Raw genomic sequence first — 57,671 nt, 5'->3', positions numbered from 1 at the left:
GAGTTATAAGCAACTTTCATTAGCATTAGGTTCAGTTAATTATTGTCGTGCGGTAGGAATGGCTAATTCTCGTAATCCGATCTCATTAATTGTGCCTTGTCATCGTGTTATTGGACATGATGGTAAATTGGTGGGATATACCGGTGGCCTGAATATTAAAAGCTGGTTATTGGAACATGAAAAAACCTAGTCATTTGTTTGTTAGATAACTTGTGTGATAAAAGACCAGGGAAGGTTATAGATATTTATATATGTGTATTATTTAGTAATAAAACTAAATAAAGATAACATCTATCGTATTTTATTATGCTTTTCGTGATCTTGGTTGTAGACAGTGAACCAACTTATTTGCTGTACTGTATGCGACGCAGATTTTGTGTCTTAATTTTCACGTTAAAGGTAAGTTTGATGTCAAAAATTAAAGGTAACGTTAAGTGGTTTAATGAATCTAAAGGATTCGGGTTTATCACTCCAGAAGATGGTAGCAAAGACGTATTCGTGCATTTCTCTGCTATTCAGACTAACGGATTTAAAACTTTGGCAGAAGGTCAAAAAGTAGAGTTTGAAATCACTGACGGCGCTAAAGGTCCATCTGCTGCAAACGTTGTCGCTATCTGATTTTAACTCCGTATTTCGAAAACCCGTTATTTCAACGGGTTTTTTTTGGTTTGTGTGATACGTAGGTAATTTTAATTTAAAGCTCATGCATCAATACGAAAGCTAACATGGTCATCAGTAATGATCCAAAAAGATTAAGCAAAACTGTTCCCAGTGCCCATCCTGGTTTTCCGTCCAGTAACAAATAAACAACTTCAACAGAGAATGTGGAAAAGGTTGTTAAACCTCCGCAAAAACCGGTGGTCAGCATCAATTTCCAAGCCGGATCAAGGTGTGTGGATTTATTAAAATAGGCTAACCCTAGTCCGATAATTAATGCACCAATACAGTTAACGGTAAGGGTGCCAATCGCGATATTAGCAGAAATATTATTAAGGCGGAGGCTGATAAACCAGCGTAATACGCTGCCTAAGCCACCTCCGATAAATATAGCCAGAATAATATTAGTCATAATAAGAAACTGGGTTATTTGACCTCTTCACCTTTGGCTTGCAAGTCAGCATGATAAGAAGAACGGACAAATGGACCACAGGCGGCATGGGTGAACCCCATGGCTAACGCTTCTTCTTTCATTTCATCAAATTCCTGTGGGTTGACGTAGCGCTGTACCGGTAAATGATGACGACTGGGTTGTAGATATTGTCCCAGAGTCAGCATAGTCACACCGTGGCGGCGCAGATCACGCATAACATCAAGAATTTCTTCGTTGGTTTCACCGAGACCTACCATCAGACCCGATTTGGTTGGAATATCAGGATGGACCTCTTTAAACTTTTCAAGTAATTTTAGTGACCACTCATAGTTTGCACCAGGGCGCACCTGACGGTAAACCCGGGGTACGTTTTCCAGGTTATGGTTAAAGACATCAGGCGGTGTCGCTGTCAATATTTCAAGTGCACGATCCATACGCCCACGGAAGTCAGGAACTAAGGTTTCAATCTTAATGGATGGATTTTTTTCACGAATAGCAGAGATGCAGTCAGCAAAGTGCTGAGCACCACCGTCACGTAGATCATCACGGTCAACGGAGGTGATGACAACGTAGCGCAGTGCCATATCTTTAATGGTTTGTGCCAGTTTTACCGGTTCGTTGGTGTCAGGTGCCATTGGGCGGCCGTGCGCAACATCACAGAAAGGGCAACGGCGGGTGCAAATTGCGCCAAGGATCATAAAGGTTGCTGTACCGTGATTGAAGCATTCCGCTAGGTTAGGGCAAGACGCTTCTTCACAAACGGAATGCAGACCATTTTTGCGCATGGCAGATTTGATGCCCTGAATGCGGCTGGAATCCGCAGGAAGTTTGATTTTCATCCACTCAGGTTTACGCAAGATTTCTGTACGTTCGGTCATCACTGTTTTGACAGGGATCAGCGCCATTTTGTCTGCGTCGCGGTACTTAACTCCGCGTTCCATCTGAATTGGTTTACTCATAATCGTGCTGGTTCCAGTGTTAAATTCATCAGGTTGAGATTTATCATTCAGTCTACTGTATGATAAACAATTAAAAAATTTTTGAAAAATGTTAAAAAATTATAGCATCTTTAACTATTCAGTTTAAATCCTAACTGCTGGCAAAATTTCTCTACCAAAACAGGTTGTACTTGTTCAACAGCAATTCCAGGAACTAAATCACTGAGTTGAATCATTTTCATGCCGGCATAGCCACAAGGGTTAATACGCTGGAAGGGTTCTAAATCCATTGCGATATTGAGGGCTAATCCGTGGAAAGAACAACCTTTGCGTATCCGTAATCCAAGAGAGCAAATTTTGGCTTCATTGACATAGACACCAGGGGCATCCGGGCGGGCATAGGCTTTCACACCAAAGTGAGCAAGGGTTTTAATGACAGTATCCTCTATCGCCGTAACCAGTTGCCGTACACCAATTTTGGCGCGTTTAATGTCAATCATGACATACATAACCTGCTGACCAGGGCCATGATAGGTGACTTGTCCACCACGATCGGATTGAATAACCGGAATATCACCGAGGGACAGCAAATGCTCAGCTTTACCTGCTTGTCCTTGAGTAAAGATTTTTGGATGCTGTACCAGCCAGATTTCATCAGGAGTATTAGTATCTCGCTGCTCAGTAAACAAGTGCATTGCATCGGAAATCGGCTCGTAGGGTTGTATTCCTAATTGACGTAAGAAAATCGTTTTATGTTGCAATTGAAACTTTATTTGATAGCTATAAGATTTGGTCAGTATAACCCTCAGAAGAGGTTCTCACCAGTTTAGTGCACCTGAAACTGTGGTATTCCTGATAGATAAAGAATCCCCTGCGAAATTATAGGGGATTTCTCTAGTGCGTATTACAATACTACCCGTACCAATTCAAGGTTACCTAACTCTTCATACAGCGTTTCTACTTGTTCAATATGAGTCGCATTGATAGTAATGGATACTGAGTGGTAGTTACCTTTGCTGCTTGGCTTCACTTGTGGAGAGTAATCGCCCGGCGCATGACGTTGAACCACTTCAACGACCTGATTGACTAGCTCAGGTTCTGCCAAGCCCATCACTTTGTAAGTGAATGAACAAGGGAACTCAAGCAGTTCATTTAATTTCGTTTTCATGGGCGCTCCTGTTTTGCTTTCCGCGATACGTACGGTCAGTTTCTGCTGTAAAATTTGATACTTTCCTCCGCCTTAAAACGCGGAGATGCTTATTGCGATCGGGCGGTAGCCCGATTCGCTTTGATTGGCTCTGTTTATCGATTAATTATCTCAAGAATTAGCCAAACCAATGATGAAATAGTAGCTTGATGTAATCGATAAAGCGGCCGAAGATGCTGCCTTCTTTTATTTCATTCATGACGACTAAAGGCTGCTGTTCAATAGTCTTGCCATCAAGTTGAAAGTTGATAGTACCTACGACTTGATTTTTCGCCAGTGGTGCATGTAATTCACTGTTATTCATGACATAGCTGGCTTTCAGATCTTTCAGACGACCACGGGGAATAGTCAGATAAACATCTTTATCAACACCTAACTGAACCCTATCATTATCTCCAAACCAGATTGGTTCAGATGCGAATTCTTTGCCTGCTTTCAGAGGCACAACAGTTTCAAAGAAACGGAAACCCCAGGTCAGCAGTTTTTTACTTTCTGTTTCTCGGCCTTTATAAGTGTGGCCGCCTAATACTGCGGAAATCAGACGCATATCGCCTTCCGTTGCAGAAGCGACTAGGTTATAGCCCGCTGCGCTAGTGTGACCGGTTTTAATACCATCGACATTCAGGCTCTTATCCCACAATAAGCCATTACGGTTTGTCTGGCGGATATTGTTGTAGGTAAACTCTTTCTCTTTATAGATGGTGTACTCTTCAGGAACATCACGGATCAGTGCTTGACCAATCAATGCCATGTCACGGGCAGAGCTGTATTGGCCTTCTGCATCCAGACCATGAACGGTTTTGAAATTCGTATTCTGTAATCCAAGCGATTTCACATAACCATTCATTAAATTAACGAAAGACTCTTGGCTACCGGCAACATAATCTGCCATTGCAACACAGGCATCGTTACCGGATTGCAAGTTTATACCGCGGGATAACATAGAAACCGAGACCTGATCGCCTGGCTTGAGGAACATCAGGGAAGAGCCTTTAAATACCGGATTACCGGTTGCCCATGCGTCAGTGCCAACAGTGACCATATCATTTGGGTGGATTTTGCCTGATTTAATTGTTTGACCAATAACATAGCTGGTCATCATTTTTGTCAGACTGGCAGGATCACGGCGTGCATCTGCATTCATCTCAGCCAGCACTTTGCCTGAGTTATAGTCGATAAGGATATAAGCTTCCGCATCAATCTGAGGCACACCTGGGATCATCGTTTTCAGGTTGACATCATTCTCATTGGCAAAGGCAGAAGCACTTATTGCCAGCGCAATACCCAAGGTGGCGCTTTTTATAAAACGAGAAGTGGTTGTATATTTCATGGTTAGTTTGGCAACATCCGTGAGAAAAGGTTGATATCGAGCCACATCATAGCAAATGAAAAAAATACTGACATTGCCAAATTTTGACAAGACTTAGGTTTACATTTTTTTACTCCTCTTACTGATATCTGGATCAAAGTGAGATATCAGTAAGAGAACGATTAGGGACTGACGATAAAAGAAGATTGTTGTATCTGGTCAGCCAGTTTTTGTTGTAAATCGGCAGCTTGCTGGCGATTGTTAAATGGCCCTAATTGTACACGATAAACGTTACTATATTGAGTTACGCGTCCTTGAACATTAAAGCGTTGCTCCAGTGTTTGTTGCCACTCTTTTGCTCGTTGCTCATTGCTAACAGCGCCAACCTGAACCATAAAACTATTTGCTGATACGGTTGTTGGCGTTGTGACTATTGAAGTACTATTTGTAACAGGTTTAGGTGGTTGCAGCTTCATTGCGGGTAGTTGCTCAGTCGCTTCCGGTTGTACCGTCAGTTTCATCGGCTGATTTGTTAAGGGCTGGCTGCCAGTCTGATCAGGGATATTCTCCATTGTTGGTGTTCCTAATGGGCTGGTTGTCAGCGTTGGTCTACCCGGTAGAGCGTAACTCTGTTTAACTATCTGGCTGCCAATGGTACCGGGACCAGATACAGAACCATCCTGGGCAACCTCAATAAAATCAACCTTAACTTTGGTACTTTGAGTCAGGTTTAACCGCTCAGCGGAAGCCTTCGATAGATCGATAATTCGCCCTGGTTTATAAGGACCACGGTCATTGACTCTAACAATCATCATGCGGCCATTGCTCAAGTTGGTCACACGGACATAACTTGGAATTGGCAGGGTAGGATGGGCGGCTGTCAGCGCATAAGGATTAAAACGTTCACCAATTGCGGTCATTTTGCCGCTAGATTCTTCACTGTACCAACTAGCATAACCTGTCTCACTAAACTGAGAGGGGGCTTGCACAATGTGATAAGTATGTCCGTTCATCTGATAATCATTATTGGCGCTAGGATGATAAGGCTCATAGCGAGGTTCTGCACCCAGAACATCCTGCGTTGGTACTGCTGGTAACGGGGAAAGTTTTGGTTTGTCAGGAGTAGTACAGCCAGATAGCAGGGCTGCAATCATGCTGAGTATAAGCCAGTGTTGACGCATTGAAACCTCTTCTCTATAAACTTTTGGACAACAATTTTCTGTGTGTGTGAATCGACATGATAATGCCGAAACCCGCCATTAAGACGATTAACGCTGAGCCGCCATAACTGACAAATGGCAAAGGAACGCCTACTACAGGCAGGACACCACTCACCATGCCGATATTGACGAAGATATAAACAAATAGAATTAACATTAGGCCGCCAACCATAACCCGGCCAAAAGTGTTCTGTGCTCTGGTTGCAATAACCAGCCCACGCGTAATTAATAACATATATAATGTTAATAACAGTAGTACGCCAATCAAACCAAGTTCTTCCGACAGTACGGCAAATATGAAATCTGTATGACGTTCTGGCAGAAATTCCAATTGAGATTGTGTTCCTAATAGCCAGCCTTTACCTGATAAACCACCGGAGCCAATCGCGATTTTTGATTGAATAATATGGTAACCCTTACCAAGAGGATCGCTTTCTGGATCAAGTAACATCATGACGCGATCGCGTTGATAGCCATGCATCAGGAAGAACCACAAGATGGGGATAAAACAGGCTAACAGTAGAGCTGCGATACCGATCAACCGCCAGCTCATGCCCGAAAGGAACAGGACAAACAGGCCAGAAGCTGCGATCAGAATTGAGGTCCCTAGGTCTGGCTGAGCGGCAACCAGTAAAGTGGGCAGAAAAATGAGCATCAGAGCGATAGTTGTATTTTTCAGTGATGGGGGGCATAAATCGCGGTTCATAAAGCGTGCGATCATCAGTGGTACGGCTATCTTGGCAATCTCTGAAGGTTGGAAGCGGATGATCCCTAAATCCAGCCAGCGTTGGGCACCTTTACTTATTTGCCCGAAAGCATCGACAAAAATCAGTAAAATGACACAAACAATATAGAGATGGGGCGCCCAGCTTTCATAAACTCTTGGTGGAATTTGCGCCATGATGAGCATGACAACCAGCCCAGCACCAATTTGGCTAATTTTGCGCTCCATCATACCCATATCTTGACCACTGGCACTCCACATAACAAAAGCGCTGTATATCAGCAATGCCAAAATGCACACGAGTAACGGTAGGTCGATATGTAATCTGGTCCAGAGAGGAGCCCTTTTTTGGTTTTCTGTCATGGTGTTAATCAGTCACTTTCTGTTCCGGGAGGTGTAGGGACAGCATTCGGCAATGTTGTGTTGTTATCCCCTAATAGTACATGGTCGAGGATTTGGCGAACAAGGGTTCCCACTGCTGGACCTGCACCACCATTCTCTAAAATAATGGAAAGGGCTACTGTCGGATTTTCATAAGGAGCGAAAGCGATCATCAGCTTATGATCCCGTAAATGCTCAGCAATTTTACTAGCATTGTAGGTTTCATAACTGTAGACCTGTGCTGTTCCCGATTTGACCGCTGCTTTATAAGGCGTACCGGTAAAACTCTTGTGGCCGGTACCGTTTGGCAGGTTAGCAACACCGTACATGCCGCTTTTTGCCAATTCCCAATATCCTGAATGGATATCACCGATCTGAATATTTTCTATTTGTTGATAAGGGATCATCTCACCTTTCAGCTTCTTGCTTAGCAGAAGATGTGGTGTTTTTACATTACCGTCGTTAATTAAGGTTATCAGCGCTTTTACCATTTGAATGGGGGTTGCTGTCCAATATCCCTGGCCGATACCCACAGGAATGGTATCTCCTTGATACCAAGGTTTTTTATATTTTCTTTGTTTCCATTCGCGGGTAGGCATGATACCGGTGCGTTCTTCGGCTAGGTCGATTCCAGTATATTCGCCATAGCCAAACTTGGTCATCCACTCAGATAGACGATCAATTCCCATATCATAGGCAACTTGATAGAAGAAAGTATCCGCCGATTCTACAATGGCTCTATGTACATTGAGACTACCGTGTCCCCAACGTTTCCAGTCACGGTAGCGTTTTTCTGAACCCGGTAATTGCCACCAACCCGGATCAAAAATGGTGGTATTTTTATTGATAACGCCTGTACTTAGTGCTGCAACGGTAATAAAAGGTTTCACTGTCGAAGCTGGAGGATAGATTCCTTGAGTAGCACGATTAATAAGCGGCCTATCAGGATTGTTTAATAGCTCCTGGTAGTTCTTATTGGAGATACCGTTTACGAATAGGTTTGGATCATAGCTTGGGTTAGATACCAGTGCCAGAATTTCCCCATTACGTGGATCACTGACAACGACCGCAGCACGGCTGGTTGTGAGGAGTTTCTCAATGTAAATCTGCAATTCGAGATCGATAGTGAGGTAAATATCTTGTCCGGCCTGTGGTGGTTGTTCATGTAATTGGCGAATCACCCGGCCTCGGTTATTCACTTCGACTTCTTCATAACCCGTTTTGCCGTGTAAAATAGTTTCATAATAGCGTTCAATACCCAGTTTGCCGATATCATGGGTAGCTGCGTAATTAGGTAAAATACCTTCTTTATCCAATCGTTCTACATCTTTATCATTAATTTTAGCAACATAGCCGATGATATGTGTCAGTGCTGAACCATAAGGATAGAAGCGGCGTTGGTAGCCTTTTATTTCAAAACCAGGGAAACGATATTGGTTAACGGCAAAGCGTGCTACTTGAATATGATCAAGTGAAGTTTTCAATGGAATAGAGGTAAAGCGGCGCGAGCGTTTACGCTCTTTTTCAAAGTTGGCAATATCTTCGTCAGTCAGATCGATAACATTACGTAAATCATTCAGCGTTTGCTCAAGGTGTTCTACCTTTTCAGGTATGATTTCTAACTGATAGATAGTTCGATTAAGTGCCAATGGCGTACCGTTGCGGTCATAGATGATACCGCGGCTTGGCGCAATGGGAACCAGTTTAATACGGTTTTCGTTTGAACGGGTTTGATAGTCTTCGTGGCGGGTGATTTGTAAATGGTAAAGATTGGCAACCAGGATACCAGTCAGTACCAGGATGATAATAAACGCCACCAATGCGCGGCGAGCAAATAGGGCTGATTCAGCCGTATAATCACGAAAAGGGGTACGTTTATTCTTCATCCCATTGCCAGAATTCGCTTTTATCCGTTGATAACCAAATTATTCCCGATGATAGGGATGATTGGTCGTAATACTCCATGCCCGGTACAGGCTTTCCGCAACCAAAACTCGGACCAGAGGATGGGGTAAGGTCAGTGGTGACAGTGACCAGCTTTGTTCTGCGGCAGCTTTACATGCCGGAGCGAGACCTTCGGGCCCACCTATCAACAAACTGACATCTCTACCATCTCGTTTCCAATGTTCAAGCTGTTGCGCCAGTTGATGCGTTTCCCAACGGGAACCCGGAATGTCCAGGGTAATAATACGACTGCCTTTGCCGACAGCGGCCAGCATTTGTTCGCCTTCTTTTTCCAGAATGCGTTTAATATCCGCATTTTTGCCCCGTTTGCCAGCCGGAATTTCTATCAGATCAAATGGCATGTCGTTGGGAAAACGACGCAAATAATCTGTAAAGCCGGCCTGTATCCAGTCCGGCATTTTTGTACCTACAGCGATTAATTGCAGCTTCAAACTCAGCTCCAGAGCTTTTCAAGTTCGTACATGCGGCGGCTCTCTTCTTGCATGACATGTACGATAACTTCACCGAGGTCTACGACAATCCAATCAGATACGCCTTGTCCTTCAACGCCAAGTGGGATAAGGCCGCTCGCACGACAGTCATCAACCAGATTATCTGCGACAGACATCAGATGGCGGTTGGAAGTTCCGGTGCAGACGATCATGCAATCGGTAATACTGGATTTCCCTTGGACATCAAGGGAAACAATATCCTGTGCTTTGGAGTTTTCAAGCTTATCAATAACAAACTGCTGGAGTTCTTTACCTTGCAAAAGGCTCATCCTTATTTTTTATCACAATTGATTAAATAGTGCGGAATAATAGCATGTCAGGTCACTTAAGGGTAAGCCAACTAAGCGACTAATCGAGGTAGATTTCGCTATTGGCGATATAACCCCTGTGAATCTATATACTTCTGTACTGAAAGGGGGAGTAAATCGTCACAACTTAACCCTTGCTGGTGGCGTTGACGGATGTCTGTTGCTGAGATCGGTAGCAGAGGTGTATCTGCCAGATAGATATAACCATTAGGTTTACTGCCAAGCTGGCTTGGATCGCAGATTTGATGTTTTGTAAGCCATTGTTGCATTTCAGTTGTGGAAAGCTGAGTTTGATAACCGGGCCGAGCACAAACCAGCAAATGGCAGAAACTCAGCAATTCTTGCCAACAATGCCAAGTGTGCAGTGATAACAAAGCATCTTGGCCGATTATAAATGCTAGTGGTTGTTTGTTACCAAGTTCCTGACGGAATGACTCTAGCGTATCAATTGTGTAAGAGGGGGTAGTGCGCTCCAGTTCACGCTTATCGACGGTAAACAGTGGGTTATCCTGTACTGCCAGTTGTACCATTTCAAGCCGCTGTTGTGCAGTGGCTTCCGGTTGTGGGCGGTGTGGGGGGACGTGATTTGGTAGTAAAATCACTTGCTTCAGGCCAGTTTGATATGCCAGGGTTTCAACTGGCTGCAAGTGCCCGTAATGGATGGGATCGAATGTTCCACCAAATAATGCTTGAATAACGGGTTGTTTCGAGCAAGTAGAATCAATGGTATGAGGCATTAAAAAAGCTCTCAGGTAAGGTTTTTCCACATAACAGCATGGAAAGCGTTTCTAAATCTGACCAAATAGACTGGCCGTAATCCTGTTTGATCTGGCGTTCCATCTGTACAAGTAAATGAATTGCTCGCTGCAAATCATGTTGAGTGAGACGTTGCAGTGCGCTTGTCAGTAATGGACGGCGGTTTTGCCATACCCGATGCTGATCTAACAATGTTTTCATCGGGGTTGTGGTACTTTGACGTTTCAGCGTGAGTAGCAGCAATAATTCACGCTGTACGGTACGTAATAGAATAACAGCTTCGCAATCTTCCTGTTTTAACTGTTTCAGAATATGCCAGGCTCGTTTGGCTTTACCTGATAATAGCGAGTCTACCCAGTGATAGGGTGTAAAGTGAGCCGCGTCATTCACCGCATTTTCGACACGATGTAAGGTCAGTTTACCATCTGGGTATAGCAGTGAGAGTCGCTCAAGTGCCTGAGTTAACGCCAGTAAATTTCCTTCATAACAATAACACAGTAGTTGATTAGCTTGTTCTTCCAGCATCAATTTCATGGCTTTGGCCCGTTGTGCAACCCATTGCGGCAGACGGTTCTGTTCGGGTGTCTGACAACTGACATAAACACCGTTTTTTCCTAGTATCTTGAACCAGTTACTGTTCTCCTGAGCCTTGGTCAATTTCAAACCACGTAGTATTAGCAGTATATCTGGGTGAAGTAGTCCTGCCAGTTTCAGCAGTTGTTCGGCTATGGTTGCGTTAGGGCCATTTTCCGGCAGTAGTAAAGTGAGTGTTTGACGGCTAGCAAACAGACTTAATGACTGACAAATATTGAATATCTCATCCCACTCGGTGTGATTATCCAGCGTATAGGCGAAGTGTTCAGTGAAGGCATGTTTTTCAGCAGCCTTGCGGATATGATCCTGGCTTTCCTGTAATAGTAGGGGTTCATTACCCCATATCAGATAATAGTTTCGCAGCCCCTCATTGAGCTGCGAAATCAGTTGTTCGGGATAGAGTTTGATCATTGTGCTTGCGCAGCTTGCTGTCCCACCTGTTTTTCTCTGGCTTTCTGCTTTTCTGCGTTGTGAACGGTCAATAACTGGCGAACTAACCGGCGAGCAGCTTGTTCACGCATTTCCTGATTGATTATCTCGTTTTCAGCATCTTTCGCCAGGGCCTCTAATGGATTGTCGAAAAAAGAGCGGTCAACCCTGGATTGCAGCGGGTATACGCTACCATCTGGCATAATAACCTGAGCATCGACATTTAGTGTCAATTGGCGTTCTGCCGCCTTACCATCTTGGAAAACAGAGACAGTATCTTTATTTTCAGAAGAGCCAATTAACTTCAAAACAGGAACATCAGCGCTACCATCCTCAAGGATAGTGACGTTATTCAGACGAAGCTGTTGGCGAACGGAACGGGCCAGTGGCCCATATGGGTCACTGCTTGTTAATTGCAGCTTTTTGAGTTCCGCTGGCACCTGAGTGGTGCCGCGCAGATGAAAACCGCAGCCAGCGGTGACCAGCACCGCTAACCCCAGCAATAGCGTTAAAATACAATGTCGCACATTGCCTCCTTTATCAGCCGACGACCAGATTCAGCAGTTTGCCTGGTACATAAATGACTTTGCGAATAGTGACGCCTTCAAGGTATTTCGCCACACCATACTCTTTTGCTGCCATATCATGAACATACTCTTTAGTCGCCTCTGCTGGCACAGTAACACGACCACGCACTTTACCGTTAACTTGAATGACGACTAACTTGGTATCGTCAACCATTGCCTGTTCATCAGCTTGTGGCCAATCAGCTGTGTCAATATCACCTTCACCCTCCAGTGCTTGCCACATAATAAAGCAAGCATGAGGAGTTATTGGTGACAACATACGGACAACTGCCAGCAGAACCTCTTGCATCAGAGCGCGATCCTGCTCAGTTTCTTGTGGTGCGCGGGCCAGTTTATTCATTAATTCCATTACGGCAGCGATAGCAGTATTGAATGCCTGGCGGCGACCGACATCATCTGTGACTTTAGCAATGGTTTTGTGCAGATCTCGGAATAGATCTTTTTGTTCCACTGTTAGGTTTTTGATGTCTAGCGGTTGAGTTGCCCCTTTGCTGCTATGTTCATAAACTAGGCGCCATACACGTTTCAGGAAGCGATTTGCTCCTTCAACACTGGATTCTTGCCATTCTAGCGTCAGCTCTGGTGGCGCAGCGAACATCATAAACAGGCGAACGGTATCAGCACCATATTTTTCTACCATCGATTGTGGGTCAATACCGTTGTTTTTGGATTTTGACATTTTGCTCATGCCGGTATAAACCAGCTCATGGCCTTCTTTATCCGTTGCTTTAATGATACGGCTTTTATCATCACGCTCAACAATAGTATCAGCTGGGGAAACCCAGATTTTTTCGCCATCTTTGCCGATGTAATAAAAAGCATCTGCTAGAACCATGCCCTGACATAACAGGCGCTTAGCGGGTTCATTGGAATTTACCAGGCCAGCATCGCGCATCAATTTATGGAAGAAACGGAAATACATCAGGTGCATGATGGCATGTTCGATACCACCAATGTATTGGTCAACTGGCAGCCAATAGTTAGCTGCTGCTGGATTGAGCAGGCCCTTGTCATAATCTGGACAGGTGTAGCGAGCGTAGTACCAGGAAGACTCCATAAAAGTATCGAAGGTATCTGTTTCACGTAATGCTGGCTGGCCGTTGATAGTAGTTTTCGCCCACTCAGGATCAGCTTTAATTGGGCTGGTGATGCCGTCCATTTTGACATCTTCCGGCAGAATAACTGGCAGTTGAGTTGCTGGAACCGGAACAACTGTGCCATCTTCCAGCGTTGCCATTGGAATAGGAGCGCCCCAATAACGTTGACGAGAAACCCCCCAGTCACGCAGACGATAGTTGACTTTACGCTTACCTACGCCCATTTCCACCAGTTTATCAGCAATAGCATTGAAACCATCTTCGTGATTCAGACCGCTAAATTCACCAGAATTAAACAGGATATTCTTATCTGTCACAGGTACTTCATGGACGTTTGGTTCATTGCCTTCACTGTCCAGAATAACGGCTTTTATTGGCAGGTTATATTTTGTCGCAAATTCCCAGTCGCGTTGATCGTGGCCGGGAACTGACATGACAGCACCGGTGCCGTATTCCATCAGGACGAAGTTTGCAACCCAAATTGCTACTTTCTCTTTGGTCAATGGATGAATGGCAAACATACCGGTTGCCATGCCTTTCTTCTCCATTGTTGCCATATCTGCTTCGGCAACTTTGGTATTACGGCACTCATCAATGAAAGCAACTAGTTCAGGGTTATTTGCTGCTGCTTGTTTTGCCAGGGGATGACCTGCGGCAACCGCAGCATAAGTGGCACCCAGGAACGTATCAGGACGAGTGGTATAGACGGTTAGCTTCTCCTGACTATCAGCCACATCAAAGGTGATCTCTACTCCCTCGGAGCGACCAATCCAGTTGCGCTGCATGGTTTTGACCTGCTCCGGCCACTCTTCCAGCGTATCCAGATCGTTTAACAACTCTTCGGCATAATCAGTGATTTTGATAAACCACTGTGGAATTTCTTTACGTTCAACTTTGCTATCACAGCGCCAACAGCAGCCATCGACCACTTGTTCATTAGCCAGAACGGTCAGATCGTGGGGACACCAGTTAACTGCGGAGGTTTTTTTATAAACCAAGCCTTTTTCATACAATTTGGTGAAGAACCACTGCTCCCAACGGTAATATTCCGGGGTACAGGTTGTGACTTCACGATCCCAGTCGTAGCCGAAGCCCAGTGTTTTCAATTGGACTTTCATATATTCGATGTTGGCATAGGTCCACGGAGCAGGTGCGGTATTGTTTTTTACTGCGGCGCCTTCTGCGGGCAGGCCAAATGCATCCCAACCGATAGGTTGCAAGACATTTTTGCCAAGCATACGCTGATAGCGGGAGATAACATCGCCAATAGTGTAGTTGCGTACATGGCCCATGTGTAGTCGACCAGAAGGGTAAGGTAGCATGGACAGGCAGTAATATTTTTCTTTGCTGTTGTCTTCTGTCACTTTGAAAGTTTGCTTCTCTTGCCAGTGAAGCTGAACTTGCGGCTCTATATCTTCTGGACGGTATTGTTCTTGCATGGCACCGATGATCCTATGGTGAGTAAAAAGCTACGCTTGTAGCAATCATTTAGTTGGTAAAATATGAGGTCGGCATAGCATATCTGATTTGATACGCCAGCAACAGAGGTTATGAGGGAAAATCCGGTGGTGACAGGCGTCCTCACCGGGAGCAAGCTGGTGTTTAGTGAAGAATTTTAGCTAGAAATTCTTTGGCGCGATCTGATTTTGGATTCGCAAAGAAATCTTCTTTTTTGCTATCTTCAACAATTCTGCCTTCATCCATAAAGATAACTCGGTTGGCTACTTTACGGGCGAAGCCCATTTCGTGAGTAACAACCATCATGGTCATCCCTTCATCTGCGAGTTTAACCATGACATCGAGCACTTCATTGATCATTTCAGGGTCGAGTGCGGAGGTAGGTTCGTCAAATAGCATGGCAATCGGGTCCATACAAAGGGCACGGGCGATTGCTACACGTTGCTGTTGACCACCGGAAAGTTGAGACGGGAATTTATTCGCTTGACTGGCAAGCCCAACGCGTTCAAGTAATTTCAACCCCTTTTCTTCCGCTGCTTTTTTATCACGATTAAGCACTTTAATTTGCGCTAGAGTTAAATTCTCAATGATGGATAGATGGGGGAACAGTTCAAAATGCTGGAACACCATGCCGACTTTAGAACGTAGTTGTGCCAGATTGGTGTTTTTATCATTAACTTTAATGTCATTAACCAGAATTTCACCCTGTTGGATGGATTCCAGACCATTAACCGTTTTTATCAGGGTAGATTTGCCTGAGCCAGATGGGCCACAGACCACAACGACTTCACCTTTTTTAACTTCGGTTGAGCAGTCGGAGAGAACCTGAAATTGGTCATACCACTTGGATACATTTTTCAGGGAGATCATCAAACAGTCCTTTTCTTCAAATAATTAACCAGCATAGATGCGGCAATACTAATAATAAAATAAACCAAACCAGCAAATAGGATCATTTCGACCTGAGTGCCATCACGCTCACCGATATTTGCCGCAGTACGGAAAAAGTCCGCTAGACTGAGCACATACACCAATGAGGTGTCTTGAAACAGTACGATACCCTGTGTCAGCAACAGCGGGGTCATCGCACGGAATGCTTGAGGCAGGATAACCAGTCTCATACTTTGCATTGGTGTCATACCCAATGCTAATGCCGCTGAAGATTGCCCGCGGGAGATACTCTGAATTCCCGCCCGGATAATTTCTGAATAATAAGCCGCTTCGAAAAAGGCAAATGCGACCATAGCTGAAATTAAACGAATATCTGTTTTCGGAGAAATCCCCAGAACGTTCTGCACTAGGCTAGGCACAATCAGATAGAACCATAACAGTACCATAACCAGTGGCACAGAACGGAACAGATTGACATATAAAGTGGCAAACCAGCTCAGTACTTTTACAGAAGAGAGGCGCATAACGGCCAGTACGGTTCCCCAGAGAATACCGACAACAACAGCAATAATCGTGATTTTTGCTGTAATGACTAAGCCTTGTAGCAGAAACGGAATACTGGGGATAATCGAACTCCAGTCAAACTCGTACATTTATTGACCTCCAATATTACCCGGTAAACGCATTTTTTTCTCAAGCAAGTGCATGGCAAGCATAATCACCAGATTGATTCCGATATAGGCTAGTGTAATCGCCGTAAATGTTTCATAAGCATGTGCTGAGTAATCAAGTAATTTACCTGCTTGTGCTGCCATATCTACCAGACCAATAGTGGAGGCGATGGCGGAGTTTTTTACCAGATTCATCATTTCTGACGTCATGGGTGGAATGATCACCCGATAGGCATTGGGTAATAGGACATAGCGATAGGTTTGTGGCAGAGTTAGCCCCATTGCCAGCCCAGCTGATTTTTGACCGCGTGGTAGTGATTGTATGGCGGCACGAACCTGCTCACACATCCGTGCAGCGGTGAAAAGACCTAAACAGATAGTGGATGAGAGAAAAAATTGAATATTAGGGTCCAGTTCAGTTTTAAACCACTGACTGGTTTTTTCTGGTAGTAATTCAGGTACAACCAGATACCAGATAAAAAATTGAACTATAAGCGGTATGTTACGAAAGAGCTCAACATAACAGGTACCTATCCCAGATAATATTTTATTGGGAACAGTGCGTAAGATGCCGAACAGTGAGCCGACAATGAAAGCGATAATCCAGGCGCAGATAGACAAGGCAATCGTCACCTGGAATCCAGCTATCAACCAGCCTAGATAAGTCGTATTACCGAAAGGGGCAGCTTGCAAAAAGATGCCCCAATTCCAATCGATTGACATAATAATACTCCCTGTTAGGGTGTAGCTTGATCCCCTGAAAACGATTGATTGGCTGAGAAAAAAAAGCGAGGTAGGGAACGGCCACCTCGCACCCTGTGATGCCAATCAAATAGTCATTTTTTTAATTATATTTCTAGTCAAGCGCCTTATCATTTGGCGATTTAAATAGTACTTTCATTTCATCAGACAAAGAGAAATTCAGATTCAGATTCTTGGGCGGAATCGGGTGTTTGAACCAGCGCTCAAATGATTTCTCTGCCTCTCCGGAGGTTTGCGCTTGAACAATGGTCTCATCGATCAGCTTCTTGAATTGAAGATCGTCTTTGCGTGATATGCAACCATAGGCTTCTCTAGATTGAGGTGTACCAACAATTTCCCACTGATCAGGTTTTTTCGCTTTGGCGCGTTCACCTGCTAGTAGTGCATCATCCACCATAAAGGCGATTGCACGGCCAGATTCCAGAGTACGGAATGAGTCACCATGATCTTTTGCACTGATGATGCGCATTTTCATGTTTTTCTCATCGTTGAGTTTATTCAGCAATATTTCAGAAGTCGTACCTGCTGAGACAACGACATTTTTACCCGCTAAATCTGGGAAATCTTTGATACCGGAACCTTTTTTAGTCAGCAAACGCGTAGTAATAATGAAGATGGTGTTAGAGAAAGTGACTTGTTTCTGACGTTCAAGGTTATTGGAAGTGGAACCGCATTCGAAATCATAAGTTCCATTTTGTAGCAATGGGATGCGATTTTGCGAAGTCACGGGTATCAATTTTACTTGCAGATTTGGCATGTCCAGTTTCTTCTTCACTGCTTCAACAATCAGATTAGAATAATCCTGAGAGTAGCCGACGACTTTTTGATGGTTATCGTAGTAAGCAAAAGGTACGGAGGATTCACGATGTCCCACAATGATCACACCATCATCTTTAACCTTTTTCAGTGTTCCCGTTAATTCTTCGGCCTGAGCAGCCCCCGCCATGCCAAGTAACATCATGGTTAATACTAAGTTACGCATACGCATATACAACTCCTTTAATGTGGTTATCGTTTGCGATGTTATGTTTGCAAAAGTCTCTCTGTGATTTGTTTTTAATCAAGGATCATTTGCTGTTATATGTATATATGGTGTTAAAAAATAGTACAAAAGGGTTAGATAATGAAAATGAATTGTTTCTATTTCGGGAGCTGTCTCGCACTATAAATGAACAATGTTGTTTATCTTGCACAATAAAGATACGTGATTATCATTTTTTTGGTGCATGTTCCCATTTTTTATTAGTGAAACAGCTATTTCCCTTTTTATTCATAGAGATAACAGCAATTAGCATGCCAAAATAATAAAGAGGGGTAAAATTAATACCAATAAGTTGTTTCTCAAGGGAGCAGTTTTGCTCCCTTTTGACTATATAGATATTCGAATCAAGATGGATATTCGAATTAAGATTTACGGCGGTTATACGTTAAGGCAAACAGGGAAAATAATACGGTAATTATCCATACCGGCCAGTTACCCCAGCGTGCATAGGGTGTTATCCCGGTTGCAGGTGTCACTTTAGCTACCAAAACATTACGGGTAAATTGTGGGAGTGCTGCTTGCACTTTTCCGTCCGGGCTGATAACGGCTGTAATGCCGTTATTGGTACCACGTAGTAACGGGCGTCCTAATTCGAGGGAACGCATGCGCGCCATTTGGAAATGTTGCCAGGGGCCAATTGAACCACCAAACCAAGCATCATTGGAAACCGTGAGTAAGAATTCGGTATCCGGTTTGAAATTCGCACGAACCTGTTCACCCAGTATAATTTCATAACAAATAGCAGCCGTCAGGTTATATCCTGCAACAGAAAGCTGTGGTTGAATGTAGTTGCCACGGCTGAATGAAGACATGGGTAAGTTGAAGAATGGCGCTAGAGGCCGGAATAGAGACTCCAGCGGAACAAATTCACCGAATGGTACCAGATGATATTTATCGTAGCGAATGGCTGCTGGATATTGATAAGGTCTTTTATTGCCGAGGACAATCACGCTGTTATAGATCTTATCACTGTCGCCAACGGCTCTTTCATCGACAATACCGGTAATAAGGCTGGTATGTTGATTGCGTAACAGCTCATCCAATTTTGTTAGAAAGTGGCGTTGATAACTTTCCAATGAGGGAATAGCAGACTCCGGCCAGATGATTATCGGCATTTTTCCGATGTATGGCAGGCTATTGCCCATGTAGATGTCCATAGTTTCGCTGAGCATTTTAGGGTCCCATTTCAGGGACTGTGGAATATTTCCCTGAACCAGCGCGACATCAACAGTTTTTTCAGGTAGTAGGCTATACCACTGATAATGGCGTATTGACCACGGTAATAGCAGAATAGCGACAGCGATAATACCAGCGACTATTTTCCGATGTATGACGGCCAGAACGAATAACCCGCTGAGAGCCATTAACAGGAAAGTGATGGCCTCAACACCCAAAATTGGTGCAATGGCTTTCATTGGACCATCTAATTGACTGTAGCCGAATTGTAGCCAAGGGAAACCGGTTAGAATCCAGCCTCGTAGGAATTCGGTGAGTTGCCATAATGCAGGTGCTGCTACAGCCAGCCTCAACCCGTTCGTTTTTGCGAAGAAACGGTTGAGTAAACCAGCGAATAAAGCAGGATAGAGCGAGAGATAGGCGGCCAGTAATATGACCAGTAGAATATTGACTGCGGTTGGCATGCCACCGAAATTAGCAATACTGACATACACCCAGTTTGTACCACTGCCAAACAGACCGAATCCCCAACAAAAGGCAATCAATGCCGCTTGTCGGGGTGTTCTGTTTAAAGTCAGAAGTTGCAGCCCAAATAAGGAGATAATGGCGGCAGGCCAGAAGCCAAAAGGTGAAAAAGCCAGTGTTCCACTGGCTCCGAAAGATAGTGCCAGCAAGGCACGAAGCCGCTGGCAATTTAATAATGAGACTTTGTTCATCCAGACTCTATTCTTCTTCAAGGTTAGGTATTGGCGCATCGTCCGGTATCGTAACATAAACCTGAATAATCCTTCGGCTATCGGCCATAGCAACTTTAAAGAGATAGCCGTTGATATCAATAGACTCTCCTCTGGCGGGTAAATGACCGAATGCTTGCATAACCAGACCGCCAATAGTATCCACTTCTTCATCACTGAATTGGGTGCTAAAGGCTTCATTAAAGTCTTCAATCTGAGTCAGCGCTCGTACCGTATAGGTATGACGGCTCAAGGCACGAATATCGACATCTTCTTCTTCATCGTATTCGTCTTCAATTTCACCGACGATCAGTTCAAGAATATCTTCAATAGTGACCAGACCCGATACACCACCAAACTCATCAATGACGATTGCCATATGATAACGTTGAGAACGGAATTCTTTCAGCATGCGGTCAACCCGTTTACTTTCAGGTACAACGACAGCCTGACGCAGAACCTTATCTATGCTGAATGGTGGGGCATCGGTGCGCATAAATGGCAATAGGTCTTTTGCCATTAAAATCCCTTCAATATGATCTTTGTCTTCACTGATCACAGGGAAACGGGAGTGGGCCGAATCGATAATCACATCCAGACATTCGTCCAGGGTTTGATTACGTTTTAAGGTAACGATTTGAGAACGGGGGATCATGATATCGCGGACACGCTGATCGGAAATATCCATTACCCCTTCGAGCATATCGCGGGTATCAGGATCAATCAGATCGTTTTGTTCAGAGTCACGGATCAGTTCCACCAGTTCATCACGGCTTTTTGGCTCACCGTGAAAAAGTTGGTTAAGAAGAAGAGTGAAAAACCCTTTCTTAGGGCTAGGGTTGTCGTTACTTGAAGGATGGTCGTCGCTCATGGAGTTTTAATGAAAATTTCCCATTAAATAAGTTATTGTCGGTATTTTTTAGCATAAAAATGGTACGAATGGTTACTCTTTTTCTGCAAGATAGGGGTCAGCATAACCTAACTTTTGCATAATTTCTGTTTCCAAAGATTCCATTTCTTCCGCTTCATCATCGTCGATATGGTCATAGCCCAGCAGATGTAGGCAGCCGTGCACAACCATATGCGCCCAATGTTCTTCTTTTGTTTTTTGTTGCTCCTCCGCTTCTTTTTCAACGACCTGACGACAGATAATTAAATCGCCAAGCAGGGGTAAATCAACCTCTGGTGGAGCTTCAAATGGGAAAGATAACACATTTGTTGGCTTATCTTTACCACGGTAGGTCAGATTTAAATCGTGGCTTTCTGCCTCATCAACAATGCGGATAGTGACTTCACTTTCAGATTGAAATTGAGGTAAAACCCCATCCAGCCAGTGCTGGAATAGGGTTTCTTCAGGAAGACCTTGGGAATGTTCACAAGCAATTTGTAAATCAAGTATGACTGAACTCATTGTGCTTCCTGCTTGCGTTGTTCACCGAGTGCCTGTTTGCGTTTTTGCTCGGTTGCTTCCCACTCTTCATAGGCAATGACGACTTTGGCAACCACCGGGTGACGGACAACATCATCACTGTGGAAAAAGTTGAAACTCAGCTCACCGACGCCTGATAGAACTTCAATGGCATGACGTAGGCCGGATTTTTGCCCACGAGGCAGGTCAATCTGCGTAACGTCACCGGTAACAACCGCTTTGGAGTTGAAGCCGATACGGGTCAGGAACATCTTCATTTGTTCGATGGTTGTGTTCTGGCTCTCATCCAGAATAATAAAAGCGTCGTTCAGGGTTCGTCCTCGCATATAAGCTAATGGGGCAACTTCAATAACGTTACGTTCGATCAGCTTCTCAACTTTTTCAAAACCTAGCATTTCAAACAACGCGTCGTAGAGTGGGCGCAAGTATGGATCCACTTTTTGGCTCAGGTCACCCGGTAGGAAACCCAATTTTTCGCCCGCTTCTACGGCCGGACGGGTTAGCAGGATACGGCGAATCTCTTGTCGTTCCAGTGCATCAACCGCAGCAGCAACGGCCAGGTAAGTTTTTCCTGTGCCGGCAGGACCAATCCCGAATGTAATATCGTGGCTAAGAATATTGGCAATATACTGTGCCTGATTGGGCGTACGTGGTTTCACCATGCCGCGTTTGGTGCGAATATTAACGGATTTACCGTATTCGGGCATGCTCTCGGCGGTTTGCTCCAGAACCCGGCTCTCGGTAATTGCCAGATGAATCTGTTCTGGCTTGATATCAGGGATCACACCACGGACAGGGGAAGTTTCCGCATATAAATGCCGTAGGATATTGGTGGCTGCGCTAATGCACAGCGGTTTACCCATCAGTTTAAAACGGTTATCACGACGATTAATTTCAATACCTAGTCGGCGTTCAAGCTGCTTCAAATTATCATCAAACGGACCACACAGGCTCATTAGGCGCTGATTATCGGCAGGTTCGAGGAAAATTTCCTGGGTTGCTATTTGTGAATGAATTTGTTGAGTCACTGATTATCTCTATATTTAGGGCTGATAAGTGCCGACCCCGATTTCGTCTTCTTTACGGGTACGGGCTATAACGGACTCAGGTGATTCGTGTATACGAAGATCCATTTGATCTTCGGTACGGATAACTTTACCGCGTAGTGAGTTGGCGTAGACATCAACAATTTCAACATCAACGAATTTGCCAATCATATCAGGTTGGCCTTCAAAGTTGACAACCCGATTGTTTTCGGTACGGCCAGAAAGCTCCATCACATTCTTACGGGAAGTTCCTTCAACCAGAATACGTTGTACACTGCCCAATATAGCACGGCTGTAGCTCATAGCTTGTTGGTTGATACGTTGTTGTAACAGGTAAAGGCGCTGTTTTTTCTCTTCTTCACTGACGTCATCAGGCAGATCGGCTGCCGGCGTTCCCGGACGAGCAGAATAGATGAAGCTGTAGCTCATGTCGAAATTGACATCTGCGATCAGTTTCATGGTTTTCTCGAAATCATTTTGGGTTTCACCTGGGAATCCGATAATGAAGTCAGAGCTTATCAAGATATCAGGGCGTGCTTTACGCAGTTTGCGGATAATGCTTTTATACTCAAGGGCTGTATGTGCACGTTTCATCAACGTTAGAATACGGTCTGAGCCACTTTGCACCGGTAGATGCAGGAAGCTAACCAATTCTGGTGTATCTTCGTAAACGGCAATAATATCGTCCGTAAACTCAATTGGGTGGCTAGTCGTAAAGCGAATACGATCAATACCATCTATAGCCGCGACCAAACGAATTAACTCAGCGAAAGAGCAGATATCACCATCATAAGTGGCGCCCCGATAGGCGTTTACATTCTGACCGAGAAGGTTGACTTCACGTACGCCTTGAGCGGCAAGCTGAGCGATTTCAAACAGAACATCATCACATGGGCGGCTAACTTCTTCTCCGCGGGTATAAGGTACGACACAGAAAGTACAGTATTTGTTGCAACCTTCCATAATAGAAACAAATGCAGACGGGCCTTCAGCACGCGGCTCAGGTAGACGGTCAAATTTCTCGATTTCCGGGAAGCTGATATCAACAACCGGGCTGCGGGTGCCTTTCACCTGGTTGATCATTTCAGGTAGACGGTGCAATGTTTGCGGCCCGAAAATAATATCTACACATTGAGCGCGCTGACGGATGAAATCCCCTTCCTGAGAGGCGACACAGCCACCGACCCCAATGATGATATCTGGATTAGTATCTTTTAGGTTTTTCCAACGGCCTAATTGATGGAAAACCTTTTCCTGTGCTTTTTCGCGGATTGAACAGGTATTCAATAGCAAAATGTCTGCTTCTTCGGCGACATCGGTTAACTGATAACCGTGAGTACTTTCCAGCAGGTCGGCCATTTTAGATGAATCATATTCATTCATCTGACAGCCCCAAGTTTTAATATACAGTTTTTTTATCGTCGACATTTTCTTGTGCATCCGAGCTTTCTACCGTGCTGAAAGGTGTTATTACACGGCAAAAGCAATTGTGTATTAGGCATAAAGTTGTCGGATATTGTAGTCATTTGCAGGAGCAGTGACCAGACTGTTAAACAGGATATTCTCTACCGGAGAATTAAAAATTCGGTACACTGTACTAATCAATGGGTTAATAGCATGACTGAGATGAATAATTCACAACAGATTTTTGATGTAGTGGTGGTCGGTGCTGGTATGATCGGCGCTGCAACAGCATTAGGGCTGGCACAGGAAGGTTGGACAGTTGCTTTATTGGATCATCAACCACCACAATCTTATGATATACAGAGTCATCCTGATGTGCGTGTATCAGCAATCAGTTGTGCTTCTGTAGCTTTGTTCAAACAACTTGGCGCATGGGATACAGTATTACAGATGCGCAGTGCGCCGTATCGTACATTAGAGACTTGGGAACAGAATGATTCTAATTTGGTGTTTGATGCACGAAGTCTAGGGCTGCCTGAGTTGGGCTATATGGTTGAAAATCGTATCTTGCAACTGGCGCTGTGGCAGCAGTTTGAAAAATATCCCAATTTGACTTTGCTATGCCCGGCAGTATTGCAATCAATGCAGTGGCAGAAAGTGGGTTGGTTAGTGACTCTGGTTGATGGAACGGAAATCGCTGCTCGTTTGATTGTCGGGGCTGATGGCGCTCGTTCCCAGGTTCGGCAAATGGCAGGAATTGGCAGTCGTGGCTGGCAGTACAGACAGTCTTGTATGTTGATCACGGTAAAAACAGAACAGCCACAGCAGGATATTACTTGGCAGCAGTTTTTTCCTTCTGGCCCGAGAGCGTTTCTTCCACTGTTTGATCAATGGGCTTCGCTGGTGTGGTACGACAAACCGGCACGCATACGACAATTACAGGCAATGTCAATGGCTCAACTTGAGCAGGAGATTTTTCAGGCATTTCCTGCGCGATTAGGTAAAGTGACTCCCGTGGTTGTTGGTTCATTTCCTTTGACTCGTCATCATGCTAACAGTTATGTGCGTGAAGGATTAGTATTGTTGGGTGATGCGGCTCATACTATTAATCCACTGGCTGGGCAGGGGGTAAATCTTGGTTATCGAGATGTGAATACTTTACTTGATGTTTTGGTAAAGGCGAGAGAATTAACAGAAAAGTGGGATTCATTGGAAGTATTGATGCGTTATCAGCGCCGTAGAATGCCGGATAACCTAACGATGCAAGCTGGAATGGATCTATTTTACACCGTGTTCAGTAATGAGTTGCCAGGGTTGAAAGTTGTTCGTAATCTGGCGCTGATGGCAGCTCAACGGGCTGGCGTAATGAAAAAAGCGGCGCTTAAGTATGCATTGGGATTGTGACGTATAAATTGGTAGTGAAGATGACAAGCACGTCGTAAATTATTTATGGCGTGGACAACTTGTTTTTCTTTATATGCAGCTAATTGACAAGTAAGAAAGGTAAAGATAGCGGGGCTGAAAAGCAAAAAACCACCTTCTCGGTAGCCTTCTACACCAAAAGATATTCTACCTGTATATTCTTTTTTTATTCTTTCTGTATGCTTTTTCAGCGCATCACTTTACGTAACACATTGACAAATATGGCTGGGGTACCAGGATTCGAACCTGGGAATGCTGGAATCAGAATCCAGTGCCTTACCGCTTGGCGATACCCCAATGGATGGTGGCTACGACGGGAATCGAACCTGTGACCCCAGCATTATGAGTGCTGTGCTCTAACCAGCTGAGCTACGTAGCCTTTTTTGATGCGAGAAAATTTATTACAAAATACCAGTAATCACCAGCCAGTCAATGGCTGGGGTACCAGGATTCGAACCTGGGTATGCCAGGATCAAAACCTGGTGCCTTACCGCTTGGCGATACCCCAACTGAAAGTGGTCACTGTACAACATGTTGTCAGAATTGTGTTACCAGAATTATGGCTGGGGTACCAGGATTCGAACCTGGGTATGCCAGGATCAAAACCTGGTGCCTTACCGCTTGGCGATACCCCATCTGAATAACGACAACTCGATGAATGAATGGTGCGGGAGGCGAGACTTGAACTCGCACACCTTGCGGCGCCAGAACCTAAATCTGGTGCGTCTACCAATTTCGCCACTCCCGCAAAGATGGTGGCTACGACGGGAATCGAACCTGTGACCCCAGCATTATGAGTGCTGTGCTCTAACCAGCTGAGCTACGTAGCCATCTTTTTTGCATTACCTTCATCGGCGTTGCGGGGCGCATTATGCGTATATCAGCTAAATGCGTCAACTGCTTTTTTCTCGAAATCTGTTTAAAGTCGCTTGTTTGTTTGGCATATAAGCATTTTGCTGACAAAATCAACAAAAAATAACATTACCTTTCGAGTAAGTGTTGTAACAGAACACCATTAAGCATAGCACGTTTAGTCAGAGCGAAGGCGCCAATAGCAGAACAGTGGACTAATTCAGAAACAACGATCGGCAGATCTTGACGAAATTCTTTCAGAACCTGAGAGTTGATACAGCTTTGAATAGCGGGTAAGAGCACTTTCTGAGCTTCAGTAATTTCTCCTGCCAGAACAACTTTCTGTGGATTAAATAAATTAATGGCGATAGAGATAGCTTTGCCGAGGTAATGGCCGACACTTTTTATCACTTCAGATGCTAATGGATCATTTTGATTAGCGGCTTGGCAGATAGCTCTGATATTGCAATTATTCAATGTTAGCTGGCTTGGAAAACCTTGCTTTAATTGATGCTGAACTCGCGCTTCTATTGCTGAGTTAGCGGCAATAGTTTCCAGGCAGCCAAAATTGCCACAGTGACAACGTTCACCGAGTGGATCAATTTGAATATGACCAATTTCACCTAAGTTTCCTCTATTATTGAGAAGTATCTGATTATTGATAATCACCCCGGCACCGGTACCCCGATGGATACGTACCAGTATTGAGTCTTCACAATCACGGGTGGCGCCGAAATAGTGTTCAGCCAATGCCAAACTGCGAATATCGTGACCAACAAAACAGGTAATGTTGAAATGCTTTTTCAAATTATCGACCAGAGTCCAGTGAGTCACTTTAATATGAGGCATATAACGGACGATGCCGGTGTCTGGGTCAACTAATCCGGGCAGGATAACTGAAATGGCGATGAGTTCGCGGATCCTTTGTTGATTTTGTTGAATAAAGTTTTCTATTGCGTTGATAAGCCGGTTTTCAACTTTTTGCTGAGTTGCTTCAGGTAGCGGATAATGTTCTTCAACCAATGCCTTGCCACTCATGTCATAGAGAGCAAGAGTAGCATCATGGCGGCCAAGGCGGACACCAATAGTATGGAAGTGACGATTTTCTGTAACGATGGAAATGGCGCGGCGGCCTCCGGTAGAGGCTTGTTGATCGACTTCTTTAATCAAGCCACGTTCAAGTAATTGACGAGTAATTTTAGTCACACTGGCTGGCGCCAGTTGACTTTGCTCAGCAATTTGAATGCGAGAGATTGGCCCTTGCTGATCAATCAACCGATATACCACGGCCCCGTTAAGTTGCTTTACAAGGTCAATATTACCAATTTGTTTTTGTGTGTTGTTATAACTCATCAGTTATTTCGTCCGTCAAAGTTCAGTTTCTTTTCCGTTAATGATGGTCTTGCAGATTTTAAAGTCGTGATTGAAAACGCAGAGGTTAGCGATTTTCCCGGTTTCAACAGTGCCAAGATATTTATCAACACCAATAGCGCGGGCAGGGTAAAGAGTTGCCATCCTCAGTGCTTCATCCAGTGCAATACCAACATGTTCAACGCTATTTTTAACGGCATCTATCATAGTGAGAGAGGAGCCACTTAGAATGCCGTTTTGATCAACACATAATCCGTTGCGATAGTATATGGTCTTACCTGCAAAGGTGAAATGTTCCATTTTACTGATGGCAGGATCGAGCCCTGCTGGGACTGTCGCATCCGTTACCAAAATTAATTTATCATTTTTCAAACGCTTAGTATTACGAATATTTGGCCATGAAACGTGCAAACCATCAGCGATGATTCCAGCATAGATTTCGGGTGTATCAAAGATAGCGCCAATCAAGCCGGGTTGGCGGCCTGAAATAGCTGGCATGGCATTATAAAGGTGGGTTGAGATAGTAATTCCGTTTTGGAATCCCTGTCGGGCCTCTTCATAACTGGCATTTGAATGACCGGCAGAAACAACAATACCGGCTTCTACCAACTGCTGAATATATTTTTGCTCAACCATTTCCGGTGCGAGGGTCAACTTAGTGATGACATCAGCGTTATCGCACAGGAAATTTATCATTCCAGATGTAGGCTTACGGATAAGCTCTGGATTATGAGTGCCTTTTTTTACCGGGTTGAGATAAGGTCCTTCCAGATGCAAACCTAAAGCCTGATGCTGATTATGCTTAAGATAAGTGCGCATTACCTCAACAGAGGCCATCATCAATTCGTCTGTGCTGGTAATCAGAGTCGGCAAATAGCTGGTGCAGCCAGAGCGTTCATTGGTTCTTTGCATGATATCCAGCGTTTTTTCTGAAATATTTTTCAACTGATCGTTGAACTGAACACCACCACAGCCATTAACTTGCAAATCAATAAAGCCGGGACAAAGCACTGCACCATTCAGATCGCGCGTGACAATATCTTTTGGTAAATTTTGTATTGAGCAAACACTTTTGATTAAGCCGTCTGCAATTATAACGGCATGCTCATCTAGTCTGTCGTGACCGGTATAGATAATGCAGTTGGTTAAAGCATACATCTTAGCCTCCTATGGGATCGGGAGATGATGATTGAAGATAATGACGGTAATCAGCCTGGGAGAGGCATCAGGCTGCGTAGATTCTTATTTTTTGCTGGCGAATTCGCCGATAATATTTGCTTCCAGTTGATGGAAGTATTTGACTGTTTTTACCTTCAATTCCATTGTTGCAGGTTCGTCACAGACAATGATGGATTTAGGATGCATTTGCAGACAGCTTATGGTCCACATATGGTTAACATTGCCTTCAATTGCCGCCTGAATGGCTTGGGCCTTATTTAGACCCGTGGCAAGGATCATGATTTCTTCTGCATCCATTAACGTGCCTACACCTACGGTCAGGGCGTATTTAGGCACCTGATTAATATCATTATCGAAGAAGCGGGAGTTAGCTGTGCGGGTTTCTACGGTAAGTGTTTTAATGCGTGTACGGGAAGTCAGGGATGATGCGGGTTCATTGAAAGCAATATGACCGTCATTACCGACGCCACCCATAAATAGATGAATCTGACCGTAAGATTTAATTTTGTCTTCATAACGTTGACATTCCGCTTCGACATCAGAGGCATTACCATTGAGTAGATTGATATTTTCTTTTTGAATATCAATATGATCAAAGAAGTTCTGGTACATAAACCTATGGTAGCTTTGTGGATGATTTTCGGCGATACCGACATATTCATCCATATTGAATGTCACGACATGTTTAAAACTGACTTTCCCTGCTTTGTACAGAGCAATTAATTCTTTGTAAGTTGCCAGTGGTGTACTGCCGGTTGGCAACCCCAAAATAAAAGGGTGCTCGGCGGTGGGATTAAATGTATTGATTTTACTAACGATATAGTGTGCGGACCATTTACCAACATCACTTGCATTCGTTAGGGGGATCAGTCTCATAAATGCCTCTTAAAACAAGAAATTATAGCAGTTGGATAAATTAGCTGATTAATTAATCTTCTTCATTTTTATGAGCAGAGATATGCTGTACTTCAAAGATATTTTTTATCTTAAAATAAGATGCAAAAAATAGCCAGAAAATTAATGGAGGAAGTGATGGATTTTACGGTTTTTATCACTTATTAAGCCATCTTATTTTTGCAAGAAAAATAAAAGGGAACGAGAGATGAGTTCCCTTTTAAGTTCGAGGTGTTTTTAGCTATTTTTATTTGGCGATCTTTTGTCTGGTCTATCTAAGGGTAGCTGAGTACGTATCTGCCCGGCAATACTTTCTGCCTGGGGTCCCAATACAACTTGAACACTCTGTTTCCCTATTTTCAGGACGCCTTTTGCACCTAATTGTTTTAACTGGTGTTCATCCAATTGTGTGTTGTCTTCAACGGTTAAGCGAAGACGGGTAATGCAGGCGTCTACGGTATGAATATTTTGTGCGCCACCAAGAGCGGTAATGTAATGTTGAATTGTTTCGTTGTCTTGGGAGGCGGAAGTCGCTTGAGTTGTTTCTCCAATTTCTCGGCCTGGCGTACGTAAGTTGAAAATACGAATCATGAGGGTGAAGCAAACAAAATACAGCACAAAGAACAAGGCGATTAATGGGATTAACAACCACGGCTTGGTTGCCAGACCCCAGCTCAATACAAGGTCAATTAATCCGGCGGAGAATCCAAAGCCATGCAGAATGCCCAATGAATTGACGATAACCATGCTAACACCAGCCAATATTGCATGCAGAACATATAAAGCTGGAGCTAGGAATAAGAATGAGAATTCTATTGGTTCAGTTATACCGGTTAAGAACGTTGTCAAAGCGACGGATAATAGCATCCCGCCAATCTGAGGACGACGTTCCTTTGGTGCTGCAAGATACATTGCCAGTGCAGCACCGGGCAAACCGCCCATAAAGATGGGATAAGCCCAGGCCATGTAGATTCCGGCATGGGGATCACCGGCGAAGAAACGGTTCAAGTCGCCGCGGCTCATATCGGTGGCTATTTGGGTAATCGTAGAGCCGTCAATACCTGGAACCGCTGCGCCGATGGTCAGAGAACGGACAACATCTGGAGCCAGACAGATATTATGTACAGAACTGGCTAAGTCATAAGTAATTTTCAGACAATCACCCAGACTAAACCAGAAAACAGAATGCAGGATATAGTGCAAACCAAATGGAATGAGAGAGCGGTTAAGAACACCATAAGTAAACCATCCGACCATACCGCTTTTTGATACTAAAAGGCTGAAAGTATCAATACCGTGCTGAACATATGGCCATACATAGCCACATATCCATGCAATGAACAGACAAATAATGCCTGTCATGATAGGGACTAATCGCTTACCGGCGAAGAAAGCAAGAAACTCCGGCAGGCGTGTATCTGAAAAGCGGTTATAACAATGGCCGGCAACAATACCTGCGATAATGCCTGCGAAAAAAGACATATTGATCGTCGAATCTATGACTGCCGTAGCTTTAGTGAGTACTAAAAAACCAACGACACCTGCCAGTGCGGCAGCGCCAGCATTATCTTTTGCTAAGCCTATCGCGATACCTAATGCAAATAGCAGAGGGAGGTTTTCAAAAATACCCCCGCCAGCGCTGGCGATGAAAGGAATATTAAATACGTCGGGTTGACCGAAACGTAGCAAAAGTGCAGCTACGGGAAGCGTGGCAATGGGAAGCATTAATGCTTTTCCCAATCGCTGCAAATAATTGAATATACCCATAATGCTTACCTTAGTTGTAGGAAGTTTTATTGAAAAAATAGCTCGCTATTAACAACAGCAATACAACTTATTTTTAGTTGAAAAATAATAAAAAGCTACACATAAGTGAGTAATTGTGATCACTGTAGCGATATTGTTTAAAATTGCATAAATTGAGTCATCTGTAGTCAACGGGTGCAAATTTTTAACTGAATTAACTTAATGATTTATTTAATTTTATGGTTTTTAGCTATCGAAATAGATTGAGTAACATCAAACTTAATTATAAAAAACATATAATTAGATAAGAAAATAACGGGCAGATGTTACCGGGAGCTTTGTAAATGGGCACCTGTACGTGCCCATTGATTTGGTAATTAGTTGAAGCGTTATAATAGACACTCAGGAGCAAGGTTTTTGTTTGCCGTATAGCTTATTGAGACTTCTTCCCAGGCTTTTTCCATACTATCTTCAAAATAGGCTTTTGAAATTAAAGAGCTTATATATTGTAACTGCTGATTAGAAGTAAATAGATTTTTTTCGTATATTGATATTATCTTCTCAGTAAGAGAATCGATATTATATGTAAATTTATATTCTGAAGGAAAATAAGAAGCTGCTTCAATTAAGTTTAAGTTTGGTACGATTGTGCATACGCCATTTAATGCAGCTTCTAATGGTGTAATGCCAAGGGTTTCATAGCGTGATGTGCATACAAAAATAGATTTATTTTTTATTTTATTAAAAATGCTGAATAGTTCTGTTTGGGATAATTTATGTGATATAAAAAATTGTTCCTGATATTTGGTGGGGACCATCGATATCAGTTTATTCCTTCTGATATTTTTGCCATCTTCATCACCTGCAATAAAAATTTTAATGGGAATACCTTTATTCAGTAAAATAATTGCTGAATTGATTAATAGTTCTATATTTTTAAAATAATCTAATCTGGCTACCGCAGTAAACAATAATAATTCATTTTTATTAGTTTTGATAAAATCATTAATATATTTATTTTCTATTTTTAATTCAGTAATTTTTTCAAAAGAAATAGGTGGAATAATATTCTTGATATTGTCTGGTTTTATTCCTTTTTTGAGTAAGAAATTGCCTTGTAATTTTGAATGTTGGAAAATGAAATATTTTTTATCAATTAATGTTTCAATACCTTTCATTTGTTGAATATTAATGTGTTGGGCTTTAGCTTTATTTTCAAAAGCATTATATGTCTCTTCCAGAGAATAGTGTTGTTGAAAGTCTTCTACAAAAGGGCCATGATGTGTTATACAACAAGGTATATGGGGAGGATGATAGGATAATAATGTATCTGTTTGATAATAAACTATTGCAGGAGCTATTTGATCATTTTTCATTGATAATATTGAAATACATTTTTCTAACATATTTCTTATATCTCCGCTTTTCATAGAGAAATTAAAAAAGATATTTATATATTTTATACCTTCAATTATACCTTCAGTTATTTTAGGTGACATTAATGATTCATCTCTTTTGTAGAATATAAATCCAGAGAGTAAGTTTCTTTTTATAAAATAATCAGCAACTTTTAGTGTGAATGATGTCGCTCCAACTTTAAAACCAGAACGATAATCATTTGATATGTAGTTGCCATTAATGACTATTACTGCTGGTGTTATTTTATTGCTTGATATTATATTTGTCATTTTTATTTCCCTTGAGGTATTTTCTTAAGTGCGTGAAATTATTTGGGGTTATTTTTATATATTAATTTTTTAATTTATAATGATTAGAGTTGATTAAGCGTATCGTATTATTCCTGAATAGTTTTATTATAGATAAGATACTTAATAATATTATTACCTTAATAATAAATTGCAAAGTATTTTATTGTTTATTTACGGTGGTTTAAACATTAAAATGCGTGTATGTAACGTAACTATTTGTTATGCTTTGGTTTATTTTATTAGTCTGATTGTAAATTTATTTTTAAATAAATACCCATTAGAATAGCGGTGTAATTAGAGCATCATTAATCGTGTTTTAATAATAGATTTGATATATATAATTATTTGTTTATATTTGCAGAGTAAAAGTATCAATCAATAGATAATTTAGAAATTTAAATTATAGACTTATTTTCATTTTATCAAATAGTTATTGGTAATAGGTATAGTGTCAATTATTTATTCTTTAAAATTGGATGGTTGTTATTCAGTAATATTCGTTATGGTTGAATGAAATATTGATTGGAGACAGCCTCATTGATTATTTCATAATAAAGTTTGCTGTATTGTCGACATGCGCCACTATTGATTATTTTTTGACAGAAGAGTAATTTGTTCATAACATATTGTTATATATGGCATTATTTAAATATGGACCCATTAGTTTGGGCTGCTAGGTACCAGTCTTATTTTCTAGTAAAAAATTATTAAAACAGCCCCTTTTAAACTCGTCATCGTTTTTTCGCGCCAACTTTGTACTAAATCGCCATTTTACATGAACAAACGGTTGTTTCTCGGCACTGCTTGTTGGATTATAGGCGGTTATGTGACGCGTTTTTGGCATTATTGAGGTATAAAACAATGAGTGAGGCAGACGCCCGCCCAACAAACTTTATCCGTCAGATAATTGACGAAGATTTGGCAACTGGTAAACATACATCGGTACATACCCGCTTCCCACCTGAACCAAATGGTTATCTGCATATTGGTCATGCGAAATCGATCTGCCTGAACTTTGGTGTTGCGAAGGATTATCAGGGCCAGTGTAATTTGCGTTTTGATGATACCAACCCAGTTAAGGAAGATGTTGAATACGTCGATTCTATTAAAAATGACGTTCAGTGGTTAGGTTTTGAGTGGAGTGGCGATATTCGCTATTCTTCTAATTATTTCGATACGCTGTATCAGTATGCTGTTGAATTGATCAACAAAGGTCTGGCTTATGTTGATGAATTGAGTCCGGAAGAGATCCGTGAATATCGTGGCACGTTGAAAGAGCCGGGTAAAAACAGCCCATACCGTGACCGTAGTATTGAAGAAAACTTGGTGCTGTTCGAAAAAATGCGTGCCGGTGAGTTTAACGAAGGTAAAGCTTGTCTGCGCGCCAAAATTGATATGGCATCACCTTTTATTGTGATGCGTGATCCGGTTTTGTACCGGATTAAATTTGCAGAACATCATCAGTGCGGTAATAAATGGTGCATCTACCCAATGTACGATTTTACTCACTGTATTTCTGATGCGCTTGAAGGTATTACACATTCGCTGTGTACACTGGAGTTCCAGGATAACCGCCGCCTGTACGACTGGGTGCTGGGAAATATCACCATTGATTGTCATCCGCGCCAATATGAATTCTCGCGCTTGAATCTTGAATACACGGTTATGTCTAAGCGTAAGCTGAATCTGCTGGTGGCGGATAAGATTGTTGAAGGTTGGGATGACCCACGTATGCCAACGATCTCAGGCTTGCGTCGTCGTGGTTATACTGCCGCGTCTATTCGTGAATTCTGTCGTCGTATTGGTGTCACCAAGCAGGATAATAATGTGGAAATGGCAGCATTGGAATCTTGTATCCGTGATGATTTGAACGAAAATTCCCCTCGCGCAATGGCTGTTCTTGATCCAGTCAGATTAGTGATCGAAAACATGCCAGAAGGGGAGCAGATTTTGAGTATGCCTAATCATCCGAACAAACCAGAGATGGGCAGCCGTGAAGTGCCATTTAGCCGTGAAATTTATATTGACCGAGCAGATTTCCGTGAAGAAGCGAACCGTCAATATAAGCGTCTGGTATTGGGTAAAGAAGTTCGTTTGCGTAACGCTTATATCATTAAAGCGGAGCGTGTTGAGAAAGATGCTGACGATAATATCACGGCAATTTATTGCAGCTACGATGATCAAACGTTGAATAAAGATCCAGCGGATGGCCGGAAAGTGAAAGGTGTTATTCATTGGGTCAGTGCGGTTCATGCGGTTTCTGCTGAATTCCGTCTGTATGATCGTTTGTTCAGCGTACCGAATCCAGGTGCGGAGGATGATTTTCTGGCGACAATTAACCCAGAGTCACTGGTGATTCGTCAGGGTTTTGTTGAGCCAGGTTTAGCTGATGCTAAGTCAGAACAAACTTATCAGTTTGAGCGTGAAGGTTATTTCTGTGCTGATAGTTGTCATTCCAGTGCAGAAAATTTGGTATTTAACCGTACCGTTGGCCTGCGTGATACCTGGGCAAAAATTTCTCAGGATTAATTGAGATGATGAACTGTACCTCACAAGCTGGACACTTAATCCAGCATTGAGGTGCAGTTTTTTATGGATAAATCTTTGATTTCTCTTTTGGGAATAAATTATCTGCCATGAAATCGACAAAAGCTCTGACTTTAGGTAATACCCAACGGTTAGATGGCCAGAGAACACGGAAGGTGCTTGAAGTACCCGCCCATTTATCCAAGATTGTTAACAATGTACCGCTAGCTAATGCTTGTTTAACGGTAAAATCAGGCAAACAGGCTATGCCGTGGCCTTGAATCGCCATGTGTAGCAGTGTTTCGACATGATTGCTGGTTATCTTGGCCTGAAGATGTATGTCTATTTCGGATCTTCCTGAGCACAGCGGCCATTTCTCTAAAAGGCCGGTAGTGGGAAAACGATGCATCAAGCAGGCGTGGTGTAATAACTCTCCGGGGTGTGATGGCCTACCACGTTGTGCAAAGTAGCTTGGAGCACCAACATAGACGAAACGGCTAGACCCTATACGTTTATTCATCAGTCGTGAATCATTGAGTTCTCCAGTGCGAACCACGGCGTCGAATCCTTCATCGATAACATCGACTAATCGATCACTAAAATCCAGTTCCAGCTCTATCTGTGGGTAACAAGTCGCAAAAGCAGATAATACGGGTAACATCAGGTTACTGAGCAATGGCAAACTCACTCGCAGGCGGCCTTGAGGGGCAGAGATAGAGCTTAATAGTTCATTTTCCGCAGTGGAAATCTCGTCCAGGATGCGTTTACAGCGCTCGAGAAACAGTGTGCCTTCCGCCGTCAAACTGACACTACGGGTGCTGCGTTGGAGCAGACGTACACCTAATTTCTTTTCTAATCGGGATATGCTTTTGCTAACAGACGAAGGAGAGAGTCCGAGTTGCCTGGCTGCGGTTGCAAAGCTACGAGCTTCGGCGACATGAATGAAAATGATGAATCCACTCAAATTATTCACTTGGGCCTCCTGGGCTTTTTTGGGTTGCTATTGGTGACAAGAAAGTCACTTCAGAAGTGATTGTAGGTCTATTTATCCACTATTAGCGAATCTGTAGTATGAAATAAAATTTATCTTGCTTTATCTGCTATATAGCGGAAAGCCACACAGATTCAGAGCTTGTATATCATCTATTTCATCGGTTGAATGTTACTAAAAGGGTTTATTATGGGACTCACTATCAACACTCAAAACGAGCTTAAAAAAGAAACCGGTTACTTTTTATCTCCACTATGGGAAGACGTTTTCTCTAAAGTGTTATTGGAGGAGCTCAATTCTAATGTATTTTTGGTCGCTTGCCGCTCTGGACAGGCGGACCAGAATTTATTAAGAAAATTTATGATCCAGCACCATTACTATTCACAATATTTCACTCGTTATCTGTGTTTATTGATGGGAGGTTTAGCAGATCAAAAAGATTTTATGCTGCTTTCTCATAATCTATTGGAAGAGCTAACAGGAACCGATGCAGCAAAGATATCTCATGCAGAGTTATATAAAAAAGCGATGGCGGCTATTAACGCTGTTCCTAAAAGTGACCCGATTCTTAACAGTACTCAACAACTGATTGATGCTATGTTTCGCCACTGCCGCAGTGATGATTCTCTAAGAGGGCTTGCGGCACTGTGTTTAGGTGCTGAGGCGATCGTACCTTTGGTTTATGGCCCAATTTTAGATGCCTTGCAATTAATAAAGGCGCCTGATGATGCATTACATTTCTTTAGAATCCATGTTGAAGAGGATGAAGATCATGCAATTGCGATGAGAAAAATTATTGATCGAATGATTGAGGAGCAACCTTACCGAAATAGGGATGTTATTGCGGTTGGTGAAGAAATGGTGCGTTTTCGCATTGAGATGCTTAATGAACTATATCAAAGCAGTATCAGGATAAATACAGATGTAACGACGCTTTTATCCGCGTGTGATTGAGATACTCTGCGTACATAATGGCGTGTACAGCAAAAGTACTTGATATAGTTTCTAGTGATGAAATATCAGCATAAAGGGTTGGTGGATATATTTTTGGCAAAATAAGCAATACAAACGATCGTAATCATATATAATGTAATAGTTATTGGATTGAACTCGTATAATGTCAAAAGTAAAAAATGAAATTAGTAATTATTGATTCTATTGAATAGATAATTAAATTCAGATGTAAATATTATTGGGCAACAAATTATTCAACTAATATTGGAAAAGGCCGATAAGAAATACTATATTAGAGAATATGTCGTTGTTGTGAATAGCTTCGGTCAAATTTCCTCGATGGCAATAGGTAAAGTTCTGTAACCAAAGTTAAGGGATATTTCCTCTGAAATTTTCGATAAATATGAAAGAAATAAAGAACTTTCAGATGGGATTTTAAAAATTGTTAATCATACATCCAGTAATTAGAGTTGATTATGGCGAAGGTAAAATATTGTGAATGGAGGTTTTTATGAAAATACGGTTATTGAAGCTGTAAAAAGATTGATTCTTGCTAAATCTCCTGATGTCTCTGAGTTTGAACATATGGAGTGGTTCTTTAACATTCACAAAGATGTGTTCCCACCAACTCACTTTCAGCAGTCCACCGGTATTTTTACTAAGAATTTAGGATACCTCTTTTTTGGAATCAAGCTACGGCGTAAGAGTTATTATTGTATGACAGCATGAGAGGGATATTATCAGATTATTGTTTATTATATTAAGGAAACGATAAAGAATACCTTGTTTATTATATTGTGATATAAGGAAAATGAATTCGTTTCTGTTGGATATGGCGATTTATTTGAAATATTAAAAAATAGTGAAAATTTTGATGTTATTTTTTTGAACTCTAACTTTATATTTATTCTTGAAAGTGACTCTTTTAAAAGGGAAACTTATCATGTGTTTGACGATCTAAAATATATAATGCATAAGCACTTCCTTAAAGAAGTGAGAAAGTATCACAATTACTCAGGAAAAAGAGTTGTGGAGCTTAACCGTCAGGGAAATGAAATGGTGTTTAGTGAATGATGCATAGAGCATGGTTATAACTATTTTGTTTTATATGAGGAGCGAGGGAAAGGAGATAGTTCAAATATAGATAAATTTTTTAATTGATATATTTGGTCTGAAATACTTATTGCTATTAATCATTATTAAGGAGAGTATATTTTGACTTCGGAAAATATTTCTGTATCACCAGTTGCCATCGTTGGTGGCGGACCCGTTGGTCTAATGTTGGCTTTATTCCTGGATTTATATGGTGTTCGTTCCGTTATCTTTAATTTGGAGGAAGAGACCCGATGGCAGCCTAAAGGCAGTACTCATAGTGCTCGTATTATGGAACATTTTCGTCGTGTAGGTATATCTCAACCTATTCGGTCATTAGGCGTACCAAAAGAGTTCCCTTTGGACGTATCATATTTTACCAAGTTTAATGGATGGGAGCTTGCACGGATTACGTTTCCGTCGGAAATGGAGAAAATGTCTATGCGCGAAAATGCGGCTTCGACAGATCCCGTTCCAGAACCAATAATACGTGCAAATCAAATGTATGTTGAAAGGTTTCTGCTACGATATGCAAAGAGTCGTCCAAATATCACAATAAGATATGGCTGGCGCGTTAAAGATTTTGTCCAGTATAAAGATGAAGTAAAACTTTATGCGGAGCATATCGAGGGGAAGTATGCCGATGAAGTCTGGCAAGCTGCATATATGGTTGGGTGTGATGGTGGACAGAGCTTTGTTCGATCTAAGCTTGGTATCGCTTATGAAGGAACTGTTGAAGCTAAGGCAGGTTTTCTGACTGGTGGAATGGTTTCCAGTTATATCCGGGTTCCTGGAATTCACCAGGGATTATTACGAGACAAAAAATCCTGGATGTACAATATTGTCTCACCTAGGGAGAAGATGTTATTTATCTGCTTGGACGGTGAAGATGATTTTTTATTTGTGACCCAGAGTAAAGATGGGAAAGTTATTGATGATTTGGAAGTCGTTCGCATAGCGCAGGCAGGAATAGGTTCAGATGTTGAGGTATTAGTCCTTGGCAATACGATATGGAAAGGCGGTGTTGCTCTCGTTGCTGATAAATATTCTGAGGGTAGGGTATATTTAGCAGGAGATTCTATTCACCTATTTGCTCCCACCGGTGGTTTTGGCATGCATACGGGGATCGATGATGCCAGCAATTTAGCCTGGAAAATTGTTGCGTCTATAAATGGTTGGGCAGGTAATGCGTTAATGGATTCTTATGAAAGCGAGCGTCGTCCAATTGCATGGAGAAATACTGCCGCTGCACGTTCTTATACCCGGCAGACCGCATCACTATATGTGCCTGCAAATTTGGAAGATGCAGATTCTGTGGGTGATTTGGCGCGTGAAAAGATTGGTATTGAGCTGAGCCATTTTCGCTGTCAATTTACTTCTATCGGTGTGGAACTTGGTGCCCGATATGATAGTTCTCCTCATATTATTAATAGCGATCCAGTACCGGATGATGATTGGCTTAATTATAAACCAAGTAGTGTACCCGGAGGGAGATTGCCACACTTATGGCTCACACCTATTCCTGGTACTAGGGTATCTCTGTTCGATATTTTAGGCACCGGGTTTAGTTTGCTTCGGGTAGGATCTCATTTTCCAGATATATCTGAATTATTAGCTCAGGCATATCAACGTAAAATTCCGGTCAAGATTATTGATCTTCCCGGTCATGATGCTTGGCAATTATATCAAGCCAGGCTCCTTTTAGTGCGTCCTGACCAATATATTGCCTGGAGAGGTGATAGGGTTCCTGACAATATAGGTTCAATATTGGATAAAATTGTCGGTAGGTAAGTAAGGGATGATTTTCTGGGATGAAGATATTAACGCTAATGAAATAGGGATCACCATATGATGGTTAACTAATACATCTGGTGTGTATATAAAAAAGTCAGCGAACAATCGAAATATTATTGGAGTTTGGTGTTAGCGCATTAAGAAAGGCGCACTTGTGGAAAGGGTGGTTGGGTGTATAGAACGATAATATAGTTCAACCACTACTGTTATTACGCAGAATGATGAAGCTAATATTATAAAAAAATTTATTGGTAATTTTGATGGCACTTCTTGTGCGTTTGTCAGAAATCACGGACATATGACATGGTATTGATAGGATAATTAGAGAAGGTAGGCAGAAATAATGACGAAGATAAAATATTTTGAGTGTTATTTAAAAATAGTTAAAAAATACAAATTTTACGATAAACTACAATATTAGAGGTAATTATAGTGAAAAAAACGTTTTTCTCATCTGGAGACTTTGACAAAGTTCCTAGAGAATTAATTGAAGATAAGCCTACTCAATTGATTCATGAAAATGTATTGAATTCTGAAGTGAGTCAAGATTTGAATTTCTCGAATGAAAGGCGCCATAAAGTGGCTATGGTTAATTTACCCAGTAAAGTTCTCAGTATGACTTTGGGAGGGTTACAACCTGGACAATCGACCCGTAAACATAGACATAGTTATGAAACCATAATATATATCGTTAATGGGGAGGGGTATTCACTCATTGGTGAACAACATATTTCATGGAAAGCCGGTGATGCGATATATGTTCCTGTATGGGCATGGCATCAACATGTCAATAGTAGTGCTATTGATGACGTATTCTATATTGCATGTGAGAATGCGCCAATGTTGCAAAACTTAGGTCTTGCTGTTCGTGAAGAGCTTTGAATTTAAGTAAGTGTAGGTTTTATAGATTGTATTTAAGAGCAAATAATGATTTCACCGGGATATACCCTATGGATTTCGAGTTGCATCGCGACGGCAAGGGAGCGAATCCCCGGGAGCATAGAGAACTATGTGACCGGGGTGAGAGAGTGCAGCCAACAAAGAGGCAGCTTGAAAGATAACGGGTATAGAAGATTATTAGCAGTATCCCGGTGGTCTATTCCGTTAAACTTGTGTTATTTAACTGTTCTCTATAATGGGAAAACAAATCACGATTGGTAGTTTATTTTTTATAATATTATCATTGGTAAATAATTTTATATCTATTTTGGTTGGAAAGTATTTTTATTAATCAATCTATTTTTTAGTGCGTTTTTTATATTGTTAATCTTTCTTTTTTGTATTGCTTTTTATTCTGATATCAATGAGGTATATAATTGATGTCGCGTTTTTTTGTAATGTGTTCTCTGTCATGTTTTACAAAAAATCCCTTTTTTACCATTGATAATTCATGATGTGAAAAATAGTCTTTATAGATGTTGATTAGATGGTTTTAATTTTATTTTTTAATGTAATTTTTTTATTTCATAAATCGATTTACATTTTTGGTAATAATTTTATGGTTTCAAAGATTGGCATTTTTTTCCAAAACGAGAAAGCGATTAAATTCAACGTCATCATGCCGTTTATTGTCTTCTCATGGCTCGTTGTTGCTGCTCTTAGTGCCTATTCCAATAGGCGTAATTATTTCTGGGCAGCGGCTTACCTTACATAACTTTTGTGTTTGAAAGAGGTAATTAATGAAGAAATTTAAATTGCATACATTAGCAGCATTGACTGCAACTGTTGGACTTATGGGCTCTGCATATGCCTCCCAAACAGCGCAGCAAGTGGTTGATGCACTGAGTCAATTAAAAGTTAATTATAAGATTGTTGATAATCAGGCGGGAGATCACGGCGTTAACTGTGCGGTACTGGGGGCGGACTGGGCTAAATGTAATCGAGTGGATATTACTTTAACCAATGGTAATCAGGCGATTGACTCTGCTGACTGGGCGATTTATTTCCACAGTATTCGTCAGGTCCTGAGCATGGATAATGAACAGTTCAAAATCACGCGTATTACGGGCGATTTACATAGATTGGAGCCAACCGAAAAATTCACCGGTATTAAAGCTAATGAGCAAGTAAAACTGCCGTTTATTGGAGAATACTGGCAGATTTACAGCACTGATTTTCTACCTCGCTGGTATGCAACGTCGGGTGATGCGACGCCTAAAGTGCTTGTTAGTACGGATACAGAAGATCTAAGTCAATTCTTATCTGCTTTCACCGGTGATCAGTGGAAACGTACACAGACAGATAACAATATTTTGATGACGCCTGAAAATCGTTATATGAAGAATTTGCAGGTCAAAAAGGTTGGATCAGAAAAGTTGCGTGGGCAAATTATCCCGACACCAAAAGAGGTTCAGATTTTTACTGAGGATGCTGATTTATCTGGCGGGGTGAGACTGGAATTGGGCGGTTTAAATGACGAGGCAGTTATTCTTGTCAGAAAGCGTTTTACTGATCAAGGCATTAAATTAGAGAATAGTGGCTATCCCGTTGCGACCCAAATAGTCTCTTCAGATTTTATTGGTGATTGGAAAGTTAAAGGGTCTTACCGTCTGAATGTTACCCAAAATGGGGCACAGATTGTTGCTTTTGACCAATCTGGCGTGTTTTACGGCCTTCAATCTCTGTTGTCATTAATTCCTGTTGATGGCGATAGGAAGATTGCTACTTTGACGGCAAAAGATGCGCCCCGCTTTGAATATCGAGGGGCTCTCCTTGATGTAGGGCGCAATTTCCACAGTAAACAGTCGGTCTTGCGTTTGCTTGACCAAATGGCAAATTACAAGCTGAATAAATTCCATATTCATCTGTCTGATGATGAAGGTTGGCGTTTGGAAATTCCTGGATTACCTGAGTTGACGGAAGTTGGCAGCCAGCGGTGTCATGATTTAAGTGAAACTCAATGTTTGTTACCACAACTGGGTTCAGGCCCCGATAACAACAATATGGGGAGCGGATATTTCAGCCGTCAAGATTACATTGATATTCTGAAATATGCCAAAGCCCGTTATATCGACGTTATTCCTGAAATTGATATGCCAGCCCATGCTCGTGCCGCTGTTGTTTCTATGGAAGCCCGCTATAAGAAATTAATCGCTCAGGGGAATGTGAAAGGGGCGAATGAATATCGTTTGCTGGACCCAACGGATACTACCAGAGCAACATCTGTTCAGCTCTATGATCGTCGCAGTTATTTGAACCCGTGTATGGATTCTTCAAAACGGTTTGTTGAGAAAGTTATTGGTGAAATTGCCGCTATGCATAAAGCAGCGGGCTCACCATTGGAGACTTGGCATTTCGGGGGAGATGAAGCGAAGAATATCCGTTTGGGAGACGGATTTCAGGATAAAAAGGGTCCTATCGTACCGGGTAAGGGCATTATTGATAAAAGTGCGGAAGATAAACCGTGGGCTAAGTCTCAGATTTGTCAGAAGTTGATAGAACAGGGTGTTGTGAAAGACATTGATCATCTTGCCAGCTACTTTGCAATTGAAGTGAGTAAAATTGTGAATACTAATGGTATTGAGAAGATGCAGGCGTGGCAGGATGGACTGAAACATGCTGACAGTGCTAAAGATTTTGCCACCAAACGCGTTGGGGTGAATTTTTGGGATGCTCTCTATGATGGTGGCTTTGATTCAGTCAATGATTGGGCGAACAAGGGCTATGAAGTGGTTATATCCAATCCGGATTATATTTATCTGGATATGCCATATGAAGTTCATCCGCAGGAACGTGGCTATTATTGGGCGGCTCGTTTTAATGACGAAGCCAAGATCTTTAGTTTTGCGCCCAATAACATACCACAAAATGCTGAAACATCCGTTGACCGTGATGGTAATGCATTCCGCGCGAAAAGTGATAAACCGTGGCCGGGTGCTTATGGGCTGTCAGGTCAAGGATGGAGTGAAACGGTTCGTACTGATGAACAGATGGAGTATATGATTTATCCTCGCTTGTTACCGCTGGCAGAGCGGGCATGGCACCGGGCCGGTTGGGAGTTGGATTATGTTCCCGGTCAGGTATATAAGCGAGGAGAAACGTATAAAGTCGATATCGATGCGCTGAATCGTGACTGGACCCGGTTCGCTAACCTGATAGGTCAACGTGAACTTAGTAAACTGGATAAAGCAGGCATTGCTTACCGTCTGCCGGTTCCGGGGGCTAAGGTAAAACGTGGTATTTTGCGGGCTAATGTTGCTTTGCCAGGGTTGGTAATCCAGTATTCGACTGATGGCGGTCGTAACTGGGAAGTTTATAACAACCATAAACGTCCAAGAGTGAAAGGTGATGTGTTGATCCGTTCTGTCAGCCCGGATGGTAAACGTTACAGTCGAATTGATAATGTAAAGGCTTGATAGTGTTGTAGAAAGAGGGGAACCCTGATGGGTTCCTCACTGAAACTGAAAAAATAAACCTTACTTTCTGAAAAAATTCGCCATTTCAAACATTACGTTGAGGTGATTGATAGCCAATTGCGTCTCGATATCGAGTTGTCCGGCAGGCTCGTACTACAGATTCAGAGGAAAAATGGGTAAATTGGATAAACTACAGTCATATCTATGATGTTAGTTATGTAAAAATTTTCAATAGATAAAACTCAATTACCCCTTCATTTATTGAGCGAATGGGGGGAATTTATCGCACGCGGCATCACTATTGAAGTTGATTATAGACATTCATTGAATTACAGTTGCATTACAATGTAATTCAACGAGAGATCTCTTATATGGCTACAAACCAATTAGTACAAACCCGTATTGATGGAGAGATTAAGGCAGAAGCGGCTGCCGTTCTAGCTGCTATGGGTCTGACTGTATCAGATGCCGTTCGCATGATGTTAACGCGGGTAGCAAGAGAAAAAGTGTTACCTTTTGAACCGTTGATACCAAATGAGACAACAATAGCTGCAATGAAAGAAGCTCGCAAAGGTTGCGGTAAATCATTCTCCACTGCAAAAGATTTAATGGCTGATCTTAATGCGGACGATTGACTACGCAAACCAATTCAAGCGAGATTACAAGAGAGAAAAGAAAGGTCGGCATCGTGAAGTTCTTGATGACGTACTGATGCTGGTGGTTGAATTATTGGCTTGCTAGAGCCGAAATATTGCGATCATGCTCTTTCTGGTGATTGGAAGGATTTTCGAGATTGTCATATCAAGCCTGATTTGATACTGATTTATCAGAAACCCGATGTGGACACATTGTGCCTTGTCCGTCTTGGTTCTCACTCAGAGCTTGGCTTATAGCTCATTTTTGACAGACCTGAATCAATCTGAAATATAGCCCCTTTTTGGGGAACCCTGATGGGTTCCCCTCTCTAGGTGGATAAAAAATTAGTAGTCCAAGCGTGAATTACTTCTCGTCATGTGCACTACTGTCTTCGCGGCAATTACCGGCGGAGCAGTGACCATATAAATAAAGACTGTGGTTTGAAAGCTTAATCCCATAACGCTCAGCAATGTTCTTCTGGCGTTTTTCAATCTGTTTGTCACTGAATTCAATGACTTTACCGCAGTCCAGGCAGATTAAATGGTCGTGATGGTGTTGTTGAGTGAGTTCAAAAACCGATTTACCACCCTCAAAGTTATGACGGGTGACAATACCGGCATCATCAAACTGATTCAACACGCGGTAGACAGTAGCAAGTCCAATCTCTTCACCGTTATCAATCAGTTTTTTGTAGAGATCTTCCGCGCTGACATGGTGATATTCAGGTTCCTGTAACACTTCCAATATTTTCAGACGAGGAAGTGTAACTTTAAGTCCAGCATCTTTTAATGCTTTATTGTTGTCGGTCATGCGGATTCAGTCCTGTTACTCAGTAAAGTGAACTTAGCGATACTTCAAAAAGTACCAGTTAGTTATCAGATTATGATTATAGGCATGGCTAGTGAAAATGAAAACCACGTTAACCTTAACTTTCATTACACATTTTGCCAGAATAATCATTTATAAAACGCAGTAATAACCTTACTATTTATCATGTTTAGGCTATTTTTTGCCATTCTTCGTAATAAAAAGCGGATTTAAGCAGTGTTTTGACAAAAGTAATAGCCTTTGAACGCGATCCCACAGGGCGAGGGAAGCGAGTCACTTCTCACCTACCGTGGGTTCACTATTGATAAGAAATGGCCTGCACCCATTACGCTTACTGGGATAAGCCACTATCCTGCAAGAATTTCTGACAAACTCAGCTCTTCGTAGATCTGTTTAGTCCAGGCATTAACACGTTCTTCTGTTAATTCTGGTTGGCGGTCTTCATCAATAGCAAGCCCGATAAAATGGCTATCATCAGCCAGACCTTTTGACTCTTCGAAGTGATAGCCCTCGGTTGGCCAATGACCAACAATAATGGCGCCGCGGGGTTCAATAATGTCACGGATAGTTCCCATAGCATCACAGAAATATTCCGCGTAATCTTCCTGATCACCACAACCAAAAAGGGCGACCAACTTCCCTTCAAAATTGATCTCTTCCAGAGTAGGGAAGAAATCATCCCAGTCGCACTGTGCTTCACCGTAGTACCAGGTAGGGATGCCGAGCAGCAGAATATCGAATTGTTCGATATCTTCTTTGCTGCTCTTGGCAATATCATGAACTTCTGCAATGTCGGAACCCAGAATTTTTTGGATCTTTTTGGCAATATTTTCTGTGTTGCCGGTATCGCTGCCAAAAAATATACCTATAATTGCCATAGGATAATATAACCTCTTGTTTTATTTGTGTATTTCTGTATGAGATATACGTATAAAATGTTAAAAATCAGTAGAAAAGGTTCTGATTGTATTAATAAAAAAACAAAATCCTATTTTGACTAAACAGTCAGGACAATTCTGTCAAGTTTGTGTGATTTCGTGCCTTCAATGCTATCAAGTCGTGGTGTTACTTTCTGCTAACTGGGCCAGCAAAATTTGCTCGATGAGTTCACTACGGCTGATGTTGCGTTGCTGTGCAAGAAAGTTAAGTGCATCTACTGCATCAGCATTTATTTTCAGTTCTACACGACGCAGACCGCGCACCTTATCACGGCGAAGTTGGTTACGCTTGTTGACTCTGAGTTGTTCATCCCTGGAAAGTGGGTTGGTTTTTGGGCGCCCCGGTCTGCGTTCATTTGCGAACAAATCCAGAGTGGTGCGATCCATTTGTTCTTTTGCCATAAATTCAATTAGTAAAGGGCATATACCATAAAATATAGCACGCCATGATACCCCAGCTTCTAGTGTATCGCTACTGCCTGACAAAGATAAAAGCGGCATCATTGCTTATCTGTAAAGGATTGTGATTGAGTTTCCGTTTTAGCGGTGCTGGTATTTTCTGCGGTACTCTATTGGTGTTAACCCATTAAGTTTCTTGAATAATTCTCTGAAATAGCGAGTATCTTCATAGCCAACTTCATGGCTGATTTCTTCTATGGTTTTATTCGATTTTTCTAACCGGCATTTCGCCAGAGATAATCGAATCTGTTGGATATATTGAATAGGTGTCTGGCCAGTCGCAGTCTTAAAGCGCCGCTTCATCTGTCTTTCACACAGATGAATTTTATCGGCTAAATTGCCAACCGATAATCTGTCTGATGGGGCAGAATGCATCCAGTCTTGTAGTTTGTGGATTAATGTATCTGAATGTTGGCGATAGGGGACAAAACTTGCGAGAGTATGCGAAGGGAGGCCCTCCATATCACCAAATATGAGCTGACTACAGGTTTCCCTGGTATTTTGACCATATATCTGTTCAATAATATGCATCATCACATCGTTGTATTCATAGGTACCAGAAGTACAAAAAATATTGTTATCGCGGGTGACTTTTATTTCTGAGTGTAACTGTACTTGTGGAAACATATCCTTAAATAAGTTGGTAAACAGCCAGTGTGTGGTGGCTTTACGGTTATTGAGTAAGTTAGCTTTAGCCAGGATAAAGGAGCCAGAGCAGATGGAGACGATAAGGATATTTTTTTTTTCCATCATTTGAAGCCAATCTAAGGTTTCTTGAGTGCAAGAATCAAGGTCGTTGTAGGGGATCCCGATTGCCCCGACCAAGACAATATCTGTTTGTTTAATTTCTCCTATGAGTTTATTGGGTTTTAGCCGAACACCACCTAGCCCGATAACATCTTGATTATCCTGGGTAATGATATTGATTTCTGGTTCCGGTGCTCCGGCTAAGTGAGCGGCGGTGGTTAAAATTTCTATCGGGCCGGTAATAGAAGTTAGAGATCCTCCTGAAAATGCCAACGCGCTTAACGAAACTGGATTCCTATCCATAAGAGTTCTCCAACTTAAAAATTAAGATGTATAAAGATATTTGATTTATCTAACATATTAATAACTTAACGTTACAATTTAAATAATTTATTTACATTTTGTTAATTTATTAATCAAATAAATAAAAATAGACACAGTTTGAATCAAAATTTATGCTTCCTCTTGTTGTTAAGAAATTAAGCTGGATGTCAATTCAGCTTTCACCAATTTGTTGATGCCATAAATGGGCGTATAGTCCGCCTTGTTGAAGTAGTTGATCATGTGAGTCAAATTCGACGATTTGCCCTTGATCTAACACACAAATTTTGTCGGCATGGCGAATCGTGTTGAGCCGGTGAGCAATGCTAATAACCGTTCTGTTACGGCATATTTCATCCATATTTGCCATGATTGCGGCTTCAGATTCATAATCTAATGCTGAGGTGCCTTCATCGAGGATTAGAATAGTTGGGTTGACTAAGAGCGCTCTTGCTAATGCGATTCTCTGTCTTTGACCGCCTGAGAGATTTGCCCCTTTTTCCCCAACCGGATGTGCAAAACCGTGAGGGAAGGATTGAATAAATTCAATGGCGCCGGATAACTCAGCAGCGCGATAGACCTCTTCATCTGTCGCATTGGGTTTACACAGCCGAATGTTATCGGTGATGCTGCCGGAAAACAGGATACTTTCCTGGAGCACAACACTCATATTGCGGCGTAAGGAGACGGAATCGGCAATGGCTAGATCCATGCCATCAATCAGAACTTGCCCATGTTGAGGTACATATAGCCTTTGTAGTAAACGGGTGAGAGTACTTTTACCTGAACCTGATGGCCCTGTTATACCAATAAATTGACCCGATTTTATTGATAACGATAAATTTGCCAGAACCTCTGGTGTGTCGTCATGATAGCGGAAACGAATATTTCTGAATTCAATCTGGCCTTCCAGTTCAGGTACAGAAGCCAATCCCTGTTTACTGTTCTCCATTGGTTCATCAAGAATATCCCCCACACGTTTCAGAGCGATTAACGTATGCTGAAAATCCTGCCAAACCTGTGCTAGCCGGAGGATAGGTTGGGTGACATGTCCGGCTAGCATATTAAAAGCGATAAGTTGCCCCGGAGTCAGTTCACCACGTAAAACTTCTGTCACTCCCCACCATAAGAGGATTGCGGCAGTAAATTTTTGGACAAAATCGATGCCTTGCCCGGCAATTAAACCGTTTTTCTGTGCCGCAAAGCTTTTAGTCAATTGCTGGCTGAGAATGCGTTGCCACTGATGTAAAAAACGATTTTCAGTAGCGGTGGTTTTGATGGTTTCAATGCCTGTTACGGCTTCGGTCAGAAAGCTCGTTGCATTCGCATCGGTTTCATATTCTGCTTCTACTTTGCGACGAATAATTGGCCCGGCAATGATCCAGAATACGAAGTAAACAAAGAGCGAGCCAATAACGATCCAGGTCAATATCTTGGCATAGTAAAACATGACGCCAATGAACATGATGACGAAAATCAGATCTAACAGCAGCATCAGGGTAGAACCCGTCAAAAACTGGCGGATTTGAGACATTTCTCTGACTCTGGCAATAATCTGCCCGGTTTGCCGTTGCTTAAAATATTGCAGTGGCAAGCTTGTCAGATGACGATACAGTCGGCCGGAAAGTTCAGAGTTTATCTGGCTTGCCATGTGTCCAAACACCGTGTTGCGCATAAAGCTATACAAGGGTTCGGCAAGGGCGATAGCGAGCATAGCCATACCTAATACATGTAGACTGGATAAACTTCGTCCTACCAATACCTTATCGATGATATTTTCAAACAGTATTGGGCTGACCAGCGCAAATAGTTGCAGAACAATAGCAAATAAAAATAGATCTCTTATCTGACTTTTCTGCCGGAAAATGGAGGGATAAAACCAGCTCAGGCCGAATTTGACATGTTTTTTAGTTAATTCCTGATCGGCGATTAACAGGATCTTATGGGTATTTTCTTTATTATCAGCAAATAAAGAGAGTGACCTCGTTTGTTCAGTAGCAGGATCGAGAACAATAATATGGCTGTTACTGACCTCAATCAGTACCCACCATTGCTGTTCCAGTTCAATCAATGCTGGTAAGGGTAACGTTGGCCCTGTATTGACAGTTAATTGCTCAATTTTACTGTGTAGCCCAATAGCATCGGCGGCTTCGCGTAGTTGTAACTCATTCAGATATAAAGAATCAAACCCCAGTTTGTGTTGAAGTTGATCGAGAGTGGCTGACTTATGAAATTTTTTCCCTACATAGACAATACAGTCTAGTGCCTGATTATGCGTGTTGTTACCGGAATCGGTAGTAGAAGAAGGTAAAACGTTCACGATTATTTCTCCCTCAATGCTTCAGATTGATACTCTCTGATAGGGCTCAGGAGATAATCGATAACGCGGCGTTGATCAGTTTTAATTTCAGCGACGATTGACATACCTGGAGTAATGTCAACCCGTGTATTGTCTATGACGATATTATTGCTCTTAAGGCTTACCTGAGCGGGGAAGACTAATCCTAACTGCTCATCGGTGGTTGAGTCTCTGGATATATTCAGCAGTTCGCCGTCAATCGTGCCATAACGCGTATAGGGGAAAGCGTCTACTTTAACGGTGACTTGTTGCCCTGGATGCACAAATCCGGCGTCTTTATTTAAAATTTGCACTTCTGCCAGTTGCACATTGTCATCAGGGACGATCACCATTAAATTTTGTGCTGGTTGCAGAACTGCACCTAATGTATGCACACTGAGTTGTTGAACGGTTCCTGTAACGGGAGAGCGAATGATTTCAAGTTGTTCTCGTACTTGAGCTTTTGCCAACTCTTGCTCTAAAACCACTAATTGAACTTCGGCTTGTTTTCTTTTATCAAACCATTCGCGCTCTTTTTGTGTTTTCAGGCTGTTTAAGCGCTCTTCAAGGCTGATATATTGCGATTGCAGCACATTGAGTTCCGCATTTTGTTGAGTAATCAGACGTTCTGTTTCCAGAAACTCTTTTTCCTGTTCAAGATATTCAACTTTACTGATCACTTGTTTTTGACTTAAAGTCTGGCGCGCTTTTAAACGCTGGCTAATATTTTGCCGGAGCTTAGAGAGCGCATTGATATCGCTTTTCCGTGATTGTTGAGAAGAGAGATTGACGTTCATCTCTGCTTTCAGATTTGTTACGCTCGCTTCATACTCTCTTTTCTCACGGGAATAGTTTTCAACAACTTGTGCTTGTTGAGATACCGGCAACGTTTGAAATAGCGCTTGTTCTTCTGGCGTCTGTTCCTCAGTTAAAGCCTGATAACGAATTTTTTCATGGGCTTGATATTCGATCTGCTTGAGTAATCGAGCAATATCTTGATTAACGCCGAGTGTGTCCAATGTCAGAAGTGGGGCGTCTTTCGTTACCTGTTGTCCGTTCTGGACATGGATAGCGGTCACCCGACTCTGTTCATAAGCCTGAATTATCTGAGAGCGGCCTGAGACGATCAGACGGCCGGTAGCCGTAGCCTGAACATCCAACTTGCCCAGATAGGCCCAGAGCAAGGCTATGATGACGCCGACACTGAGCGTGATTGCGGTGTAACGAGCAAATGGTGAAGGTGGGCGCTGCGATAACGCCAAATGTGTTGGTAAAAAATCATAGTGTTGCGGACAATAGTGCTGTCGGCAAGAGCGTAACCGGGTTTTAATTTTATCCTTAAAAGCCTTAATCATGACAAGGCACCTCCTGTTTTAATTCCTGTTGTAACTGCCAGAGCTTTCGGTATTGCTTGCCGTGGTTAAGCAACTGAGCGTGAGAGCCTTGTTCGATAATTTCTCCCTGCTTAAGAACAATGATGCGATCACAATGACGTACAGTTGAAAGGCGGTGTGCGATGGTGATAACCGTTCTACCTTGGGCGATTTCCGCCATATTGGATTGAATGAGTGATTGTGATTCATCATCAAGGGCACTGGTTGCTTCATCAAGAATGAGAATTTTGGGGTTAGCCATGATTGTCCGGGCAATGGCAAGCCGCTGGCGTTGACCACCGGATAAAGATTGCCCGCCTTCTGCAATAGTTGTGTCATATCCCATCGGCAGCTTGAGAATAAATTCATGGGCACCCGCCAGTTTGGCCGCTTTAATCACTGCTTCCAGGTTGACCTCGGGTTTTGATTGGGCAATATTTTCATATACTGTTTTGTTAAATAAGAAATTTTCTTGCAGAACCACACCGACTTGCTGTCTGAGCGTTTCAATATTTATATTTTGTAATGGAATCCCATCTAAGGTAACTGAGCCTGTTTCTGGGGTATAAAGGCGGAGTAATAAACGGGCCAATGTACTTTTTCCGGAACCAGAAGTACCCACAATACCAATGGTTTCTCCCGCTCTTATATGGAGAGTCAATCCCTTAATCGTCGGTGGAATATCGGGTTGATAGCGAAAGACAATATGGTTAAATGAGACCGCCCCTTGCAGCGTGATTTGTTGTTGGCCGGATTGTTGTTCGGTTGGCAGATTTAACATATCGCCTAATTTATCGACGGCTACCCGCGTTCTGATAAATTGTCCCCATAGTTCCACCAGTCTGGCTAATGGTTGGGAAGTATGATTTACCATCATATTGAAGGCGATCAACTGACCAATGGTCATTTGTAGTGATAAAACCTCTGACGCACCTAACCAGAGAATCGCCGCATTGGTGACTTTTTGCAGTAGCATCACAATATGGTTTGAACGGTTACTCAATTGCTGTACTGCATAACTGGTATTTACCATTTTCTCAGTCTGGCTATCCCAACGGCGAACGAATCTTGGCTCTACCGCCAGACTTTTTAGGGTTTCAGAACCGGAAACCGTTTCAGTCAGAAAAGAGGTGTTTATTGCTGCATGGGTGAACTGTTGTTCAACCGCTTTTTCCATGCGAGGAGTTAGCCACCATGCCAAAATGGCATAAAAAGGGAAGGTAGCGAGAAAAACCCAGGTCAGGGTGCTGGATAACAGAGCCATCACATAGATGAAAATAAACATAAACAGCAGATCGACAGATAAGGTGAACATTGAACCCGTCAGAAATTCTCTGATGGTATTCAGTTCACGCACCCGTGTGACAATTGCCCCTACCTGACGAGATTTAAAAAAGAGTAAAGGCAGCCCGAACAGATGCTGGACCAGTTTTAATCCCAGTTTGATATCAATGCGGTTGGCAGTGTGAGAGTATTGGTATTCGCGTAATCCACGTAAAATCACCTCAATGATGCCGGCAATAATTAAGCCAAAGACTAATACATCGAGTGTCGATAACGCTTGATGGATTAAGACCTTATCCATAACCACCTGAATAACTAAAGGTGAAATTAACGCAAGAATCTGTAACACAAAGGAAAATAGCAATATTTCACCCAGATTTTTCTTTTGTGTCAGGAATTCTGGAATAAACCAACTGATGTTAAATTTGGCCTGTTTCTGTTTGATTTTAATCCATTTTCCATTCCACTCTTTTATTAGCCTTTCTTCCGACCATATTTCAGGAGTGTCTTTATCAACTCTCTGTATTAATGAACTCTCTTTATTCGATTTGGCTAAAACAAAAGGCAGGCCATTATTATCAAACAAAATTGCGGGTAAAGGTATGTTATGGTGATTTTTGCTTACGGAATTCTTATTTGAAAGAGATAAGTTAAATTTTTTCTCTATATCCTTGATATAGGAATGGTAACAATCAGATTTTTTTAAGTTATCAATATCAATAATATGTTCTTTTCCATTACATATCATCAATATTAATCTTAATGATGCTATGGTCAATTTCTCAATTTTATTCATGAAAAATGTCTTTAAAATTCACAAAAAATACTAATTAAAATAAATTGTTATATTAATTTTGTGTGGCATTTAAGTAATTGCCTATTATCTTATATTTATTGCCAATACCAGTGTGGGTAAATGGGACTATATATGGGGGGTAAAAGGACTTTTTGTATATAAATATTGATTTTGAGTTTTTGCTCTATATTATTTTATTGATTCGTTTACTCTCAATGTATTTATAGATATACAAATTCAGGATATTCTTGAATTGAATGTTTTCTTTGTTGTAAACATTGTATATCCTCATTAACAAATTGTTTATTTTTGGTGAATAAAAATATGTCTGAAAAATTCGTACAAACTATCTCTAGCGTTAATTATAACAAAGGTGTTTTCTCTCTTTATTTTGTTGGTCAAGAACCCAATCGTATGGCGAATGGGATAATGGCAGAAAATGATAATGAACTTGAATTAAAACAAGTTATCCATATGCCAGCATCGGGATTTATGTATATGGTTTCGATGGTTAAAAATATGTTGGAAGATCCACGAATGGCGGCTGAATTTGACAAATTGGTTGCAGCCGGGTTTTTACCTACTCCACAAGTAGCCGAAGAACAAATTGCGTCAGAATCTATAGCAGAAGAATCTGCTAATGCTAAAAAACGCCCATCTAAAAATACAAAATAAGATCTCATGGTTGATTAGCGCATGGCGATTATACATCAACCAGTGAAACTGAATAACGCAGAAATTCAAGCAATGATTGGAGGAGTAATGTTGCTAAGTCAGCATTCTCTCCTGCATCGGAGATACCTGGTGTCCGAGTGGCAACAGCGTATCTTGCCTGCATTTGAGCTGAATCAGTTTTGCTATTACGAAGATGAACACGGGCGCCCAATTGCCTTTTGTAATTGGGCTTTTTTATCTGAGCAGAATCGAGATGAGATTCTTTCGGGAGAAAGAGAACTTACCCACACGGACTGGCGCTCAGGTCCACATATCTTTTTTCCCGAAATGATTGCTCCTTTTGGTCACGGGCGTGAAGTTGCCAGGGATTTACGCCGCCGTGTCTTTTTGTCGTGGAAAGGCCAGAAAGCTTGTACTGTCCGCGGGAAACTTGATGTCCAAAACAACCGCTGTATTCGTCAGGTGCAATGGTTCTTTGTTTAATTTCTATATTATTATTTAAAGGCTTTCTAATGGGGAAATCATCAAATAGAAGTACTGAGTACTTCTTTACGGGAAAATACTACGACGATAATGATGGTAATAGTATTACTGCTATTGGTGTTGGTGGCGAAGTTTATGCTTATGGCGGAAATGATGATGTTACTGTTGGTTCATTTAAAGTCGATGTATACCATACAGATGGTGACCTTTCAGTAAAGGGAGCTTCAGGTTACACCGGCATTAGTAAAACGGGAAATGGCGGTCTGTCGTTTGCGGGGGCAGCCGGTGCGGCTTTTATTAATCATACAGGTGATACGGGAAATTTAAATTATTCGGGTGCTGCCGGCTATAACAAACTGGTTCGTAAAGGTTTGTCTGGCGATACAAATTTTAAAGGAGCCGGAGGATACAATAAGTTATGGCATGAAACTAACCGAGGAGATTTATATTTTGCCGGCGCTGGGGCTGTTAATCACATTGATCGCACCTGGTTTGACCGTTATCAAGGATCACGGGGAAATGTGATTTTTAATGGCGCTGGCGCTGCAAATAGTATCAGTTCACGAGTAGAGAGCGGTAACGTTACATTCAATGGGGCAGGTGCTGATAATCACATCGTACGTAAAGGTAAAGAAGGTAATATTATCTTACGTGGCGCGGGGGCATCGAATCGAATTGAGCGTGTACGCCAAAATAAAGATGGGTATGAACGGACCCGTGGTGATATTACTTTTGAAGGTGCGGGTGGTTATAACAAACTCTATTCTGATGTCGCGCATGGCAATATAAATTTCTCCGGTGCTGGTGCTTACAATGAAATCACCAGAATAAACATGAATAGCAATTTCTATGGTGAGACACTGGAATTTGCTAAAACTGAAGAGATCGTATTGACGACGGCAACGATGGGGGGAAGCTGGATCCAGGAGTCTCAACAAGTCACAGGTATTAAATCAACTGTCGAACCGGATACCTATCTTTTTGCATTTGCTGACAAAATGTACACTAAAATCAGCAAAGTCCAGCTTCAAAATAATCCCACCACGGGTAGACTCGGTTATCATGCCACTTCTTGGTATAAAGCAGGCAATCATCTTGGAAATCTTGCTGCGAAAGAAATTTCGTCAGGCAATGGATTTATCGCTGTAAACGTTGATGGCGCTTACCGTCTCTCCAGTTTGGTTTTTGAGCATCAGCAACCTGTCGCGATTCATGCTACCGAGGAAAACCTATTGATAGATCGGTGGGTAACCTATGCGGGTGGCATGGTGATTAAAGCAGAGGATATCTCGCTAGGTGATGCCAAAATGGGGGGATATGCGATCTTCTCTGATGGTCGCAAAGTCGATGTTTCCGCAGTCAAATCGAACCGGCAGCCCAATACTTATGTGTATGCCAAGGTCATGGGGCCATATACCAAAATCGTTGAAGTTCAGTTGAAAAACGATCCTAATACAGGGCAACTGAAATACAAAGCAATAGCATGGTACAAAGCTGGTGATCATACGGGTAACTTGGCTAATGAAGCGCTTTCCTATGCTAACGGATATACCTCTATTGGCCCCGGTTACACGTTAAGCCAGCTTCAATATGACGTTCATACGGTGCACCGAACTTCCCATCGATTAGTACATAGCGAAGAATATAGTCAGCAAGACCTTGTAAAGTCGTCCATAAGCGGTGGTTACGTTAATTTTATCGGTGCGGGTGGTGGAAACGTTATTAAATCTAATGTCACGCGGGGAAATGTTAATTTTAAAGGCGCAGGGGTGGCAAATGTCATTTTGCATGGCTCAAAATTCGGTGATACAACTTTTGGTGGTGCGGGTGCAGCCAACGTCATTGTAAAAAGTGGTGAAAAGGGCGATCTGACATTTCATGGTGCAGGTTTAGCCAATGTCCTGGTTCACCAAGGCCAGAGCGGGAAAATGGATGTTTACGCGGGTGGTGCGGTCAATGTTCTGGTGCGGGTCGGGGATGGACGATATCTGGCTCACCTTCTGTCCTATGGCAATATCTCGATCCACAAAGGCAACGGTGACAGCCGGGTACTGATGTTGGGGGGATATAATACTCATACCCAAATAGGTGATGGTAATGGGAACTGGTCCGGTGCGGGCGGTTTTAACGTCATCACTCAGGCAGGCAAAGGGGATATCTTCTCTGTACTTTTAGGTGGCGCTAACGTGCTAACAAAGC

General features: G+C 42.2%; 51 protein-coding genes and 6 tRNA genes (1 of these 57 only partly in view). 15 read left to right on the top strand and 42 right to left on the bottom strand.

Features of this window, described 5'->3' with window-relative positions; all coding sequences use genetic code 11:
• Together KZ793_RS01525 and cspE are read left to right on the top strand one after the other, a co-directional pair.
• Window positions 1-190, top strand: partial view of a methylated-DNA--[protein]-cysteine S-methyltransferase gene (locus KZ793_RS01525; RefSeq protein ID WP_225812911.1) — the final stretch only. Its footprint begins 272 nt before the window's first position; only the last 190 of its 462 coding nucleotides appear in the window; the start codon falls outside the window, past its left edge; it ends in the stop codon at window positions 188-190.
• A gap of 218 nt (window positions 191-408) precedes the next feature.
• A complete protein-coding gene (cspE, locus tag KZ793_RS01520; protein WP_157975347.1) occupies window positions 409-618 on the top strand; it encodes a transcription antiterminator/RNA stability regulator CspE in 210 nt (69 codons plus the stop codon).
• A 76-nt stretch (window positions 619-694) separates the two neighbouring features.
• Here cspE and crcB read toward each other — a convergent pair whose 3' ends face one another.
• From crcB to miaB, 23 genes are all read right to left on the bottom strand, one after another.
• Window positions 695-1,069: a fluoride efflux transporter CrcB gene (crcB, locus tag KZ793_RS01515; protein WP_225812905.1), complete on the bottom strand. Its 375-nt coding sequence runs from the start codon at window positions 1,067-1,069 to the stop codon at window positions 695-697.
• Between the two features lie 14 nt (window positions 1,070-1,083).
• Window positions 1,084-2,049 (bottom strand): lipoyl synthase, encoded by a 966-nt coding sequence (gene lipA / locus KZ793_RS01510; protein WP_225812903.1) that lies wholly within the window; start codon window positions 2,047-2,049, stop codon window positions 1,084-1,086.
• 110 nt (window positions 2,050-2,159) lie between these two features.
• Window positions 2,160-2,801, bottom strand: coding sequence for a lipoyl(octanoyl) transferase LipB (gene lipB, locus KZ793_RS01505; protein WP_225812936.1), 642 nt, complete (start codon window positions 2,799-2,801; stop codon window positions 2,160-2,162).
• 131 nt (window positions 2,802-2,932) lie between these two features.
• The gene (gene ybeD, locus KZ793_RS01500; RefSeq protein WP_011145617.1) at window positions 2,933-3,196 is read right to left on the bottom strand and encodes a DUF493 family protein YbeD; all 264 of its coding nucleotides are present in this window, start codon (window positions 3,194-3,196) and stop codon (window positions 2,933-2,935) included.
• A gap of 157 nt (window positions 3,197-3,353) precedes the next feature.
• On the bottom strand, window positions 3,354-4,565 hold the full coding sequence (dacA, locus tag KZ793_RS01495) for a D-alanyl-D-alanine carboxypeptidase DacA (RefSeq protein WP_225812901.1): 1,212 nt from the start codon (window positions 4,563-4,565) through the stop codon (window positions 3,354-3,356).
• A 161-nt stretch (window positions 4,566-4,726) separates the two neighbouring features.
• A complete protein-coding gene (gene rlpA, locus KZ793_RS01490; RefSeq protein ID WP_225812900.1) occupies window positions 4,727-5,725 on the bottom strand; it encodes an endolytic peptidoglycan transglycosylase RlpA in 999 nt (332 codons plus the stop codon).
• A gap of 13 nt (window positions 5,726-5,738) precedes the next feature.
• Window positions 5,739-6,851 carry a peptidoglycan glycosyltransferase MrdB gene (mrdB, locus tag KZ793_RS01485; protein ID WP_225812896.1) on the bottom strand — a complete coding sequence of 371 codons (1,113 nt, stop codon included), beginning with the start codon at window positions 6,849-6,851 and terminating at the stop codon, window positions 5,739-5,741.
• An 8-nt stretch (window positions 6,852-6,859) separates the two neighbouring features.
• On the bottom strand, window positions 6,860-8,755 hold the full coding sequence (gene mrdA, locus KZ793_RS01480) for a peptidoglycan DD-transpeptidase MrdA (protein WP_225812894.1): 1,896 nt from the start codon (window positions 8,753-8,755) through the stop codon (window positions 6,860-6,862).
• Window positions 8,756-8,794: 39 nt separating this feature from the next.
• Complete coding sequence (rlmH, locus tag KZ793_RS01475) at window positions 8,795-9,265, bottom strand: 23S rRNA (pseudouridine(1915)-N(3))-methyltransferase RlmH (RefSeq protein WP_225812892.1); 471 nt, start codon at window positions 9,263-9,265, stop codon at window positions 8,795-8,797.
• 2 nt (window positions 9,266-9,267) lie between these two features.
• Window positions 9,268-9,594: a ribosome silencing factor gene (gene rsfS / locus KZ793_RS01470; RefSeq protein WP_191214694.1), complete on the bottom strand. Its 327-nt coding sequence runs from the start codon at window positions 9,592-9,594 to the stop codon at window positions 9,268-9,270.
• A gap of 98 nt (window positions 9,595-9,692) precedes the next feature.
• On the bottom strand, window positions 9,693-10,370 hold the full coding sequence (nadD, locus tag KZ793_RS01465) for a nicotinate-nucleotide adenylyltransferase (RefSeq protein WP_225812890.1): 678 nt from the start codon (window positions 10,368-10,370) through the stop codon (window positions 9,693-9,695).
• Window positions 10,354-11,394: a DNA polymerase III subunit delta gene (gene holA, locus KZ793_RS01460; protein ID WP_225812887.1), complete on the bottom strand. Its 1,041-nt coding sequence runs from the start codon at window positions 11,392-11,394 to the stop codon at window positions 10,354-10,356. The genes nadD and holA overlap by 17 nt, the downstream gene beginning before the upstream one ends.
• Window positions 11,391-11,939, bottom strand: coding sequence for an LPS assembly lipoprotein LptE (gene lptE, locus KZ793_RS01455; protein ID WP_225812885.1), 549 nt, complete (start codon window positions 11,937-11,939; stop codon window positions 11,391-11,393). Before lptE ends, holA begins: the two co-directional genes overlap by 4 nt.
• 13 nt (window positions 11,940-11,952) lie before the next feature.
• Window positions 11,953-14,535, bottom strand: coding sequence for a leucine--tRNA ligase (gene leuS, locus KZ793_RS01450; protein WP_225812884.1), 2,583 nt, complete (start codon window positions 14,533-14,535; stop codon window positions 11,953-11,955).
• Between the two features lie 163 nt (window positions 14,536-14,698).
• On the bottom strand, window positions 14,699-15,424 hold the full coding sequence (locus KZ793_RS01445; RefSeq protein WP_118987239.1) for an amino acid ABC transporter ATP-binding protein: 726 nt from the start codon (window positions 15,422-15,424) through the stop codon (window positions 14,699-14,701).
• Window positions 15,424-16,098 (bottom strand): glutamate/aspartate ABC transporter permease GltK, encoded by a 675-nt coding sequence (gltK, locus tag KZ793_RS01440; protein WP_046397275.1) that lies wholly within the window; start codon window positions 16,096-16,098, stop codon window positions 15,424-15,426. The genes KZ793_RS01445 and gltK overlap by 1 nt, the downstream gene beginning before the upstream one ends.
• Window positions 16,099-16,839 (bottom strand): amino acid ABC transporter permease, encoded by a 741-nt coding sequence (locus tag KZ793_RS01435; RefSeq protein WP_225812882.1) that lies wholly within the window; start codon window positions 16,837-16,839, stop codon window positions 16,099-16,101.
• Between the two features lie 133 nt (window positions 16,840-16,972).
• The gene (locus tag KZ793_RS01430) at window positions 16,973-17,866 is read right to left on the bottom strand and encodes an amino acid ABC transporter substrate-binding protein (protein WP_225812880.1); all 894 of its coding nucleotides are present in this window, start codon (window positions 17,864-17,866) and stop codon (window positions 16,973-16,975) included.
• A gap of 416 nt (window positions 17,867-18,282) precedes the next feature.
• Complete coding sequence (gene lnt / locus KZ793_RS01425; RefSeq protein ID WP_225812878.1) at window positions 18,283-19,812, bottom strand: apolipoprotein N-acyltransferase; 1,530 nt, start codon at window positions 19,810-19,812, stop codon at window positions 18,283-18,285.
• A gap of 7 nt (window positions 19,813-19,819) precedes the next feature.
• Window positions 19,820-20,701 carry a CNNM family magnesium/cobalt transport protein CorC gene (gene corC / locus KZ793_RS01420; RefSeq protein ID WP_118987245.1) on the bottom strand — a complete coding sequence of 294 codons (882 nt, stop codon included), beginning with the start codon at window positions 20,699-20,701 and terminating at the stop codon, window positions 19,820-19,822.
• Window positions 20,702-20,773: 72 nt separating this feature from the next.
• Window positions 20,774-21,241, bottom strand: a complete 468-nt coding sequence (ybeY, locus tag KZ793_RS01415; RefSeq protein ID WP_225812876.1) for an rRNA maturation RNase YbeY — start codon at window positions 21,239-21,241, stop codon at window positions 20,774-20,776.
• Window positions 21,238-22,215, bottom strand: a complete 978-nt coding sequence (locus KZ793_RS01410; protein WP_255619121.1) for a PhoH family protein — start codon at window positions 22,213-22,215, stop codon at window positions 21,238-21,240. Before KZ793_RS01410 ends, ybeY begins: the two co-directional genes overlap by 4 nt.
• An 87-nt stretch (window positions 22,216-22,302) precedes the next feature.
• Complete coding sequence (gene miaB, locus KZ793_RS01405; RefSeq protein ID WP_225812872.1) at window positions 22,303-23,733, bottom strand: tRNA (N6-isopentenyl adenosine(37)-C2)-methylthiotransferase MiaB; 1,431 nt, start codon at window positions 23,731-23,733, stop codon at window positions 22,303-22,305.
• Between the two features lie 189 nt (window positions 23,734-23,922).
• Here miaB and ubiF point away from each other — a divergent pair, with 189 nt between their 5' ends.
• Window positions 23,923-25,113, top strand: coding sequence for a 3-demethoxyubiquinol 3-hydroxylase (ubiF, locus tag KZ793_RS01400; RefSeq protein WP_225812869.1), 1,191 nt, complete (start codon window positions 23,923-23,925; stop codon window positions 25,111-25,113).
• Between the two features lie 240 nt (window positions 25,114-25,353).
• Here ubiF and KZ793_RS01395 read toward each other — a convergent pair.
• From KZ793_RS01395 to KZ793_RS01345, 11 genes are all read right to left on the bottom strand, one after another.
• Window positions 25,354-25,428 (bottom strand) — tRNA-Gln (locus KZ793_RS01395).
• A gap of 5 nt (window positions 25,429-25,433) precedes the next feature.
• Window positions 25,434-25,510 (bottom strand) — tRNA-Met (locus tag KZ793_RS01390).
• A 54-nt stretch (window positions 25,511-25,564) separates the two neighbouring features.
• A tRNA-Gln gene (locus KZ793_RS01385) sits at window positions 25,565-25,639 on the bottom strand.
• Window positions 25,640-25,691: 52 nt separating this feature from the next.
• Window positions 25,692-25,766 (bottom strand) — tRNA-Gln (locus tag KZ793_RS01380).
• Between the two features lie 28 nt (window positions 25,767-25,794).
• Window positions 25,795-25,879 (bottom strand) — tRNA-Leu (locus KZ793_RS01375).
• A gap of 5 nt (window positions 25,880-25,884) precedes the next feature.
• Window positions 25,885-25,961: transfer RNA gene (locus KZ793_RS01370), tRNA-Met, on the bottom strand.
• A gap of 151 nt (window positions 25,962-26,112) precedes the next feature.
• The gene (gene nagC / locus KZ793_RS01365; RefSeq protein WP_225812867.1) at window positions 26,113-27,336 is read right to left on the bottom strand and encodes a DNA-binding transcriptional regulator NagC; all 1,224 of its coding nucleotides are present in this window, start codon (window positions 27,334-27,336) and stop codon (window positions 26,113-26,115) included.
• 15 nt (window positions 27,337-27,351) lie between these two features.
• Window positions 27,352-28,512: an N-acetylglucosamine-6-phosphate deacetylase gene (nagA, locus tag KZ793_RS01360; RefSeq protein WP_225812864.1), complete on the bottom strand. Its 1,161-nt coding sequence runs from the start codon at window positions 28,510-28,512 to the stop codon at window positions 27,352-27,354.
• 84 nt (window positions 28,513-28,596) lie between these two features.
• A complete protein-coding gene (gene nagB, locus KZ793_RS01355) occupies window positions 28,597-29,409 on the bottom strand; it encodes a glucosamine-6-phosphate deaminase (protein WP_225812853.1) in 813 nt (270 codons plus the stop codon).
• A 255-nt stretch (window positions 29,410-29,664) separates the two neighbouring features.
• Window positions 29,665-31,194: an N-acetylglucosamine-specific PTS transporter subunit IIBC gene (gene nagE / locus KZ793_RS01350; protein WP_225812851.1), complete on the bottom strand. Its 1,530-nt coding sequence runs from the start codon at window positions 31,192-31,194 to the stop codon at window positions 29,665-29,667.
• 368 nt (window positions 31,195-31,562) lie between these two features.
• Entirely contained in the window at window positions 31,563-32,861 is a 1,299-nt protein-coding gene (locus KZ793_RS01345) for a glycosyltransferase (protein ID WP_225812850.1), read from the bottom strand.
• An 882-nt stretch (window positions 32,862-33,743) separates the two neighbouring features.
• Between KZ793_RS01345 and glnS the strand changes: the two genes are divergently transcribed.
• On the top strand, window positions 33,744-35,411 hold the full coding sequence (glnS, locus tag KZ793_RS01340; RefSeq protein WP_225812849.1) for a glutamine--tRNA ligase: 1,668 nt from the start codon (window positions 33,744-33,746) through the stop codon (window positions 35,409-35,411).
• Between the two features lie 61 nt (window positions 35,412-35,472).
• Here glnS and KZ793_RS01335 read toward each other — a convergent pair whose 3' ends face one another.
• Window positions 35,473-36,381: a LysR family transcriptional regulator gene (locus KZ793_RS01335; protein WP_225812848.1), complete on the bottom strand. Its 909-nt coding sequence runs from the start codon at window positions 36,379-36,381 to the stop codon at window positions 35,473-35,475.
• Window positions 36,382-36,588: 207 nt separating this feature from the next.
• Between KZ793_RS01335 and KZ793_RS01330 the strand changes: the two genes are divergently transcribed.
• From KZ793_RS01330 to KZ793_RS23045, 8 genes are all read left to right on the top strand, one after another.
• Entirely contained in the window at window positions 36,589-37,353 is a 765-nt protein-coding gene (locus tag KZ793_RS01330; RefSeq protein ID WP_225812847.1) for a TenA family transcriptional regulator, read from the top strand.
• 495 nt (window positions 37,354-37,848) lie between these two features.
• Entirely contained in the window at window positions 37,849-38,082 is a 234-nt protein-coding gene (locus tag KZ793_RS01325) for a hypothetical protein (RefSeq protein ID WP_225812846.1), read from the top strand.
• 486 nt (window positions 38,083-38,568) lie between these two features.
• Window positions 38,569-40,236: an FAD-dependent oxidoreductase gene (locus tag KZ793_RS01320; RefSeq protein ID WP_225812845.1), complete on the top strand. Its 1,668-nt coding sequence runs from the start codon at window positions 38,569-38,571 to the stop codon at window positions 40,234-40,236.
• Window positions 40,237-40,671: 435 nt separating this feature from the next.
• Window positions 40,672-41,121 (top strand): cupin domain-containing protein, encoded by a 450-nt coding sequence (locus KZ793_RS01315; protein ID WP_225812844.1) that lies wholly within the window; start codon window positions 40,672-40,674, stop codon window positions 41,119-41,121.
• A gap of 797 nt (window positions 41,122-41,918) precedes the next feature.
• A complete protein-coding gene (locus KZ793_RS01310) occupies window positions 41,919-44,594 on the top strand; it encodes a beta-N-acetylhexosaminidase (protein WP_225812843.1) in 2,676 nt (891 codons plus the stop codon).
• Window positions 44,595-44,965: 371 nt separating this feature from the next.
• The gene (locus tag KZ793_RS01305) at window positions 44,966-45,229 is read left to right on the top strand and encodes a type II toxin-antitoxin system RelB/DinJ family antitoxin (RefSeq protein ID WP_118988048.1); all 264 of its coding nucleotides are present in this window, start codon (window positions 44,966-44,968) and stop codon (window positions 45,227-45,229) included.
• On the top strand, window positions 45,216-45,335 hold the full coding sequence (locus KZ793_RS23050; RefSeq protein WP_225812841.1) for a type II toxin-antitoxin system YafQ family toxin: 120 nt from the start codon (window positions 45,216-45,218) through the stop codon (window positions 45,333-45,335). Before KZ793_RS01305 ends, KZ793_RS23050 begins: the two co-directional genes overlap by 14 nt.
• Window positions 45,329-45,487 carry a type II toxin-antitoxin system YafQ family toxin gene (locus KZ793_RS23045; RefSeq protein WP_225812840.1) on the top strand — a complete coding sequence of 53 codons (159 nt, stop codon included), beginning with the start codon at window positions 45,329-45,331 and terminating at the stop codon, window positions 45,485-45,487. The genes KZ793_RS23050 and KZ793_RS23045 overlap by 7 nt, the downstream gene beginning before the upstream one ends.
• Window positions 45,488-45,593: 106 nt before the next feature.
• Here the strand turns inward: KZ793_RS23045 and fur are convergent, their stop codons facing one another.
• From fur to KZ793_RS01260, 7 genes are all read right to left on the bottom strand, one after another.
• Window positions 45,594-46,040, bottom strand: a complete 447-nt coding sequence (fur, locus tag KZ793_RS01290) for a ferric iron uptake transcriptional regulator (protein ID WP_225812839.1) — start codon at window positions 46,038-46,040, stop codon at window positions 45,594-45,596.
• Window positions 46,041-46,405: 365 nt separating this feature from the next.
• Entirely contained in the window at window positions 46,406-46,936 is a 531-nt protein-coding gene (gene fldA, locus KZ793_RS01285) for a flavodoxin FldA (RefSeq protein ID WP_225812838.1), read from the bottom strand.
• A gap of 174 nt (window positions 46,937-47,110) precedes the next feature.
• Window positions 47,111-47,398, bottom strand: a complete 288-nt coding sequence (gene ybfE / locus KZ793_RS01280) for a LexA regulated protein (protein ID WP_011145652.1) — start codon at window positions 47,396-47,398, stop codon at window positions 47,111-47,113.
• A gap of 138 nt (window positions 47,399-47,536) precedes the next feature.
• Window positions 47,537-48,505 (bottom strand): GlxA family transcriptional regulator, encoded by a 969-nt coding sequence (locus tag KZ793_RS01275; protein WP_118988052.1) that lies wholly within the window; start codon window positions 48,503-48,505, stop codon window positions 47,537-47,539.
• Window positions 48,506-48,698: 193 nt separating this feature from the next.
• On the bottom strand, window positions 48,699-50,843 hold the full coding sequence (locus tag KZ793_RS01270; protein ID WP_225812833.1) for a type I secretion system permease/ATPase: 2,145 nt from the start codon (window positions 50,841-50,843) through the stop codon (window positions 48,699-48,701).
• A 2-nt stretch (window positions 50,844-50,845) separates the two neighbouring features.
• Window positions 50,846-52,216 carry an HlyD family type I secretion periplasmic adaptor subunit gene (locus KZ793_RS01265; protein WP_225812831.1) on the bottom strand — a complete coding sequence of 457 codons (1,371 nt, stop codon included), beginning with the start codon at window positions 52,214-52,216 and terminating at the stop codon, window positions 50,846-50,848.
• A complete protein-coding gene (locus tag KZ793_RS01260) occupies window positions 52,209-54,314 on the bottom strand; it encodes a peptidase domain-containing ABC transporter (protein ID WP_225812829.1) in 2,106 nt (701 codons plus the stop codon). The genes KZ793_RS01265 and KZ793_RS01260 overlap by 8 nt, the downstream gene beginning before the upstream one ends.
• Window positions 54,315-54,638: 324 nt before the next feature.
• On the opposite strand from KZ793_RS01260, the gene rtxH reads away from it, so the two are divergent.
• The 3 genes from rtxH to rtxA form a co-directional block, all read left to right on the top strand.
• On the top strand, window positions 54,639-54,989 hold the full coding sequence (rtxH, locus tag KZ793_RS01255) for a protein RtxH (RefSeq protein ID WP_225812827.1): 351 nt from the start codon (window positions 54,639-54,641) through the stop codon (window positions 54,987-54,989).
• A gap of 21 nt (window positions 54,990-55,010) precedes the next feature.
• The gene (gene rtxC / locus KZ793_RS01250; protein WP_225812825.1) at window positions 55,011-55,472 is read left to right on the top strand and encodes an RTX toxin-activating lysine-acyltransferase RtxC; all 462 of its coding nucleotides are present in this window, start codon (window positions 55,011-55,013) and stop codon (window positions 55,470-55,472) included.
• Window positions 55,473-55,501: 29 nt separating this feature from the next.
• Window positions 55,502-57,671 (top strand): MARTX multifunctional-autoprocessing repeats-in-toxin holotoxin RtxA (rtxA, locus tag KZ793_RS01245; protein WP_317987434.1); only part of this gene is annotated, 2,170 nt, incomplete at its 3' end.

Origin of the sequence: Photorhabdus antumapuensis, from assembly GCF_020387775.1 — a bacterium.
GTDB lineage: Bacteria > Pseudomonadota > Gammaproteobacteria > Enterobacterales > Enterobacteriaceae > Photorhabdus > Photorhabdus antumapuensis.
Note: the sequence above shows the minus strand (reverse complement) of the source record. Positions and strands in the feature narration are given on the sequence as shown.

Bases quoted from the DNA above. Each gene is read 5' to 3' on its own strand.
- cspE (WP_157975347.1), top strand. From the start codon at position 409: ATGTCAAAAATTAAAGGTAACGTTAAGTGGTTTAATGAATCTAAAGGA.
- crcB (WP_225812905.1), bottom strand. From the start codon at position 1,069: ATGACTAATATTATTCTGGCTATATTTATCGGAGGTGGCTTAGGCAGC.
- lipA (WP_225812903.1), bottom strand. From the start codon at position 2,049: ATGAGTAAACCAATTCAGATGGAACGCGGAGTTAAGTACCGCGACGCA.
- ybeD (WP_011145617.1), bottom strand. From the start codon at position 3,196: ATGAAAACGAAATTAAATGAACTGCTTGAGTTCCCTTGTTCATTCACT.
- dacA (WP_225812901.1), bottom strand. From the start codon at position 4,565: ATGAAATATACAACCACTTCTCGTTTTATAAAAAGCGCCACCTTGGGT.
- rlpA (WP_225812900.1), bottom strand. From the start codon at position 5,725: ATGCGTCAACACTGGCTTATACTCAGCATGATTGCAGCCCTGCTATCT.
- mrdB (WP_225812896.1), bottom strand. From the start codon at position 6,851: ATGACAGAAAACCAAAAAAGGGCTCCTCTCTGGACCAGATTACATATC.
- mrdA (WP_225812894.1), bottom strand. From the start codon at position 8,755: ATGAAGAATAAACGTACCCCTTTTCGTGATTATACGGCTGAATCAGCC.
- rsfS (WP_191214694.1), bottom strand. From the start codon at position 9,594: ATGAGCCTTTTGCAAGGTAAAGAACTCCAGCAGTTTGTTATTGATAAG.
- nadD (WP_225812890.1), bottom strand. From the start codon at position 10,370: ATGCCTCATACCATTGATTCTACTTGCTCGAAACAACCCGTTATTCAA.
- holA (WP_225812887.1), bottom strand. From the start codon at position 11,394: ATGATCAAACTCTATCCCGAACAACTGATTTCGCAGCTCAATGAGGGG.
- leuS (WP_225812884.1), bottom strand. From the start codon at position 14,535: ATGCAAGAACAATACCGTCCAGAAGATATAGAGCCGCAAGTTCAGCTT.
- KZ793_RS01445 (WP_118987239.1), bottom strand. From the start codon at position 15,424: ATGATCTCCCTGAAAAATGTATCCAAGTGGTATGACCAATTTCAGGTT.
- gltK (WP_046397275.1), bottom strand. From the start codon at position 16,098: ATGTACGAGTTTGACTGGAGTTCGATTATCCCCAGTATTCCGTTTCTG.
- KZ793_RS01435 (WP_225812882.1), bottom strand. From the start codon at position 16,839: ATGTCAATCGATTGGAATTGGGGCATCTTTTTGCAAGCTGCCCCTTTC.
- KZ793_RS01430 (WP_225812880.1), bottom strand. From the start codon at position 17,866: ATGCGTATGCGTAACTTAGTATTAACCATGATGTTACTTGGCATGGCG.
- lnt (WP_225812878.1), bottom strand. From the start codon at position 19,812: ATGAACAAAGTCTCATTATTAAATTGCCAGCGGCTTCGTGCCTTGCTG.
- corC (WP_118987245.1), bottom strand. From the start codon at position 20,701: ATGAGCGACGACCATCCTTCAAGTAACGACAACCCTAGCCCTAAGAAA.
- ybeY (WP_225812876.1), bottom strand. From the start codon at position 21,241: ATGAGTTCAGTCATACTTGATTTACAAATTGCTTGTGAACATTCCCAA.
- KZ793_RS01410 (WP_255619121.1), bottom strand. From the start codon at position 22,215: ATGAGCCTGTGTGGTCCGTTTGATGATAATTTGAAGCAGCTTGAACGC.
- miaB (WP_225812872.1), bottom strand. From the start codon at position 23,733: ATGTCGACGATAAAAAAACTGTATATTAAAACTTGGGGCTGTCAGATG.
- ubiF (WP_225812869.1), top strand. From the start codon at position 23,923: ATGACTGAGATGAATAATTCACAACAGATTTTTGATGTAGTGGTGGTC.
- nagC (WP_225812867.1), bottom strand. From the start codon at position 27,336: ATGAGTTATAACAACACACAAAAACAAATTGGTAATATTGACCTTGTA.
- nagA (WP_225812864.1), bottom strand. From the start codon at position 28,512: ATGTATGCTTTAACCAACTGCATTATCTATACCGGTCACGACAGACTA.
- nagB (WP_225812853.1), bottom strand. From the start codon at position 29,409: ATGAGACTGATCCCCCTAACGAATGCAAGTGATGTTGGTAAATGGTCC.
- nagE (WP_225812851.1), bottom strand. From the start codon at position 31,194: ATGGGTATATTCAATTATTTGCAGCGATTGGGAAAAGCATTAATGCTT.
- KZ793_RS01345 (WP_225812850.1), bottom strand. From the start codon at position 32,861: ATGACAAATATAATATCAAGCAATAAAATAACACCAGCAGTAATAGTC.
- glnS (WP_225812849.1), top strand. From the start codon at position 33,744: ATGAGTGAGGCAGACGCCCGCCCAACAAACTTTATCCGTCAGATAATT.
- KZ793_RS01330 (WP_225812847.1), top strand. From the start codon at position 36,589: ATGGGACTCACTATCAACACTCAAAACGAGCTTAAAAAAGAAACCGGT.
- KZ793_RS01310 (WP_225812843.1), top strand. From the start codon at position 41,919: ATGAAGAAATTTAAATTGCATACATTAGCAGCATTGACTGCAACTGTT.
- KZ793_RS01305 (WP_118988048.1), top strand. From the start codon at position 44,966: ATGGCTACAAACCAATTAGTACAAACCCGTATTGATGGAGAGATTAAG.
- KZ793_RS23050 (WP_225812841.1), top strand. From the start codon at position 45,216: ATGCGGACGATTGACTACGCAAACCAATTCAAGCGAGATTACAAGAGA.
- fur (WP_225812839.1), bottom strand. From the start codon at position 46,040: ATGACCGACAACAATAAAGCATTAAAAGATGCTGGACTTAAAGTTACA.
- fldA (WP_225812838.1), bottom strand. From the start codon at position 46,936: ATGGCAATTATAGGTATATTTTTTGGCAGCGATACCGGCAACACAGAA.
- ybfE (WP_011145652.1), bottom strand. From the start codon at position 47,398: ATGGCAAAAGAACAAATGGATCGCACCACTCTGGATTTGTTCGCAAAT.
- KZ793_RS01275 (WP_118988052.1), bottom strand. From the start codon at position 48,505: ATGGATAGGAATCCAGTTTCGTTAAGCGCGTTGGCATTTTCAGGAGGA.
- KZ793_RS01265 (WP_225812831.1), bottom strand. From the start codon at position 52,216: ATGATTAAGGCTTTTAAGGATAAAATTAAAACCCGGTTACGCTCTTGC.
- KZ793_RS01260 (WP_225812829.1), bottom strand. From the start codon at position 54,314: ATGAATAAAATTGAGAAATTGACCATAGCATCATTAAGATTAATATTG.
- rtxH (WP_225812827.1), top strand. From the start codon at position 54,639: ATGTCTGAAAAATTCGTACAAACTATCTCTAGCGTTAATTATAACAAA.
- rtxC (WP_225812825.1), top strand. From the start codon at position 55,011: ATGGCGATTATACATCAACCAGTGAAACTGAATAACGCAGAAATTCAA.